The organism is Vogesella aquatica, from assembly GCF_028548455.1.
In the GTDB taxonomy this organism is placed as follows: domain Bacteria; phylum Pseudomonadota; class Gammaproteobacteria; order Burkholderiales; family Chromobacteriaceae; genus Vogesella; species Vogesella aquatica.
Genome location: NZ_JAQQLF010000024.1, coordinates 1 through 56254, shown reverse-complemented (window position 1 = coordinate 56254; position 56254 = coordinate 1). Strand labels below are relative to the sequence as shown.

The following is a 56254-nucleotide window of genomic DNA, read 5'->3' as shown; positions in this document are numbered from 1 at the left end:
GCCAGCGTGCGGCCAACAGGTGCGATAGCAAGGTGGCCAGCAGGCGCCACTCGTCGGCACAGCGCAGCTCGGGCAGGTCGGCATCCGGCAGGCTGGCGCCGGCCGGCAGAATGGCCAGGCCACCAATGCCGCCACTCAGGTTCTTGCTGTACTCAAAACTGAAAAACGCGCCGTCGTGGTAGCTGCCCAGCCACTGGCCGTCCAGCTGCGAGGCGAAACCGTGGGCGGCGTCGTCGACAAAGCGCACCTGGCGGTGCTTCTCGCGCAGCCAAGTGGGCACTTCGCACGCCACGCCGAAATTGTGCGGCACTACTACCACGCGGGTAGCCGGGCGGATGGCGGCGTCCAGCGCCAGCCAGTCCAGGTTGAGGCCGCCGGCGGCGATATCGATAAATCGCACACGGGCGCCGCTGGGCGGCACCTGGTTGGGCACCACCACGCAGGTGAAGGCCGGAATCAACACTTCATCGCCGGCCTGCACGTCGTGCAGCTTCAGCAAGGCGGCAAAGGCCGCGCGGCCGCTGTCGAACAGGCGGATGCGCTCTACCGCCACGCCGAACAGACTGGCCAGTGCCAGGCGCAGCGCGGCACGATGGCGGCGGCGGCCCAGCAACATGGACGGCAGGGCGCCCAGTAGCTGGGTGAGGGTCAGAGAGTTACCGGTCAGCATAGTGGTTTTACCTTGCGCGCCGGGGTTCCGGCGTATACCCAGCCGCTGTCCAGCACGCCCTTCACCACGCTGCCAGCGCCCACCACCACGTTGTCGCCGATCACGGCGCCGGGCAACACAATGCAGCCGGCTCCGATCAGCACATTGTTGCCGATGCGGATGTCGCCATCGATATGGCAGGCGGTAAACGGCGTGGCCGGCGCGTCGGCCGGAATGCCGTTGCTGTGGCAAAAGAACTGGCAGCGCGGGCCGATGGCGACCTGGTCGCCAATACTCAGCCGGTTATTTGCCACCAGGCAGTAATGGTAGGGTGCCAGGTGACTGTGGTGGCCAACTTCAAACCGGCCACTCGGCCCCAGCAACACATCGCCCCCCCAGTACAGGCGGGCGTGCTCCCCCAGATGAATGCCGCGTACGCGGCTGAAGCGGGTGCCGGCATTAACGCGTGCACCTTCCGCCAGCCGTGCCCCGCGCAAACGCAAACAGCAGGCGTGCAGCCAGAGCCAGAGTCGCTCAAGCATGGCTGGCCTCCTGCTGGCGGCACAGACGATAAATCCAGATCATGTAAATCACGTAATAAACCGACATCACCCACGCCTGCAGGCGGAATACCATATGCGCGTCGTACCCCAGCCAGTACACGCCACCCAGCGTCCCCAGGTTGGCCACAATACCCAGCAGGGCAAACATCAACGAGGTGCGCTGGCGCGACAGCACCATGGGGACCATGAAGCAGGGTGCAGCGATGAACATGCAAAAGAAAGACGGCGCCAGCAAGCCGGCAATCACACCAGCGTCACGCCACGCTTCGCCAAAGGCCAGCGCAAACAGCGGCTCGCCCCAGACCATCAAGGTTGCGAATGGCAGCAGGGCTACCGAGCCCAGCACAAGTTGGGCCTTGACCAACAGTGGCAGCAATGGCCGCTGCTGGCTGTGAGCCTCGGCCAGATCACGGTACAGCACCTGCGAAACCGCCTGCCCCAGCAATGCGGCAGGCAACTTGAGTACACGCAGTACCAGGCCGTAATGCCCCATTACCTCGGCGCTGGCGATCACCGTCAGCAGCTGTACCATCAGCGAATCCTGCAAGGCCACCACAAACGCGTGCGGCGTATTGACCAGCGGGAACTCGCGGTACAGCACCATCAGCCGGCGCACACCACCATCGCGGGCGCGCTGCAGCCAGGCCGGCAGCAGGCGCAGGTCGGGCCGGCTTTGCAGCAACCAGGAGCTGCCCTGCCCGGCCAGCTGGCCCACAATCAAGCCCAGCGTACCCAGCTTGGCAAAGCCGCCGCCCAGCTGTACCAGGCTCATCGCCAGCGACTGCCCTACCCGCCCTTGGGCGTTCAGGTTGTAACGGCGCTGGCGGTTGTTCCAGTTGGTCCAGATCTGGTTATTGGCGGCCAACCATACGCCCAAAGGCAGCAGCGGCAGCCACGGTGCCAGCTCCGGCGCGGCCAGGTGGCCGGACAGCCAGCCGTTTTCCAGCCACAGCGGCACGCTGAGCACAGCCAGCAGCAGGGTATTGAAACCCAGCGCCAGCATCAGCAGGCGGATGGCGTCTTCGTCGTCCTTGGGCAGCACGATGGCCATGTCGTAGCGCCAGGTGGCGATCACCACCAGGTTGGACAGCCAGGCGACAAAGTGCGTCAACACCCCGAAGTCGGTTGGCGAATACAGCCGCGTCAGCAACGGCGTAAACAGCACCGGCAGGAACTGTGCCACCGCCGCCCCGCCTACCAGGGTCGCAACGTTGCGCATGAAGCCGCCAGCGGCGACGCGCTGGTACAGCTGCTGCAGGCGGGGCAAGACGGCAGGCATGGTTTAGGCCAGCGCTTTCTTCACCGCCGCCACGATGGCGTCTTGCGTCGCTTCGTCCAGGAACGGGTGCATCGGCAGGCTCATCACGCGGCGGCCGGCGGCTTCGGCCACCGGGAAGCTGCCCTCGCCCTGGCCCAGATGGGCAAAGGCTGGCTGCAGATGCAGCGGAATCGGGTAATGCACAGCAGTGGGCACGCCCAGCGCCTGCAAAGCCTGCTGCACCGCTTCGCGGTTGTCCACCTCGATGGTGTACTGCGCGTACACGTGACTGTTGCCGTCCACAATCACCGGCACGCGTGCCACGTCTTGCAGCTGTGCGCTGTAGCGGGCGCCGATGCGGGCGCGGGCGGCCACTTCATCCGGGAAGCTGGGCAGTTTGGCCAGCAGCACGGCGGCCTGAATAGTGTCCAGGCGGCCGTTGAGGCCGATCACCGGGTGGTGGTAGCGGCGGTCCTGGCCGTGAATGCGGATCTCGCGCATTTTCTTCGCCAGCTCGTCGTCGTTGGTGAACACCGCACCGCCGTCGCCGTAGCAGCCCAGCGGCTTGCTGGGGAAGAAACTGGTAGTGCCGATGGTGCACAGGTTGCCGGAGCGCTGGCCGTGCTGGCTGGCGCCAAAGCTCTGCGCGCCGTCTTCGATCACCGGCAGGCCATGCCTGGCGGCAATGGCGTTGATGGCGGTAAAGTCGGCGCACTGGCCGTACAGGCTTACCGGCATGATGGCGCGGGTTTTCGCGGTGATCGCCGCTTCCAGCAGCGCCGGGTCCAGGTTGTAGGTCACCGGGTCGATATCGACAAACACCGGCGTGGCGCCCAGGAGCGCGATCATCTCGCCGGTAGCGATAAAGGTAAACGGTGTAGTGATCACCTCGTCGCCGGCCTTCACGCCCAGCGCCATCAGTGCGATCAACAGTGCCTTGGTGCCGTCACACACGCCGATGGCGTGCCTGGCGCCGGTGTAGGCGGCCAACTGCGCCTCTAGCTCTTTCACCTCCGGGCCCATGATGTACTGGCCGTGATCCAGCACCGCGTGGATGCGGGCGTCGATGTCGGCTTTCAGGTGCTGGTACTGCGCTTTCAGGTCGATGAACTGGATGGACATGCGCACGACTCCTAACAGTTTCTAAAAAATGGAAAAACAGGAAATACCGAAAATGTGACGATCAAAATTACATAACCTTACTGCCCACATCACCTTAGTATCTTCCGCATGTTGCAGGGCAATATCTCTGCTTATAGCGGTGTACAGTGATTGCCTCCGATATCGTAACGTTGGCCGCACGTCGAGCAGCCATGTTGGTCAATGATGTCGGGCAGGCGCTCGCCGCACTGGCACATCCAGCCGATGCGTCTGGCGGGGGTGCCCACCATCAGTGCGTAGGGCTTCACGTCCTTGGTGACCACGGCGCCGGCACCGATGAAGGCATACTCGCCGATGGTGTGGCCACACACCACGGTGGCGTTGGCGCCGATAGTGGCACCGCGCTTCACGATGGTGCGGCGGTATTCGCTTTTGCGGCTGACGTGGCTGCGCGGGTTGTTGACGTTGGTGAACACCATGGACGGGCCGCAGAACACGTCGTCTTCCAGCGTGACCGCGTCATAGATGGACACATTGTTCTGCACCTTCACGTTGTCGCCGATGACGACATCGTTGCCGACAAACACGTTCTGGCCAAAGGAGCAGCGCGCGCCGATTTGCGCCTGGCTGCAAATATGTACCCAGTGCCATACGCGGGTGTCGGCGCCGATTCGCGCACCGTCATCGACGATGGCGGTAGGGTGAACGGTATAACTCATGCAGAAAGCCTTTTCAGTTGAGCACCATAGGACCAGCGGTGCTATTCAAAAGTGATAAAGATCAAAACTCCAGCGGCAGATTCACGCGCTGGCCGTCACGGGCGGAGCGGTAGATGCCCACCAGCAGCTCCAGCGACTTCAGCCCTTCGCGGCCGTCGGTTTCCGGCTCGGCTTCGCCGCGCATCACGCGGATCACATTGTCGTAGTACAGCGGGTGGCCAAAGCCGTACACACTGGTGGTGCTGTAACTGGCGTTCTTGATCTCGTCGTCCATGGCGTGCGGCTGGGCAAAATCCCAGTGCTGGATTTCATTCACCGCCAGGCCGCCGACGCGCACGCTGCCCTTCTCGCCCAGAATGGTGATACTGCCTTCCAGGTTCTTGGGGTAGGTCAGCATGGTCACGTTCATGCTGCCCATGGCGCCGCCGCGCCACTTCAGGCTCACCACGCCGGTATCTTCCGCTTCGATGTCACGCGCCAGCGTGCCGGTGTAGGCCTGCAGGCTTTCTACCGGGCCGACGATCCATTCCAGCAGGTCTACGTAGTGGCTGGCCTGGTTCATGAAGGCACCACCGTCGTATTCCCAGGTACCACGCCAGTCGGCCTGGTCGTAGTAGTCTTGCGGGCGGGTCCAGAACACGTTGACGTTGACCATGTAGATGCGGCCGAAGCGTTTTTCCTGCACCGCGCGCTTGAGCAGCTGCAGCGTGGCATTGCGGCGGTTCTGCTTCACCACGAACAGGCGCTTGCCGGCCTGGTCGGCGGCTTTCACCATCGCCACACCGTCTTGCCAGCGCGTGGCCATCGGCTTTTCGGTCATCACGTGGAAACCGGCGGCAAAGCTGTCGATGGCTTGCTGCGGGTGCAGGCCGGACGGGGTGGTGAGGATCACCACATCGGCCTGGCTGCTGGCCAGCAGGCTGGCCAGCGTAGCGTGGCCTACCGCGCCGGTACGCGCCACGGCGGCAGCCAGCGCGGCCGGGTCGGTATCGCACACGTCCACCAGCTCGCAGCGGTCGGCGTGTTGTTCGATGGCGCCGAAATGGTTGGCCGCAATACGGCCGCAGCCTACCAGGGCAAAGCGCAGCTTGCGGTCGGTAATCGTGTTGTAACTGATCATGCTTATCCCTTTTTCCACCCTTGCTTTAGCCACGAAACCCACAAAAAGCACGACAGACCGGCCAGTGCCCATCAGATTCCATCATTTTGTTGATGGCTTTCGTGTCGCTTGGTGGATTTCATGGCCGATGAATAGCGTTTGCGTGGCTCAAGAATCTTAAATCAACAGCCGGTTATTGCTATGCAGGTTGTTTTCTTTCAGACGGCGCACAAACTCGCCGAACTCCAGGCCGAAGCGGCCTTCCAGCTCGTCGGCGCGCTTTTCCAGCGCATCCCAGCTGGTACTACCCGGCGTGGACTTGAACGCCATCACTGCCACGTTGCCGTGGGTGAGCGCCGGCAGCTCGACAACACGGCCTTCGAACACGCCCAGCAGGCGTTCGACAAACTGGTGATAGCGCTTGTCGCCGCTCCACCAGTTGGTGACAAACACGCCGTCTTCGGTGAGGGCACGGTGGCAGTCTTCGAAAAATTCTTCGGTGGTGAGCTCGTCCACAATCTGCAAACCGTCAAAGCCGTCCACCAGAATCACGTCGGTGGATTCGCGGAATACTTTCACGTACTCCGCACCATCGGCCTGCACGATCTGGAAGAAGTCGCCTTCTTCCGGCAGCTGGAAAAATGCCCGCGCCACCGCGATGACTTGCGGGTTGATGTCTACCGCCACGCTCACCGCGTTAGGCAGGTATTCGTCGATCCAGCGCGCGAAGGAGCCGCCGCCCAGGCCGATCTGCAGGATATGCGCCGGATCGTCGCGCCACAGCAGAAAGCCCATCATGGCGCGGCTATAGCTCAGTACCAGGTCGGCCGGGTCGTCCAGGTCCATCGAGCTCTGGATGGTTTCCGAGCCCAGATGCAGCGAGCGGATATTGTCCGCCTCGGAGATTTCCACTTCCGGCAGCGCATCCACGCTATTGCGTACACGGCGGCGGAAGGGGTGCAGTGCTTTACCCGCCACAGCTGTCTCCCGCCTGGCTATCGGCCTTGGGGCGCGAATCCAGAATGCTGATGGTGCGGCGCGGCTTGGCCTCGGCAGCGACCGGCTCGCCGTCGTCGTCCTGGGCCAGCGCGATCGGGTCGCGGAATTCTTCTTTGTCGAAGGCGGTATCGCCACCTTCAAACGGGCTGTCACCGGTTTGCAGGCCGGCAAAATCAAACAGCTTGGTGTCAGCCAGATGCGATGGCACCACGTTCTGCAGGGCGCGGAACATGCTTTCCACGCGGCCCGGGAAGCGTTTGTCCCAGTCGTTCACCATCTCTTTCACTACCTGGCGCTGCAGGTTGGGCTGCGAACCGCACAGGTTGCACGGGATGATGGGGAAGCCGCGTAACGCGGCGTAGCGTTCCAGGTCTTTTTCGCGGCAGTAGGCCAGCGGGCGGATCACCATGTGGCGGCCGTCGTCGGACACCAGCTTGGGTGGCATGGACTTGAGCTTGCCGCCGTAGAACATGTTGAGGAACAGCGTGTGCAGCATGTCGTCACGGTGGTGGCCCAGCGCGATCTTGGTGGCACCCAGCTCGTCGGCCACACGGTACAGGATGCCGCGACGCAGGCGCGAGCACAGGCTGCAGGTGGTTTTGCCTTCGGGGATCAGGCGCTTGACGATGCTGTAGGTGTCTTCCTCGATGATGCGGTATTCCACACCGAGGGATGCCAGGTACTGCGGCAGCACGTGCTCGGGGAAGCCTGGCTGTTTCTGGTCCAGGTTCACGGCCACGATACTGAAGCTGATGGGCGCGGATTTTTGCAGGCCCAGCAGGATGTCGAGCAGGCCGTAGCTATCCTTGCCGCCGGACAGGCAGACCATCACGCGGTCGCCTTCTTCGATCATGTTGAAGTCGTTGATGGCGGCGCCCACGTGGTGGCGCAGGCGCTTGGAAAGTTTATTGCCCTCGAACACGGCCTTTTTGGCCTTGTCGTCGGCAGTCTGTTGCGGTTCGGACATGAGGTACGGCTAAGAAATTGAAAAACCGGCTATTTTAGCCCCCGGCGGCCGGTTTTTACCATCGCCGTACCGGCTTTTTTTCACCAGCGCAGCCGGCAGCCGCGCGGCAAGCGTGGCCGCAACTACAGCACCACGCTGCGGCCACCGTCTACCGCCAGGATCTGGCCGTTCACGTAGTCGGTATCGAACAGTAAAAACGCCACTGCACGGGCGATGTCGTCCGGCACGCCGGTGCGCTGCAGCGGGATGGTGGCTTCGATAGCCTGGCGCTCGGCGCTGTCGAACGATACTTCGTCCTCCGGCCACAGGTTCACCCCCGGCGACACACCATTAACGCGCACCTGCGGCGCCAGCTCTAGCGCCAGGCTGCGGATCAGCTGCGCGTGGCCGGCCTTGGCCAGACTGTAAACCAAGTGGCGCTTCATCGGCCGCTCGGCGTGGATGTCGACAATGCCGACAATCGCGCCATGATTGGCCGCCAGATACGGCGCCGCCGCCTGCGCCAGAAACAGCGGAGCTTTGAGGTTGCTGCCCATCAGGTCGAACCAGTCCTGCTCGCTGATGCGGCCAACATCGGTGGGGTAAAAGCTGGACGCGTTGTTCACCAAGCCGTCCAGCCGGCCAAAGCAGCCCACGGCGTCGGCCACCAGCGCCGGCAACGCCGCCGTATCCAGCAAGTCGGCCTGCGCCAGCGCCACCGTATCGGGGCGCTGCGCGTTCAGCTCGGCCGCCAGCGCCTCGGCCTGCGCCCGCGAACCGCGGTAATGCAGCACCAGCCGCGCGCCACGCGCGTGCAGATGGCGGGCGATGCCGGCGCCAACACGGCGCGCGGCACCGGTAATAAGCACTACTTTATCGTTGAGCGGGTTATGCATGCTGGCCCCTTTTGCATTGAGTATGTGGCAAGGCGCTTGGCGTCTGCGCGCCAATTAGCGACAATCCGCCATTCTAGTGGCAGTTGCCGCCAGACACGAGAACTCGCTGCTGCCAGCACACGGCAGCCGGTGCGCCCGGAGCGCACCGCCACCCGCCAGCCGATGTAAAACACCATGACCCTGCCCCAGCCTTCCGCCGACGCCCTGGCCATCAGCCGCACCCTGGCCACCACCCTTGCCGCCGACATCGCCGACAACGGCGGCTGGATACCGTTTTCGCGCTTCATGGAGCAGGCGTTGTACGCGCCGGGCCTGGGCTATTACACCGCCGGCAGCCGCAAGTTTGGCGAAGGCGGCGATTTTGTCACCGCACCGGAGCTGTCCCCGCTGTTTGCGCAAACGCTGGCGCGCCAGCTGGCCGCGCTGCTGCCGCAAACCGCCGGCCACCTGCTGGAGTTCGGCGCCGGCACCGGCCGCCTGGCCGCCGACCTGCTGGCCGAGCTGGAAGCCCTGGGCCAGCTGCCGGCCAGCTACACCATCGTCGACCTGTCGCCGGACCTGATCGAGCGCCAGCGCGCCACGCTGGCCGAGCGCGTGCCGCACCTGGCCCACCGCGTACAGTGGGTGGCCACACTGCCGGCCAGCTTCGACGGCATCATGCTGGGCAACGAAGTGCTGGACGCCATGCCGTGCGAGCTGGTGAGCCGCCAGGTAGACGGCACGCTGCAGCAACGCGGCGTTACCGTGCTGGACGGCGCCTTTTGCTACGAAGACCGCCCGTTTACCGACGCCGTACTGGCAGGGTTGGCCGCCGGGCTGATACCCGCCACCCCCGGTTACACCAGCGAGATCAGCCTGGCCAACCGCGCCTTTATCCGCACGCTGGGGCAAACACTGCAGCGCGGTGCCATCATCATGATCGACTACGGCCATAGCGCCAGCGAGTTCTACCACCCCGAACGCCATATGGGCACGCTGCTGGGCCACTACCGCCACCACACTATCCAGGACCTGTTCTACCTGCCGGGCCTGATGGACATTACCTGCCACGTGGATTTCAGCGCGGTGGCGCAAAGCGGCATTGACGCCGGGCTGGACCTGATTGGCTACTGCAGCCAGGCGCAATTCCTGATCAACTGCGGCATCACCGAGCTGCTGTCGCACCTGGATGCGGCCAACGTGAAGCAATACCTGCCGCTGGCCAAGGCCGCACAGCGCCTGCTGTCGCCGGTAGAAATGGGCGAAACCTTCAAGGTGATCGGCTTTGGCAAAGGGATAGATATCGACTGGGCGGGCTTTGCCAGTGGCGACCGCTGCTACACGCTATAAACCCGGCCGCAGGATTTGCACGAAATCTATTGACAGCGCAAAAACGGCTCGGTTATAGTTCGCAGCCTTGATGCAGCGCATCGAGATGTGGCGAATTAGCTCAGTCGGTTAGAGCGACGGAATCATAATCCGCAGGTCCGGGGTTCGAGTCCCTGATTCGCCACCACAGTTTGCGAAGCACTGCTTCGGCAGGGTTTCACGGCGAATTAGCTCAGTCGGTTAGAGCGACGGAATCATAATCCGCAGGTCCGGGGTTCGAGTCCCTGATTCGCCACCAACACAAAAAACCAGCCTTCGGGCTGGTTTTTTGCTTTCTGCCTGTTTTGCTTACCCTCACCGCAAGTCCATGCAGCACAGCACTATCGTTTTACGCACCATGCAAGCCGCCGATTTCGGCGCCATCCTCGCCATACAGGCACAAAGCTACCCCGCCAACCTGATCGAAAGCCGCGACGCCCTGGCCTCGCGCCATGCACTATCGCCCGATACCTGCTGGGTGGCCGAACACGGCGGCGAGGTAAAAGGCTATGTGTTCGCCCACCCGTGGCACGGCGATACCCCGCCGCAGCTGAACCAGCCGCTGGCCCGCCTACCACCGCAACACGACACCCTATTCATCCACGATATGGCGCTATGTCGCAGCACCCGTGGCCGCGGTATTGCCCCGCGCCTGCTGGCACGGCTGCAGGACAAGGCGCGCGAGCGCGGTCTGCGCTTTGCCCGCCTGGTGGCGGTGCAAGGCGCCCAGCACTACTGGGCACGCCACGGCTACCGCCCCTACCCGCTACCGGCAGCCAAGCTGGCCTGCTACGGCGACGACGCTACCGGCATGGTGGCCGAGTTGGCCGCATCAGGCGCCAGCTAAGGCAGCCAACACCTCGGCGCTGGTCTGCACCGTGGCGTATTCGCCGTGCAGGTTAGCCAGCGCCATGGCGTGCACGGTCTGCGCGCTATGCGCCACACCGTCAAAGTCCTGCTGCGCGTAGGCGTAGCAACCATCGGCCACTACCCGCACGTCAAAACCGAGGTTGCCGCCGCTACGCGCCGTGGCCTCTACCGAATTGTTGGTGCTGACACCCGCCACCACCAAACGGTGGATGCCGCGCTGATGCAGCCAGCGCGCCAGCTGGCTGTGGGTAAAGGCGTCCGGTACGTGTTTGTCCACCACGTGTTCGTGCGACAGCGGCGCCAGCGCCGGCTGCCATTCCACCCCGTCCTGCCCCGGCCAGAACGGCGAGCCCGGCGTGCGTGACAGGTGGCGCACGTGCACCACTGGCTGCCCGGCCTGGCGCCAGGCTTGCAGCAGGCTGGCGATTACCGCCTCGGCGCCGGGGTTGTTACGCGTGTGCGCCGGCATGCGCTGCATGCCTTTTTGCATATCGATGATGATCAGTGCGCTAGGCGCGGCAGGTACGGCAGGCGGGTTCATGCGGCAGGCTCCACAGGTAAAACACCATTGTAGCCGTGGCTGCGGCCAACCTTGGCCGCAAAACAAAACCCGGCGCTGTCGGGGGACAGGGCCGGGCTGATCAGGCGGCTTGGCTGGCTTACATCTTCACGCCCAGCTCGCGCAGGCGTTCGGCCAGGTAGGCGCCGGCGGTGTAGCGCTCGGACAGCACCACTTCGTCACGCGGGTGCAGGAACAGCGGCAGCGATACGCGGCTCTTGCTGGCGCCTTCGCCGGTGGGGTTCACCACGCGGTGCTGGGTGGATGGATAGTAGCCGCCGGACGCTTCGCTCAGCATGTCGCCGATATTGATGATCAGCATGCCGAAATCACAGGGTACGTCGATCCAGTTTCCGTTCATGTCCTGCACTTGCAGGCCCGGCTCGTTGGCCGCCGGCAGAATGGTCAGCAGGTTGATGTCGCCGTGCGCAGCAGCACGCAGCGAGCCGGCCGGCTCGTTGCCGGTCAGCGGCGGGTAGCGCAGCACGCGCAGCAGCGTCTTCTGGCTGCCCTGGATCATCTGCGACAGCGGCTCGCTGTAGTTGGCCGCAATATCGGCCGGCGTGTACTGCTCTACCCAGGCCAGCAGCTCTTGCGCCAGCGTGTTGGCGGTGTCGTAGTAGCGCATGGCGTCGTCTTTCAGCTGCGCCGGGATACGTCCCCACGGGTAGATGTGGAAGTATTCCTTGATGTCTTTCTGGGTGTGGCCCTTGGCGGTTTCGGAGATTTCCGGCGAGAAGTAGCCGTCCTGCTTTTCTACCGAGAACGCGAAGTCGTGCTTTTCTTCGGTGCCGAAGAACGTCAGCCAATTGCGGTAGATGCTTTCTACCAGGTCTTGCGGGATAGGGTGGTTCACCAGTACGCCAAAGCCGGTTTCGTGCAGGCTGCGGGTGAACTGTTCGGCCGCGTCGGGCGCGCGGTAATCGACTACGCGTACGTTCATGTCGGGTTTCCTCGTGTGGCGGCACGGCGGCCGCAAACCGGCGCACCAATGCAAAGGCGGCGCATTCTACGCCGCCTTCAGTCCTTGCGGAAGTACCCCATTTGATTTACCAACGGCATATCGAGGGCACGGTGCCGGGCACATTTTCACGTTTCAGCACACCGGCATCCACCAGCTTTTTTACCCGCCAGAACAAAAAGCTATCGCTCAGCCAGGCTTGCTCCTCATGCCCCATCACCTCCCCCACCAGCCTTGTCACAGGCCACTTGCCGGCCTTTGTTATGGCATTGACAAGCGCATTGTCGTAATGGTCGATCGGGTGCTGCTGTAGCGTGCCTTGCACATCGAGATAGCGTATTCCGTCGCCATGTTCCTGCCAGTAACGCCACTGTGCGGCCAACTGTTCGCGCTCGCCGGCCGTCAGCAGGCGGGCTTGGGCAAACAGCTCCGGCAGGACTGGCGGCGGCTGCATGCCCATGCAGCTGCGCTGCCCATGCTGTGGTACCGCCACGTGGTATAGCGGGGTGTCGGCGTGGGCGTGCTCGGCCAGCATGCACAGCATCAGCCATTCGCCGGCGTGGCCACCGGCCCAGGCGTACAGCGGCACCCGGCGCTCGAAGGCCTTCAGCTGCGCCTTGCGGCTGGCCCAGTAGGCGTGCACGAAGTCTTCGTCCTGCTGCGGCCACCAGTCTTGCGCCCACAGCACCGCGTTCCAGTAACCCATGCGCGCCTGCGGGTCGATCAGATCACAATCGGCCAACGGGCCCTGGCTGAAATCCTCCTGGAAGCACAGCACCTCGCCCGGCAGTACAGCATCGGCACACAGCTGCTGCAGCGTGGCCGCCGCCGACGGCAGGGCAAAGTGGATGGCGCTGGCGTTCATACGCGCTGGTCCATATCTAGGGCCGGGGTGCCCGGACAAAGCTGGGCCACCACGCGGGCCGGTACGCCCACCACCGTGCAGTGTGCCGGTACGTCGTCCAGCACCACGCTGCCGGCGCCCACCTTGGAGCAGTCGCCAATACGGATATTGCCGAGGATGGAGGTATTGGCGCCGATCAGCACGCCATCGCCCACTTTCGGGTGACGGTCGCCGTGGTCTTTGCCGGTACCGCCCAGCGTCACGCCTTGCAAGATCGACACGTTATTGCCGATGACGGCGGTTTCGCCCACCACAATGCCGGTGCCGTGATCCAGCATGACGCCGTGGCCAATCTTGGCTGCCGGGTGAATATCGGCGCCCATTACCTCGGAAATGCGGTTTTGCAAGAAATACGCCAGCGTCTTTCTGCCTTCCTGCCACAGCCAGTGGGTAATGCGCTGGCTTTGCAGCGCGTGGAAGCCCTTGAAGTACAGCAGCGGGGTGGAATAGCTATCGCACGCCGGGTCGCGCTCAAAGCAGGCGGTAATGTCGGCGCGTACCGCCTGGATAATGGCCGGGTTGGCCGCAAAAGCCTCGCGGAACAGCTCCATCAGTGCGCGGGCGTCCATTACCGGGCTGGCCAGCTTGCTGGACAGGTGAAACGCCAGCACGTCTTCCAGCGTGCCGTGGCGCAGCACGGTCATGTGCAGGAAGCTGGCCAGCAACGGCTCGTCGCGCACCGCCAGCTCGGCCTCCTGCAGAATGGCCAGCCACAGCGCGTCGTGATTGCTTGCAGTCATGCTCTTACCTTTACTTGTTCTGCTTGCCCTTGTTTGCGGGCATGAAAAAGGGCGCTGCCTGCCGGCGCGCCCTGGGGGTGTACGATACGCGGCCAACTTGCAGCTGATGGCACCGCGCCGGCCTTTCAAGGCCTACATCAGTACCACGTCGAATTGTTCCTGGCTGTAGGTGCTCTCTACTGCCAGCGAAATCGGCTTGCCGATAAAGTCGATCAGCATGGCCAGGCTTTGCGATTCCTCGTCCAGCAGCATGTCGATCACGCTTTGTGCGGCCAGGATGCGGAAGCCTTTGGCGTCAAAGCGGCGGGCTTCGCGTACGATTTCGCGCTGGATCTCGTAACACACGGTTTGCGCGGTCTTGATCTCGCCGCGCCCCTGACACACCGGACACGGCTCGCACAGCACGTGGGCCAGGCTCTCGCGGGTGCGCTTGCGCGTGACCTCTACCAGGCCCAGGCTGGTAAAGCCGTTCAGGGTCACACGGGTGCGGTCGCGCGCCAGCGCCTTGGCCAGCTCGGACAGCACGGCTTCGCGGTGCTCGGCGTTATCCATATCGATGAAATCGACAATGATGATACCGCCCAGATTGCGCAGGCGCAGCTGTCGCGCCAGTGCCAGCGTGGCTTCCAGGTTAGTCTTGAAGATGGTTTCGTCAAAGTTGCGGTTACCGACAAAGCCGCCGGTGTTCACATCGATGGTGGTCATCGCCTCGGTCTGGTCGATGATCAGGTAGCCGCCGAATTTGAGGTTCACCCGGCGCGACAGCGCCTTGTCGATCTCGGTTTCGATACCGTGCAGCTCGAACAGCGGGCGCTCGCCGCTATAGCGTTCGATCTTGGCCACCGCCGACTGCACGTAGGCTTCGGCAAACTCCACCATCTTGCCGTAGTTCTCGGTGGAATCCACGATCACCTTTTCGGTGTGGTCGCTCACCATGTCGCGCAGTACGCGCACCGCCAGCGGCAGGTCTTCGTACAGCAGGCTTTGCGCGGGCAAGTGCTGCGATTTGTAGCGGATATCGGCCCACAGCTTGGACAGGTAGCCGATATCGGCGCCCAGCTCGGCGTCGGTGGCGGTTTCCGCGCTGGTGCGGATGATGTAGCCACGCGGCGCACCGTCCGGCAGCTGTTTTTCCAGCCGTGCCTTCAGGCTGTGGCGGTCGGATTCCTGCTCGATCTTCTGCGAAATACCGATATGTTCTTCCTGCGGCAAGTGCACCAGAAAACGCCCGGCCAGGCTGATCTGCGTGGACAGCCGCGCGCCCTTGGTACCGATCGGGTCCTTGATCACCTGCACCAGCACGGTCTGGCCTTCGAACAGCATTTTCTCGATGCGCTGCGGCTCGGACGGGTGCTGGCGCTGCTCCAGTACGTCGGCAATATGCAGGAAAGCGGCGCGCTCCAGGCCGATCTCGATAAAGGCACTCTGCATGCCGGGCAGCACGCGCTTGACCTGGCCCAGGTAGATATTGCCCACAATGCCGCGGCTGGCTGCGCGCTCGATATGCAGCTCCTGCACCACGGCGTCTTCCAGCACCGCCACACGGGTTTCCTGCGGCGTGATATTGACCAGGATCTGCTCTTTCGGGCGCGGCAGGTCACGGGGTAGCGGAATGGGTTGATGCAGCATGGCAGGGCTCCGGGGATGGCTCATCAGGGAAACTGGAAACCGAAGTTGCCAAGAATCTGTGCGGTTTCATGAATCGGCAAGCCCATCACGCCACTGTAGCTGCCATCGATGCGGGTAATGAAGACAGCAGCACGGCCCTGGATGCCGTAGGCACCGGCCTTGTCGAACGGCTCGCCGCTGTCGATATAACGCTGGATTTCGTCTTCGCCCAGCGGCTTGAACGTTACATGGGTCACGCTGGTGCGTACTTCAACATGATCACCCTGGCGCACAGCCACGCTGGTCACGGCCTGGTGGCTACGCCCGGAAAACGCTTGCAGCATGCGGCGGGCGTCGGCTTCGTCTGCGGGTTTGCCGAAGATTTCGCCGTCTTGCACTACCGTGGTGTCGGCGGCCAGCAGCGGGCGCTCGGGCAGGCCACACTGCTGTACCACTTGCCAGCCGGCCGCGGCTTTCTCGCGCGCCAGGCGCTCGGTGTAGGTGATGGCGTCTTCGCCAGGCAGGACGCTTTCATCGATATCGGCGTGGATACGCTCCAGGCTCACGCCCATGCCGGTGAGGATTTCGCGGCGGCGCGGGCTGCCGGAGGCCAGATAAATGCGGGAATCTTGTGCGCTCATGATGGGACAGGTTGGTCATCTAGCGGGCTAGATTACCAGAGCCGGCGCCTGCGGCATATGCCGCAGGCTTGCTCTGGCGCAAGCCTTGGCCCTGCCCGGCCTGCGGCCAACCCCGCCCGCTGCGCTTATTGTGCCGTCCAGCCACCGTCTACCGGCAGCGCCACGCCAGTCAGGTTATGCGCCCAGTCGCCGCACAGCATGGCTACTGCCTCCGCAATATCCGCCGGCTGGCTCATGCGCCCGGAGGGCTGCTTTTCCAGCACCAGGTCGCGCGCACCCTCGTCGCGGCCAACGCCCAGCTTGGCGGCGCGCGCCAGGATCTGCGGCTCGATGAGCGCGGTTTCTACCCAGCCCGGGCAAACGGCATTCACGGTTACCCCCAGGCCGGCCGTTTCCAGCGCCGCGGCCTTGGTCATGCCCACGATGCCGAACTTGCTGGCCACGTAGGGCAGCTTGCCACTGGACGCCACCAGGCCGTGCACCGAGGCAATATTGATGATGCGGCCCCAGCCTGCGGCCAACATGCCGGGCAAGCACAGCTGCATCAAATGAAATGCCGCCGACAGATTGACGGCAATAATGTCGTCCCACTTCTGCGCAGGCATGTCCAGCAAAGGCGCGGCGTGCTGCATGCCGGCATTGTTCACCAGTACGTCAACCTGCCCGAAATGTGCCAGCACGGTTTCAGCCAATTGTCGTGTGGCGTCACCACGGCGCAGATCGGCGCTGAAAAATGCGGCATCTGCCGCGCCGGCGCTGCGTACCGCCGCCAATGCGGCGGCCTGCCCAGCCTCGTCTGCCAGGCCGTGCAAGGCGATACGCCAGCCATTGGCCGCCAGGCGGCAGGCTATGGCCAGGCCAATGCCACGGTCGGCGCCGGTAACGAATGCGGTTTTCTGCTGCGGCATGCTGTCCCTCCTTCACTAAGCTGATTGCATGAATGCAACTTTTTCAATTGGATGTAGCAATTATTTGCGACAATTTCGATAAAAATTCTTAGGCATTTTTGATTAATGAAATAATGCCAACATCAACCCTACACCACACCCTGCCCGAGGTTTGCCAACCATGTCCTGGTTACACCGTGTGAGTATCCGCACCAAACTGGTTTGTCTGTTTGCCCTGCTGAATATCCTGACCGTACTGTCTTTCTCGGTACACAGCTATCTGCGCAGTAGCGAGCAAGCCATTGCTGTCATCGACACCCGCCTGAACGCTACCGCCCGTGCTATTCCTACCCTGCTGGGCGAACCTTTCCTGGCCAGCATGTTTACCCCCGGCAGCGTCAGCCCGCAGCAGATGCTGAACAACGCCAGCCGCATGGACAACTACGCCCGCCAGTTTGGCGTGAAATATCTTTATATGTTGTGGCAGAAAGACGGCAAGGTGGTCTACCTGGCCGATGGTGCCGGTGAAGCGGAACGCAGCAGCGACAAGTATGGCCACCACCTGGAAGCCTACGAAGCCAGCCCCGGCCTGCTGCAAGCCTTTGCCAGCCAGAACGTGCAGTACGACGAATACACCGACAAATACGGCACCTTCCGCTCCATTTTCCTGCCGGTCAGCATCAATGGCCAGCAAGTCATCCTGGCCGCCGACGTGCCGCTGGAGCAAGCCATGGCCAGCCGCCAGGCGGTACTGCAAGAAGTCTTGCTGATCGGCACGCTGTCCTTGCTCTGCGGCCTGGCCATCTCCTGGCTGCTGGCCAGCATGTTGGCCGCATCCATCAGCAGGATCGCCAGCCATATCGCCCAGCAAGCGCGCGAGCGCAACCTGGGCGGCAAGCTGAATGTACGCGGCAGTGACGAAGTTGCCCAGATGGCACACAGCTTCAACCAGCTGTGCCAGTCGGTCAGCCATACCCTGCACGAAGTATCGGACAATGCCAGCCAGACCTTCCACAGCGCGGAAAACGTGCGCCAGAGCACCCAGCACATGCGCGAGGCGGCCAGCCGCAGCCAGCAGTCGCTGCACACTTTGCACAGCTGCAGCGACGATATCAGCGCACTGAGCGACCAGAGCAGCCAGATGCTGAACCAGGCCCAGCAACAGCTGGCCAGCGTAGACCAGGAGCTGGCACTGTCGCGCGGGGCCGTCGGCGAGCTGAGCCACGGCATGCACCAGCACGTGGCCGACAACCGCCAGCTGGCGAAACGCTTCGAGGCGCTATCGGCCGATGTACAAAACATCACCGGCATCTTGCAGCGCATTGCCAGCATCTCGGAGCAAACCAACCTGCTGGCACTGAACGCCGCCATCGAAGCCGCCCGCGCGGGCGAAGCCGGGCGCGGCTTTGCCGTGGTGGCCGACGAAGTACGCAAGCTGGCAGGCCAGACCCAGGCCACGCTGGCCGAAACCGACAGTTTTGTCGGCAAGCTGCTGCAAACCATACGCGACACGGCAGGGGTGATTACCACCCAGGCCGACGAAGCCGACAAGCTGTCCGGCTGCTCGGCCACCGTGCAAAACACGCTGGAGCAAACCCGCAGCCTGCTGGCGTCGCTACAGCAGGCATTTGACATGAATGTCAGCCATAGCCAGGAAATCCGGCAGCACGTCCACACCATGAGCCAGCATATGCAGACGCTGGGCGGCGAAATAGCCAGCAACCGCGAAGAGGCAGACAGCCTGTCTACCGAAGCGGCCAGCATGGAAGAATGCTCACGCCTGCTCAACAGCTCATTGCAAGGTTTCCGCTTCTAAGCTGCGGCTCTGGGTATATAGTAGCGAGGCAATCTTTATCGAAACCCGCCGATGCCGAACGCGCTGCGCCTGATCCTTAGCCTGCTCTGCCTGCTGCCCCCCGCCTGGGCGGCAGAGGTGCGCCTGGCGGTAGGGCTGACCAAGCTGCCCTACGTAGAAGAAGGCGGGCGCAGCGGGCTGGAGGCGGCACTGGCCATTGCCACCCTGACGCTGGCCGGCTACCAGGTGAAGGTGGTCCAGCTACCGCAGGCGCGCGGGCTGGCCATGCTGAAGGAAGGCCAGGTAGACGCCATGATCACCCTGACCCCCGCCGCATCTGATGCCTTGTTTTACTCGCAGCCGCTACTGTATTACCGCAACCGTGCCATCGCGCTGCACAGCAACGGCATTGTGCTGACCCAGCTGAGCGACCTGTCGCGCTACAGCGTGGCCAGTTTCCAGAACGCCCGCCTGTTGTTTGGTGCAGACTTTGCCAATGCGGTAGCGCGCTCGCCCAATTACAGCGAGCACGCCGACCAGGACACCCTGAACCGCCTGCTGCTGAACCGCCGGGTGGATGTCATCATCAGCGACGAGTTCATCTTTCGCGCCAACCCCACCCAAACCGACCTGAGCGGGCAGCGCTACGCCACGGTCAGCTACGCCCTGCTGGGTAGCTCGCCACGCCATGTCGGCTTTGCCAACGCTTCGCTGCGCCAGCAGTTTGACCAGGCCCTGGTACGGCTCAAAACCAGCGGCGAATACGAGCGCATTACCCAACAATACCGCCAGCGCTACCAGCTACCCAATTGAAAAACGCCCTGCCCTGTCACGGGCAGGGCGCCTGATGGCTACCACCGTGCGGCCAACCTTATTTGCGGCGTTTGCCCGCCAGATCATTCAGCACACACGACGCGGCAAACAGGCCAAAGCTGGCCGTGACCACCACGCTGGCGCCAAAACCGGCGCACGACAGCCCCTGTGGCCCGCGCGCCTCGCCCGTGTCACAGGCCTGCACCTGCGGGTACACCAGCGGCTCGGTGGAATACACACAGCGCACGCCCAGCTTGCGCCCCGGCTCGCGGCTAAAGCCATAGTGGCGGCGCAGCGTGTAACGCAGCTTGGACAGCAAGGGGTCTTCGGTGACCGCGCCCAGGTCGGCGATGGCAATACGCGTCGGGTCCATCTGCCCGCCCGCGCCACCCGACACCACAAACGGCTGGCGGCGGCGCACGCACCAGGCCGCCATGGCCGCTTTCACCTTCAGGCTATCGATGCAGTCCACGATATAGTCAAAGCCCTGGCCCAGCATGGCGTCCAGGTTGTCTTCGGTGACAAAGTCTTCCACCTCGGCCACCACGCATGCCGGGTTGATGGCGCGTACGCGCTCGGCCAGCGCGGTCACCTTGGCCATGCCGTATAGCGGGTCCAGCGCCGGTAGCTGGCGGTTGGTGTTGGACTCGGCAATATTATCCAGGTCGATCAGCGTCAGGTGGCCGATACCGCTGCGCGCCAGCGACTCCACCACCCAGGAACCCACCCCGCCCACGCCCACCACACATACCCGGGCCGCAGCAAAGCGCTGCAAGGCCGCTTCGCCATATAAACGGGCGACACCGCCAAAGCGGCGATCCAGATCGGCTTCCATGCCAGACTCCCCAAACAAAACGGCCAAGCATAACCAAGCCGCCGGTACGACACCAGCCCATTGCGTATGCTGGTATATCGAAAGAACTAGGGCATAGCCCCACGCCCTTTGCTAGACTGCCACCATAGCCACATGCAAGGAGCGGGCTTTGAGCAATAAGCCAACACACAAGACATCGTCAGGCGAGCTGGCCGGCTTTGTCCGGCTGAACGAAGGCATAAAAGGCGTGGTACTGATTGCCTTCCAGATCAACATCATGGCGCTGAACGCCATCCTGCTGGCGCACCGTGCCGGCGAAGTGGCGCTGGGCTTTGGCGTGATCTCGAAAGAGCTGCGCAGCCTGTCGGTAGAGCTCACCGGCCTGATGCAGGAGCTGTCCAACGATGCCTACCTGGCGGTAAACCTGATCTCCGACCTGCTACGCCAGGAGCGGCGCTACCGGCTGCTGAAAAAGGCCACCGACCTGGTAGCCAACCCGTCCCCCGCCCTGCGCGATGTCATGGTACGACGCGAAGAAGAATTCAGCCTGATCACCCACCGCGTGCGCGACGTGCGCCTACGCCTGCTGGACCGCCTGGAAGACGCCCGCAAACTGTGCCAGTTCGGTACTGCCATTTCGCGCTCGGCCAAAATCGAAGCCGCCTATGGCCGCGAATACGGCCGCGCGCTGGCCGAAGTCAGCCAGGAATTTGACCAGAAAATACAGAACATCCTGCCCTCCATCGAGGCGCTGTGCACAGGAATGCAAAGAAGATGAAGACCGCCCAGACCATCTACCAGGAAGGCAGCCACCGCTGGGTCGTCATTGCCCGCGACCCGTCCAAGCCAAACTGCGTCATCGACACCAACGAATACCTGGTCAGCCGCGAAGGCGACAACCTGCTGACCGACCCTGGCGGCAGCGAAATCTTCCCGGCCGTGTTTGCCGCGCTGTCCACCATTGTGGACCCGATGAGCATCCGCTACCTGTTTGCCTCGCACCAGGACCCGGACATCATCTCGTCGCTGGGCCTGTGGCTGGAATGCAACCCCGAGATCCGCTGCTATGTGAGCCGCCTGTGGAGCAGCTTCATCCCGCACTTTGGCGGCGACGAAAACTCGCTGGTCGCCATCCCGGACGAAGGCATGGGCATGCCGCTGGGCAGCGGCCAGATCGAGTACGTACCCGCGCACTTCCTGCACTCGTCCGGCAACTTCCACCTGTACGACCCCGACGCACGCATCCTGTTTAGCGGTGACGTGGGCGCAGCCCTGCTGCCACCGGAAGAAGACGAGCTGTTCGTGCGTGACTTCGACAAGCACATCCGCCACGCCGAGGGCTTTCACCGCCGCTGGATGGGCTCCACCGAAGCCAAGCTGGACTGGTGCGAACGCGCCAGCCGCATGAAGATCGACATGCTATGCCCGCAACACGGCAGCATTTACCAGGGCGATGACGTGATGCGCTTCATCAACTGGTTTGCCGAGCTGCCAGTGGGCCTGTCCACTTTCCGCCACCGCCGTTAAGCAAGATGACTTGAAATAAGCCAGCCATCTTCCTAAGTTGAAGAACCTCCGCAGCCAGCGGAGGTTCTTGTCTTTTATGGGAGAGCATCCTGATGAAGTCGCCGCGCTTTGATATCGACCTGGACAAACACTACAAGGCCACCGTGGTCATTGCCTGCTCCGCTTGCGGGCACGAAAACCGCCACCACCTGGCCAGCCTGCAGCCGGACAGTACCCTGGCTTGCGTGTGCGGTAGTGATATCAGCCTGACCGCCTACGGCCTGCAAAGCGCCCATGACAAAGCCGCTGCCATCAAAGCGGCTTACCACATCAACGCCGCCTGAACACTGTTTTGGCAAAATCATGCTTCTATAAGCACCGCCCCTGCTGGCACAATCAGGCAAATGCCTGAATCACGACAACGGCAACCCTCGGGTTGCCGTTTTTCTTCCCGCACAGGAGCCAGCATGTCCACCGTCATCGATCTGCGCAGCGATACCGTTACCCACCCCACCCCGGCCATGCGCCAGGCCATGGCCAACGCCATCGTCGGCGACGACGTTTACGGCGACGACCCTACCGTACGCGAGCTGGAAACGTTGGCCGCACGCCTGCTGGGCAAGGAAGCCGCACTGTTCGTGCCCAGCGGCAACTTTGGCAACCAACTGGCACTGTTTACCCACTGCCAGCGTGGCGACGAGGTGATTCTGGGCGACGACTGCCATATCGTGTGGCACGAAACCGGCGGCGCTGCCGTCATTGCCGGCGTCCAGCTGCGCACCATCGCCAGTGCTAACGGCGTACTGCCCGCCCCCGAGGTGAAAAAACGCATCCGTGACGGCGAAGACATCCACTGGCCGCGCACCGGCCTGATCTGCCTGGAAAACGCGCACAGCAACGGCCGCGTCATTCCGCTGGCCGACATGGCCGCGGTATGGGACGTGGCGCAGCAGCACAGCGTACCGGTGCACCTGGACGGCGCCCGCGTGTTCAACGCCGCCGTGCACCTGGGCTGCGACGTGCGTGACATCACCCGCTACAGCGACACCGTGATGTGCTGCCTGTCCAAAGGCCTGGCCGCGCCGGTGGGCTCCATCCTGGCCGGCCCGGCCGCCTTCATCGCCCGCGCCCGCAAAAACCGCAAGCTGCTGGGCGGCGGCCTGCGCCAGGCCGGCGTGCTGGCCGCGCCCGGCCTGCTGGCGCTCACCGACATGGTGGCGCACCTGCCGGAAGACCACGCCAACGCCCGCTATCTGGCCGAACAGCTGGCCGCCTTGCCCGGCGTGGAAGTGAACCTGGACGATGTACACATCAATATGGTGTGGTTCCGCCTGCCCGCCACACTGGATAGCGGCCGCCTGATGGCCGCGCTGGCTGCGGCCAACATCAAGGCCAACGGGCCGGAAGGCGGCCTGATGCGGCTGGTAACGCACTGGCAGGTTGGCCGCAGCGAGCTGGACCGCGTCATCGCCGTATTCGCCAGTGTGCTGGCGGCATGACACTCACCATCGCACTGGCGCTGTTTGCCGCCGCCTTCGCCGCCGGCGGCCTCAACGCCGTGGCCGGTGGCGGCACGCTGATCACCTTCCCCGCCCTGGTAGCGGCCGGTGTACCGCCCATCGTGGCCAATGCCACCAGCTCGGTATCGCAATGGCCCGGCTACGTGGCCAGCAGCCTCACCTTCCGCCGCGAGCTCACCGGCCAGCGCGCCATGGCAGGCATGAGTATCGCCAGCGTGCTGGGCGGCCTGGCGGGCGGCTGGCTGGTCACCGTGGTGTCGCCCCGGCTGTTCGACGTGCTGATCCCGTGGCTGATCCTGCTGGCTACCGCCATGTTTGCCTTCAGCGCCACGCTCACGCGCTGGATGAGCCAGCACGCGGCCAACGTTGGCCGCAGCACCGGCGCGCTGCTGCTGGGGCAGTTCGTGGTCAGCATTTACGGCGGCTTTTTCGGCGGCGGCATGGGCATCATGATGCTGGCGCTGTACAGCCTGTTTGCGCTGGACACCCTCACCCGCATGAATGCGCTGAAAACCTGGCTATCGGTGCTGATCTCCGGCGTAGCGGTGCTGACCTTCATCGCGGCCGGGCTGGTGAACTGGCCCGCCGCGCTGGTGATGCTGGCCGGCACCATCTGCGGCGGCGTGGCTGGCGCCCGCCTCGCCCGCCGCCTGCCGGCGCTGTGGCTAAAGCGGGTGGTGGTGGCGCTGGGCAGCGTGCTGACCGCCGCGTTTTTCTGGAAGGTGTACGGCTAGCGCCGCTTACGGCGACAGCACCGCCTTCACCCCGGCCCAATCCAGCCCGAAACGCGCCAGATACTTGCGCAGGCGGTCGGCGTCGTTGGCCGTGCTGCGCGCCTGGCGCGACACCGCGAACAGGCAGCGGCCGGCTTCGGACAAACTGCCGGCGTCGCGGCACGCTGCCAGTACCGCCTCCAGCTGGGCCTGATCGAACAGGTCCAGCTGCGCGTCCGGCAAGACCTGCTGCCATAAGGCCGGTGCCATCGCCGCCCCGCTGGCCACCGGCGCTTGCCAGCCGTCACGCAAGCGCGCCATTTCCTCGGTCACCTCGGCAAGGCCGATATTGCCGTCGTCGGCCAGCGTCGCCATGCGTGTTACCGACGCCGATAGCTCGCGAAAGTTACCCTGCCAACTGGCCTCGGCCGACGTGGCAAAGGCCAGGTATGCCTCGCGGGCCTCGCGGCTGAAACGCACCCGCTCGCCGCTTTCGCTGGCGTGGCGCAGCAGCTCGAACTCCAGGTTGGGCGCAATGTCCTCGCGCCGGGCGGCCAAGCCCGGCAAAGTAAAGCGCCACAGGTTGATGCGCGCGTACAGGTCTTCGCGAAAGCGCCCGGCCGCCACCCATTGCTGCAGGTCCCTCACCGTACCGCACACCAGCTGGAAACTGCTGCTGACTTCGCGGTCGCTGCCGTAGGGAAAAAAGCGCTTTTCCTCGATGGCCTTCAGCAGCATGGCTTGTTCGTCCAAGCCCAGCTCGCCGATTTCATCCAGAAATAGCATGCCGCCATCGGCGCGTTTGAGCAGGCCCTCGCGTGCTTGCAAGGCGCCGGTAAACGCGCCCTTCACGTGGCCGAACAGGGCCGACATCGCCCCGTCCCCGCGCAAGGTGGCGCAGTTCACCTCGACCAGCGGCCCGCTCAACTGATGGCGGGCCTTTTTCAGCTGATACAGGCGGCGCGCCAGAAAGCTCTTGCCGGCGCCGGTCGGCCCGCACAGCAACACCGGCGCACCGGAACGGGTGGCCACCCGTTCGATCTGGCCAATCATGCGGTTGAAGGCCTCGTTACGGGTGGCGATCCCGCTCTTCAGCAAGGCCAGCGTATCGTCGCGCTGGCGGGCAAAACGCTGCGCAATCTGGTCGTAACGCGACAAATCGAGGTCGATCACCTTGACCGTCCCCGTATAGCCGTCGTCGGCACGGCCGATGCTGCTTTGCAGCAGCCGCGCCGGGATATGGCGCGACTCGGCCAGCAAAAACCAGCAAATCTGCGCCACATGGGTACCGGTGGTGATGTGCAACAGGTAGTCCTCGTGCTCGCTGTCGAACGGGTAGGCGGCGGCAAAGTCGTGCAGCGCGGCGTACACCTCTTCGAAATCCCACGGGTCACGCAGGTTGCAGGTTTCCAGCACCACCTCGGTATCGGGCGAGACACGGCGGATGTCGTCGGCAGTCAGTTGCGCCAGTTGAAGGCTGTGGTTGTCGTGCAGCAGATGCAGCCGGTGCAGCGGCCATTGCGGCTGGCGGCAAATGCCGACGCTGGGCCGCCATTTCCTCCAGCGCGATTCGCCAAAACCGCCTTTGTCCAGCACCGTACCCAGAAACCCGATGGCAACCTGCTTACGCATGACGACTATCCCAAAAAATAAACTTACTAGCCAAAAGTATCATATTTCCAATGGCATGCTTGGCGAAATTGTCGACAGCGGCCTTAAGCGGAAAAATAAAAACATTCAAAAACAAACACTTGCAATATTTCTTCAGCTTTAGCACCCGGCTGGCACGCTATTGGCAATAGTCAACGTACTGCCCAACGCAGCACGGTGCCCACGGGAGGTGGTTGTGAGCCGCCCCGGTGCCCGGTACCAGGCCCGCCTGTCGTGGCCGGGTATGCCGCCCCTTGTTGCACGGCAGTACGGCGATGGCAGTGGTTGCCACGCCGGGTTCGACTCCCGGCATCGCCTCCTCGGTAGCTCATTTGGTAGAGCAACAGCCTGTTCGCTGTGTGTAGCGGGTTCGATTCCCGTCCGAAACGCCCTCTCAAGGCGAGTGTGTCAATGCAGTCCCCGAGCCGGTGCGGCCAACACGCCGCCACACCGCTAGCCAGCTCGCGACCCGTTGCCGCAGCAACATCCGGGTGCAGCCACCGCGCAGTCAGCGGCGCTGCCCACCCGCGATGCCCCTGCCGCACCCCGTCGCCCGCCCGCTAGCGGTGTGCCCCCGGCTCACCCGAACAAGGAGCCCATGATGCTGAAGAAACTGCTGGTCAAGAAAAACGAGCGCGGCCTGCTGCTGCGCGAAGGCGACTTCGAATGCCTGCTGCCGCCAGGCCGCCACTACCGCTTCGACCCCTTCGGGCAGCTGACCCTGGAAACCATCAGCCTGCAGCAGGCGCGCTTCGAGCACCCGCTGGCCGACTACCTGCGCCAGCACGCACCCGAGGTGGTAGCCGCCCACTTTCACGAGGTGTCGCTGGGCGACGACGAAGCAGCACTGCGCTACGAACGCGAGCAGCTGGTAGAGATCCTGCCCCCCGGCCATAACGCCCTGTACTGGCAGGACCGGGTGCCGATGCACGTCGAACGCGTCAACCTGCGTGACGCCGCGGCCCTGCCCGCCGCTTTGCAGGCACGCCTGACGCAAACCCTGCTGCGCGGCCGCCAGATTGCCGGCCTGAACGCGGTGCTGAATGCGCAAGTGCCCGCCGGCTTTGTCGGCCTGCTACGCAGCGAAGGCGACGCGCTGCGGCTGTTGGCGCCGGGCCGCTACTGCTACTGGCGCTTCAACCGTGACATTGCGGTAGAGCTGGTCGATACCCGCTTGCAGGCGCTGGAAGTCAGCGGCCAGGAAATCCTGACCCGCGACAAGGTCAGCCTGCGGCTGAACCTGAACGCCAACTGGCAATTCCACGACGTACTGCAAGCCTTCAGCCAGCTGCCCAAACCGGCCGATCACCTGTACCGCGAGCTGCAACTGCTGCTGCGCGCCGCCGTGGGTACCCGCACGCTGGACGAACTGCTGGAAAACAAGCAGCTGCTGGACCAGGAGCTGCTGCACAAGGCACGCACCCGGCTAGCTATGTTCGGCATCGACCTGCAAGCGCTGGGGGTAAAGGACATCATCCTGCCCGGCGACATGAAGGCCTTGCTGGCCAAGGTGGTAGAAGCCGAAAAAGCGGCGCAGGCCAACGTGATCCGCCGCCGCGAGGAAACCGGTGCCACCCGCTCGCTACTGAACACCGCCAAAGTGATGGAAGACAACCCCATCGCGCTGCGGCTGAAAGAACTGGAAACGCTGGAACGCCTGGCAGAACGCATCGACAAGATCTCGGTGGTAGGCGGCCTGGATCAATTGCTGAACGGTTTGGTCACCCTGCGGCCAACCTCACCCTGACACGGAAACAATATGGATACCCGACAAGACTACGAACTGCTGCAACAGGACGGTGGCAGCCCGATCAAGATGTGGACGCGCGGTGTACCGGTAGAAGACAGCGCGCGCCAACAGCTGCTGCAAACGGCGCAGCTGCCCTTCATCTTCAAGCACCTGGCGGTCATGCCCGACGTGCACCTGGGCAAGGGCTCCACCATCGGCAGCGTCATCCCCACCCAAGGCGCCATCATTCCGGCAGCAGTCGGCGTGGACATCGGCTGCGGCATGATGGCCGCCCGTACCACGCTGACGGCCAGCGACCTGCCGGACAACCTGGCCGGCCTGCGCAGCGCCATCGAGGCGGCGGTACCGCACGGCCGTACCAGCGGCCCGCGCGACCAGGGCAGCTGGCACCAGCCCCCGGCCAGCGTGGACGCGGCCTGGGCCAAGCTGGCACCGGCCTTTACCACGCTGACGCAGAAATACCCGCGACTGAAGAACACCAACAACTACAAGCACCTGGGCACGCTGGGTACCGGCAACCACTTCATTGAAGTGTGCCTGGACGAAGCCGAACGGGTGTGGGTGATGCTGCACTCCGGCTCACGCGGCGTCGGTAACGCCATCGGCAGCCTGTTCATCGAACTGGCACAGGCCGACATGCGCCAACACATGGCCAACCTGCCCAGCCGCGACCTGGCCTACTTCGAAGAAGGCAGCCAGCACTTTGACGATTACGTCGCCGCTGTGGGTTGGGCGCAGGACTACGCCCGGCAGAACCGCATGGTGATGATGGAGCACGTGGTGGCCGCCATGCGCCGCGTCATCACCAAACCGTTTGCTGCCGACGTGGAAGCCGTGAACTGCCACCACAACTACGTGCAGCAGGAAACCCACTTCGGCCACCAGGTACTGGTCACGCGCAAGGGCGCGGTGGCGGCGCACAAAGGGCAGCTGGGCATCATTCCCGGCTCGATGGGGGCCAAGAGCTTCATCGTGCGCGGCCTGGGCAACGAAGAAGCGTTCTGTTCCTGCAGCCACGGCGCCGGCCGCCGCATGAGCCGCAGCGAAGCCAAGCGCCGCTTTACCGTGGCGGACCAGATCGGCGCCACGGCACACGTGGAATGCCGCAAGGACGCCGCCGTCATCGACGAGATCCCGATGGCCTACAAAGACATCGACGCCGTGATGCTGGCGCAGCAAAAGCTGGTGGAAGTGGTACACACCTTGCGCCAGGTGGTGTGCGTGAAGGGCTGAGCACCTCGACGCCAACCATCGCGTCCCGCGGCTGACACGGCGGCCAAGCCCTCAAGCTTGGCCGCCACCTCATACCGCGTCGCGTTCGGCAAACACCTCTTGCGCCGCCAGCACCGCGTTGATGGCCGCCGGGAAGCCGGCGTACACCGCCATCTGCGTCAGCACCGCGATTACCTCATCGCGGCTGCAGCCCACGTTCAGCGCGCCGTGCAAATGCACCTTCAGCTGCGGCGTGGCGTAGCCCAGCGCGGCCAGCGCCGCGATGGTGGCGATTTCGCGCTCTTTCAGCGTCAGCACGTCGTCCTGGTAGACCTCGCCAAACGGAAAGGCAATGGTATACGCGGCCAAGGCCGGGGCCACGCCTTGCAGTGCATCGATGACGCGCTGGCCGGCCTCGCCATCCACCTGTGCCAGCCGCGCCAGGCCCCGCGCGTAGCGGGTGGTGCCGTCATCCGGCTGTGCCGGTGCCAGCGGCGGCAGCGTGGCCAGCGGCCAGTGCTGCAGCAGCCGGGTAAGGCCACGCGCCTGGTAGGCCATGGTATGCGCGGCGGCGTGGTGGGCGACAAAGGCGTCGGCGTCGCGGAAGCTTTCCAGCAGCCAGAAGCCACCGTCGTCATCGCACTGTTCCAGCAATTCAAAACGCAGGCAGCCAGGCTCGCGCCGGGTGTGCCAGCACAGTTGTTGCAAAGCCTGGCGCGCCTCGTCGACGGCCACACCATCGCACAGGCCCAGGCGGGCGATCAGGGTATACGGGGTCATGGCGGGCTCCTCAGGCAACGGTGTAACCACCGTCCAGCACCAGGTCGTGGCCGCTGGCAAAGCTGGCCGCATCGGACAGCAAAAACAGCACCGCGGCGGCGATTTCGTGCGGCTGACCGTCGCGGCCGGCCGGGGTGGTGGCGGTAAATGCTTCGCGGCTGGCGGCATCGCCAAAGCCCTGCGCCGACATGCGGCTGGCCACCACGCCGGGGCTGACGCTGTTGATGCGGATACCCTGGCCGTAGTACTCCAGCGCGGCGGTGCGGGTGAGGCCCAGCAGCGCGTGCTTGCTCACCACGTACGGGCTGATACCGCCAAAGCCCACCTGGCCGGCAATCGACACATTGTTGACGATGGCGCCGCCGCCGCTGGCCAGCAGCGCCGCGATCTGGTGGCGCATGGCCCAGAACACGCTGCGTACATTGCTGTCCAGGCTCATCTGCAGCGCGTGGTCGTCCTGCAGGTGCAGCAGCGCAGGCGGGCACAACCAGCCGGCGTTGTTGAAGGCGCCGTCCAGGCGGCCGAAGTGGCGCACGGCCGCGTCTACCGAGGCGGCGATATCGGCTTCGCGCAGCACATCGGTACGGTGAAACAGGGCGCGGCCGCCGGCGGCTTCGATATCGCGCGCCACGAGCGCGGCCTGTTCGGCGTCGCGTGCGGCCAACAGCACGTTGGCGCCGGCGGCGCCCAGCGCACGGGCGGTAGCGGCGCCAATGCCGGAGGCCGCACCGCTCAGCCAGAAGGTTTTCCCCGCCAGTGTGCTGGCGATGGGGGGAGTGGGGGTGGTCATCGTGCATTCCCTTGCAGACAGGGCCCAACCGGGGTGGCTGTAGCCATGCTGACAGCGTAAGGCCGGCAATTACCCGCTACAATCCAGGCTATCTTTCTTGCTTTGCTGAGCAAAATTCACCAATGACACCACCGCTGAACGAGCTTTATGCCTTTGCCTGCGTGGCACGCCACCGCAGTTTTCGCGCGGCGGCGCAGGCGCTGGGCGTCAGCGCGTCGGCGCTCAGCCACAGCCTGCGCCAGCTGGAGGCGCGGCTGCAGGTACGCTTGCTACACCGCACCACGCGCAGCGTTACGGCCACCGAGGCCGGCGAAGCGCTGCTGGCGCGGCTGGGGCCGGCGCTGGGGCAGATTGGCGATGCGCTGGAGGCGGTGAACGATTACCGCGCCCAGCCGCAGGGCCTGCTGCGGCTGAACGTGCCGCGCACCGCGGCTTACCTGCTGCTGCTGCCGCTGCTGCCGGGCTTTCTGCAGCGCTACCCCGGCATACAGCTGGACATCGTGTGCGATGACACGCTGGTGGATATCGTCGCAGCAGGTTTCGATGCCGGCATGCGCTTTGGCGAAACGCTGGCTGCCGACATGGTGGCGGTGCCGGTGGGGCCGCCGATGCGCTTTGCCGTCATCGCCAGCCCCGGCTACCTGGCGCAGCACGGCACGCCACAACACCCGGCCGAGCTGGCGCGGCATGCCGGCATCCGCCACCGTTTCGGCAACGGGCCGCTGTACGCGTGGGAGCTGGCCAAAGACGGCGAGGCGCTGACGGTGCAGCCGCAAGGGCAGCTGACGCTGGGGGAACAACCGCTGATGGTGGGAGCCGCCGCCGCCGGGCTGGGCATTGCGCTGGTTTTTGAAGGCTACGCCGCCGCCGCGCTGGCCGACGGGCGGGTAACGCGCATGCTGGCCGACTGGTGCCCGGCTATGCCGGGGCTGTACCTGTACTACCCCAGCGGCCGCCACCTGCCTCAGGCCATGCGTTTGTGGATCGACTACCTGAAAGCCGCCCTCGATGCGGCCAACCTTTAAGGCAACACCAGCGGCAGCGGGGTGCTGTCGGTGAGCTTTCCGGCCAGCGGCGAGGCGGGGTCGTTTTCGTCTTGCAGCAGCGCTTTCTGTGCGGCCGACGGGCGGCCTAGCCACACCTCGCTGCCGTCTTCACGGGTGTAGCGCGCCACCAGCTGCTGGCGGCGCGGCTGGTACAGCACCCACAGCTGGTGCGGGCAGTTGTGCGGCTGGCACACGCTGCCACGCAGGTAGAGCTCGCGCCCCTGCTGGATGGGCAGTAGCGGCGACATTACCCCTGCAGCCACCCAGGCGGGGGCTTTGTTGCCGCTACCGCGGAACACGGCCTGCACGGCGGTGCGAAAGGCACGGTCGCCGCCATACACATCGCCAAAATAGGCACAACTGGCCTGTGTCTTGCACGTGGCCGCCTGGCGGGCGGTAACAGGCTTGGCCCATAGCGGGCTGGCGGCCAGCAAGGTGGCCAGTATCAGGGCGGTTTTCTGCATGGCAAGCTCCGGTAGCAGCAAGGATGCCTGCATTATGCCAGCTGCGTGGCCACACCGCGCGGCACTGTGTACCACCCGCTTCCCTGCCCGTACAAACTGCCGCACAATCCGCCCATTGCTGCCTTGCGGCCAACCTTCTGCCCTGCCCCGATGACCCCACACACCGATGATTTTGCCTGGCTGGAAAGCCTGGACGACGCCGCCGCCCTGGACTGGGTAGCCGCCCAGAACGCCGCCACCCGTGCACAGCTGGACACCGACCCGCGCTTTGCCGATTTGCAGGCCAGTATTCTGGCCAACCTGCGCGACACGCGGCAGATTCCGTTCTTTGCCGAGCACGACGGCTGGCTGTACAACTTCCATCAGGACGACGCCCACCCGCGCGGCGTCTACCGCCGCACCACGCTGGACAGCTACCGCGCCAACGCACAAGACTGGCAGACAGTGATCGACATCGACCAGCTGGCCGCCGACGAAGAGGTGGACTGGTACCTGGACGGCGTGTCGCACTACACGCTGCAACCCACGCGCGTGCTGCTCAGCCTTACCCCCGGCGGCAGCGACGCCAGCGTCAGCCGCGAGTACGACCTGAGCGCCGGCGCCTTCGTGGCCGGCGGTTTTGCCTTCCCCTACGGCAAAAACCACATCGCCTGGCGCGACCTGGACAGCGTGTTCGTGTGCCCGGCCTGGGACGACAGCCAGCTCACCCGCGCCGGCTACCCGCGCGAAGTATGGCTGCTGCAACGCGGCCAAAGCTGGGCCGACGCGCAGCCGCTGCTGCAGCTGGACGAAGAGGCAATGATGGTGGCGGCGTGGCGCTTTCTGGACGCGGCCAACCCGCTAGCCGCCGGTGCCATTACTGCGTTCGACATCATCGAGGCGTCGGACAGCTTTTACAGCAAAACCTATTACCTGCTGAATGGCTATAGCCTGATTGCGCTGCCGTTGCCGCCGCGTGCCGAAATCGAGGCCTACAGCCACGGCGACCTGATCGTCAAACTGGCGGAAGACTGGCACTTTGCCGGCAAGCATTACGCCGCCGGCAGCCTGCTGGCCGTGGCCTGCGCCGCCGACAGTGGCCAGGTTGGCCGCATCCAGCCGCTGCTGCTGCCTGGCGCCCGCCAGTCGGTAGAAATGGTGGAAGCCACGCTGGACCTGCTAGCCATCATCGTCATCGACAACGTCAAAAGCCGGCTGGATACGCTACGCTGGGCCGACGGCCACTGGCAGCCGCACGCCAACCCGCTACCGCAGGGCGGCGTGATCGAGTTTGCCGACCAGCCGTGGCACAGCAACCTGCTGTACTACAGCTACAGCGACTTCCTCACCCCCGCCGGCCTGTACCGGCTGGACTTGCTGGCCGGCGGCCAGCCCGAGGTGCTGCGCCAGCAGCCAGCCGCGTTTGACGCCAGCGGCTACGTCGCCACCCAGTACCACGCCAGCGCGCCGGACGGCACCGCCATCCCCTACTTTGTGGTGCACCGCGCCGGGCTGACGCAGGACGGCAACGCGCCGACGCTGCTGTACGGCTACGGCGGTTTCGAAGTGCCGATGATGCCCTACTACATGGACAACTTCGGCCCGCAATGGCTGGAAAAAGGCGGCGTGTTTGCGGTGGCCAACATCCGCGGCGGCGGCGAGTTCGGCCCGGCCTGGCACCAGGCAGCACAGGGCGTGAACCGCCAGGTGAGCTTTGACGACTTCATCGCTGTAGCCGAAGACCTGATCGCCCGCGGCATCACCCGCCCGCGCCGGCTGGGCATCGAAGGCGGCAGCAACGGCGGCCTGCTGGTGGGCGCCTGCCTGACGCAGCGCCCCGAGCTGTTTCACGCGGTGGTGTGCGAGGTGCCACTGCTGGACATGCTGCGCTACACGCAGCTGCTGGCCGGCGCCAGCTGGGTGGACGAATACGGCGACCCGAGCGACCCCGCCGAGCGCGCCGCGCTGGCGGCCTACTCGCCCTACCACCACGTACGTGGCGACACCACCTACCCGCTGGCGCTGTTTACCACCAGCAGCAAGGACGACCGCGTACACCCGGCGCACGCGCGCAAGATGGTGGCGCGCCTGCAGGCGCTGGGCCACGACGCGCTGCTATTTGAAACCGAAGGCGGCGGCCACGGTGGCAACACCGGCCAGGCCCAGACCGCCGAGGAGCTGGCGCGGGTGCTGGTTTACCTCTACCGCCAGCTGATGGATTAACACCATGACCACAACGAATCCGCAACTAACCCTGCGCCAAGCCGAGCCGCGTGACGCCGCCCGCTGTTACGCCATCGAAATCGGCGCCTACGAAGGCGACGAAGCCGCCACCGCAGAGAAAATCGCACTGCGCATTGCGCAGTACCCGGCCGGTTTTCTGGTGCTGGAATGCGACGGCGAGCTGGTCGGCTTCATCAACAGCGGCTGCGCGCACCAGGTAGAAATGGCCGACGAAGCGTTCAAGGAGCTGATCGGCCACGACCCGGCGGCGGCCAACGTGGTGATCATGTCCGTCGTCATCGACCCGGCCTGCCAGGGCCGCGGCTACGCCGGGCTGCTGATGCGCAGCTTTGTAGAGCGCATGCAGGCGGGCGGCAAGCAGGCTATCCACCTGATGTGCAAGCCGCAGCACGTGGCGCTGTACACGCACCTGGGCTACCAGTACGTGCAGCCGTCGGCCTCGCTGCACGGCGGCATGCAATGGCACGAGATGGTGATGCCGCTGGGCCATCAAGCGCACGCGCAGGTCTGACAAAGACAAAGCCCGCTGGCAGTGCCAGCGGGCTTTTTGTATCCGGGGCCGGTTGGCCGCAACGCTATCAGGCTTTCTTCACGAACTCCGACTTCAGGCCCATCTGGCCAATGCCGTCGATCTTGCAATCGATGTCGTGGTCGCCGTCTACCAGACGGATGTTCTTCACCTTGGTGCCCACTTTCACCACCAGCGAGCTACCTTTTACTTTCAGGTCCTTGATCACGGTCACGCTGTCGCCGTCCTGCAGCAGGTTGCCGTTGGCGTCACGTACCACGCGGGTTTCTTCCGCTTCCACGGCGGCGGCACCGTCTTTGGACCACTCGTGCGCACACTCCGGGCAAACGTAGAGGCTGCCGTCTTCGTAGGTAAATTCGGACTGACAGGCCGGGCAGTTTGGTAGGGCGCTCATGCTATTCCTTTCGGGTTTGCCTTACAGGCAAAAGGGGCATTATCCCTCTTTGGGCGGCACCTTCGCAAATCGCGCTGCCCGCCTGACAACGTTCAATGCCATGCTTTCCGGCATATTCTGCTCGTGCAGGCGACACTACCGCCGCCATCGGCGGCCACCCTAGCCACCCCGGTATCAAGCTGCAAACGTGGCCGGGGCTAGGCCAGCACCGCCAGCACGCCCCCGCCGCCTGACGTACTTGCGGCCCTCCATCCTGACCGTTACCCACACGCGGGCAACGCTGTAGCTGCATTATCACGACAAGCGTTGTCTGCGCTGCGGATAGCTTGTTGCCTGCAGGAGCAACAAATTACTTGACACGAAATAATTTAATCCATCAAATACACCAACATTTATATTTTAACCATAAAATATATAGATGTGAATATTTATAGGCACCGCCAAAGTGTGCTGTGTACGTCGAGAGGTTCCGTCCAGACGCCCATTGGACGGCCCAGAACCTGTAAATAGAGGATTTCACACATGAATCATGCAAACACCAGTACAGCGACCATTGAGATCGGCTCGAAGCATGGGCCATTACCTAACGACATCCCGCGCCCGGTAACTTTTCGTGTCATAGCCATCTGTCTCTTCGTCATCCTCGCCGAAGGTTACGACATAGGAATATACGGCGTTGTTTTACCTGCCATGCTCGAAGCCAAAACCTGGGGACTCTCCCCCCTGCAGCTGGGCGTACTCGGCAGCTATGCCCTGTTCGGCATGCTCTTGGGGGCAATGCTAGTGGGCACCGTTTGCGACATGGTTGGCCGCAAGAAAACACTGCTGGTCTGCCTCAGCGTCTTTTCTGTCACGATGGCGTTAGCATCTATCGCACAAACGGCGGAACAGTTCGCGCTTTACCGATTCATCGGTGGCTTGGGCCTGGGAGGCATCATTCCCACTGCCTCTGCGCTCACCATCGAATTTTCTCCAGTGCGCCGCCGCTCCTTCAGCTATGCCGTGATGTTCTCGGGATACTCACTGGGCGGTGTCGTGGTGGCACTGCTATCACTCACGCTGCTTAAAGAACATGGCTGGCGCTTCTTGTTCCTGATCGGTGCACTCCCCCTGCTAGCCGTACCGGTCATCGCTTACTTGCTGCCCGAATCCATCGACTTCTTGCGCAGTAAACAACGCCACCAAGAAGCCGATGCTCTGGCCATACGCTTGGGCATCACCGGCACACCGACACCCGCCACACACGGCGCTAGCCATAAAAAAGCCAGCATCTGGTCCTCGATCAGCATGCTCTTCAACCGTCACAACATCCGCGCCACGCTGCTGTTCTGGGTGGCGTTCTTTATGGGCCTGCTATTGATTTACGGCCTCAACACCTGGCTGCCGCAGATGATGCGCAAGGCTGGCTATCTGCTTGGCTCCAGCCTCTCCCTGATGCTTGTACTGAACCTGACCGCTGCAAGCGGCGCACTGATTGCTGGCGCCGCAGCTGACCGTTGGGGCTCGCATCGCGTGATCGTCTTTTCCTACCTGCTGGCAGCGGCCAGCGTGGCCATGCTCAGTATCAAGTCCAGCGAATTACTCACCTACGTCTTGGTCGGTATCGCGGGGTTCGGATCGATCTCGACTACGCTGATCATGAACGCTTACATCTCCAAGTATTTCCCAGCCTCGGCACGAGCAACTGCCCTGGGCTGGGCTCTGGGGTTCGGGCGACTCGGTGCCATTACCGGGCCCATCCTCGGTGGTTTTCTGCTCAGCAGCAACATGAGCCTGGCAACGTGTTTCTACACTTTTGCCCTCGCCGGCCTGCTGGCAGCCCTCGCCGTGTTCCTGATTCCCAAGCGGGACGAGGGTATCGCTTGACCCGGGAGCAATTGTGACACGTCAGCCTTGGCTTGGATCCGCAGGGGCATTTCGGCCCCTTTTCCAAGCATGTGGCCCTGTTGCTGGGCGGTAGAGACAGGTGCACGTGAAGTCCTGGACACCCACCGGCCAAGCACACAAGAGCCAACCAATCGATAAGTTAGAGGACCACATGGAAAATCAATTCGCCCCCCCTCCTAGCGAGTTCAACTTTGCCCGCTATGTCATGGAGCTGAACGCCTCCCGCACCAACAAGCTCGCCTATATCGACGATGCCGGCGAATACACCTATGGCGAATTATTCGATCGTAGCCGGCGCTTTGCCGGATTGATGCAATCGCTCGGTCTGCACCGAGAGGAGCGCGTGATGGTGTGCCTTACGGACACCATAGACTTCCCCAGCGCTTTCCTTGGCTGCTTATATGCCGGCATCGTACCTGTTTTGGTCAATACGCAGCTCACCACCGATGACTACGCCTACATGCTGGCAAACTGCCGCGCCCAGGCAGTGGTAGTCAGTGCGTCGGTGTTGCCAACCATGACGGCAGCCCTGTCGAGATGCAACCATGAAGTAAAGCAGGTGCTGGTATCCCAGCCAGAGAAGGCTCTCGATGAGGGTATTCTCAATCTGCAGATTTCGCTCGACACGTCAGCGTTGGGCATTGCCGCCATCACCGCTGCCGATGAAATGGCATTCTGGCAGTATTCATCCGGCTCCACTGGCAAGCCCAAGGGCACGGTGCACACCCACGGCAACCTGTACTGGAGTGACGCGCTCTATGGCAAGAACATACTAAGACTGAACGAAGATGACGTCGTATTCTCGGCCGCACGGCTATTTTTTGGCTACGGGCTGGGTAATGGCATTATTTTCCCCCTCTGCGCCGGTGCCTGTGCGGTGCTGATGTCCGAACGCCCCACGCCGCAGGCTGTGTTCAAACAGCTGACACAGAGGAGGCCCACCATTTTCTACGGCGTACCAACCCTCTACGTCAGCATGCTCAACTCGCCCGCGCTACCCGCGCGCAGCGAAGTGGCATTGCGTCTCTGCACCTCTGCCGGTGAAGCATTACCACGGGAGGTCGGCGAAAAACTCAGCGAACACTTCTGCTGCGACATCCTGGACGGCATCGGCTCTACCGAGATGCTCCATATCTTCCTATCCAACCGTAACGGCGATGTGCAGTACGGCACCACCGGCAAACCTGTGCCGGGTTATGAAGTAGAGCTGCACGATGAGGCTGGCTGTGTGTGCGAGGCAGGCAAGATCGGCGAACTTTACGTCAAGGGTCCGTCTAGTGCCCTGATGTACTGGAATAACCGGGAGAAGAGCCAACACACCTTTATCGGTGAATGGCTCAAAAGTGGCGATAAATTCTGGCGCGACGACGAGGGCTATTTTCACTACGTCGGGCGCAGCGACGACATGCTCAAGGTGAGTGGCCAGTACGTGTCGCCGTTTGAAGTGGAAACCACGCTGATGCGTCATCCGGCAGTGCTGGAGGCCGCGGTGGTGGGCAAGCAAGATGACAACGGGCTTGTCAAGACCAAAGCCTTTGTGGTGCTCACCGACGACTACACGCCAAACGAGGAGTTGGTCAGCGAGCTGAAGAACTTCGTCAAAAGCAAGCTCGCGCCGCACAAGTATCCACGCGAGATCCAGTTTCTGCCAGAGCTACCGAAAACCGCTACCGGCAAGATTCAGCGCTACAAGTTGCGCGACTAAACGCGGTACTACCTCTTACCCGGCCTGCGTCACGGCCGGGTTTTTTCATTTTCAGGACCCGGGCATCCGGTTATCGGATGTCGCTCACAAAGCATCAAGATACGCCGGAGCAATTCACTTGATGCTCATCAGAATATTCACAGATAAACCTTTGACTGATCAATGTTTAAGCAATAAAGCATATGCTAAACTAGATGCAACATATCACCCGGCTTGACTACAAGAATCGCCATCATGGACACCATTGACGCAGTCTCCACCACGCATACCACTGGCCATATGCAAAAAGCAGAAGCCCCAGAGGCACTTCGCCTGCTGTTAAGGATTCTTGCCTGCACAAATGTGCTCGAAACCCAGCTACGTACTCGCCTGCGCCAGCAGTTCGAATGCACCTTGCCACGTTTTGACCTGATGGCTCAGCTAGACCGCCATCCTGATGGTCTCAAGATGGGCGAATTATCGCAGCGCTTGATGGTGACCGGCGGCAACGTCACAGGTCTTACCGATAAACTGGTGCAAGAAGGGTTGGTGGTGCGCCGGGACAATCCTGATGACCGCCGTGCTTACTCGGTGCACCTGACCGCTGCCGGCAAAGAATTATTCAGCCAAATGGCCAAAGAGCATGAGGAATGGGTAGTTGAACTATTCTCCGGGCTCAGCAAAGAGAAGAAAGAACAACTCTCTACCCTGCTGGGTGAGCTCAAACAAAGCCTGAACCACTTCATCTAGCCCGTCATCCGGTACACGCAGCACGCAAAAAAAGCTCCCGTTGCAATCAACGGGAGCTTTTCCAGTCTGCGGCCAACGTAGCCCTTAGGCCTGGCGTAACTCGGCGGCAGTCAGTTTTTCCTTGTCGCCACGGAAAATATGTAGCCGCTCAAGCAAATCCGCCGGAATCGGCACTGACTTGTTGGTTTCCAGCGACGTGGCGACCAGCACTTGCTCGGCACGCAGGCGCTCCTCTCCATTGGCAATGCAACTAATATGCAAGGTGATCGAGCGATTACCCAGCTTATGAACTGACAGGCCAAATGTCACTATGTCGCCAAACTTGCTTGGCCGCATAAAGTCGCAACTCAAGCTAACGGTGGGCAGCCCCAAACGTCGCCAGCCCAATAAATCTGAGTAGGGAATCTCCAGCTCTTCGTTAAACCACTCCTCAATGAAATTGTTAAACATGACAAAGTATTGCGGAAAAAACACGATCCCCGCAGGGTCGCAGTGCGCAAATCGAATCGGGACCTCCCGCTCGAAGTAGCCACCCATAGCGTGATGCTCCATGAAGTTAATTTCTGTGCTCATATGGCTTTAATCGTTGATTGGCCCCAGCCTGTCACGCGCCTAGTGCTTGATTGGCCGCCTGGAGTGCACTAAGCCCTGCATTCTGGCCAGCAAGCGCTTTCTCTCGCTCCAGGTTGCGCTCAAACTGGGTCTTCGCCACCTGGTACTGCACTGGCCATTTCACGTCGTGATATCCGATCTTGGCCGCTTCTATCAGCGTCCACATCGGCGAAGCCAGATGCGGTCGACCCACAGCACACAAGTCTGCACGGCCAGCGCCAATAATACTGTTAACGTGATCCGCCTCGGAAATGCCGCCTACCGCAATCGTGGGGATCCCCACCTCGTTGCGGATACGATCCGCAAACGGTGTCTGGTACATCCGGCCATAAACCGGTTTCTCTTGGCTGCTGACCTCTCCCGAAGATACATCGATCACATCCACACCAGCTATTTTGAACCAGTAAGCAATTTCCACCGCATCATCCGGAGTATTCCCCCCCGCCATCCAGTCATGTGCTGAAATGCGCACCGAGATTGGCTTGCTCGCCGACCATACCTCACGCACCGCCTTGAATACCTCGATCGGGTAACGCACGCGCCTTTCCACAGAGCCACCATACTCGTCGACGCGACGGTTGGTTAGCGGCGAAAGGAAACTAGATAACAGATAGCCATGAGCGCATTGCAGTTCCAGCCAGTCGAAACCAGCCTCATCGGCCATCTTGGCCGCATTGACGAAATCTGCTTTAACTCGTTGCAGGTCATCCTGGTCCATCGCACGAGCCATGATGCTATGTTCGTGCCATTGTTGCTCCGAAGCGGCCAGCAACGGCCACCCTCCCTCTTCCAGCGGCTGGTTATAACCCTCCCACGCCACCTTGGTGGCACCTTTGGCTCCGGCATGACCAAGCTGAATGGCGATCTTGGCCTGGGTGGACTGATGCACGAAATCGACAATTTGCTTCCAGGCTGGTACATGCTCGGGCTGGTACATACCCGCACAGCTCGGTGTCGAGCGTGCATCGGCCGACACGGCGGCCATTTCCGTGAATACCAAGCCCGCACCGCCTTGCGCGCGCGAGCCAAGATAGACCATGTGCTGCGCTCCAGGCGTGCCATCTACCGCCGAGTATTGCAGCATCGGCGAAACAATGACGCGGTTGCTCAACACCAGATCCCGAACTTTGAAAGGCAGGAACATAGGAGGGGGCGTTTCGCAGCCCAAGTGCTCTACACCTGCGCGCGAAGCCAGCCAATGTTCATAGCCTTCTACATAATCCTTATCACGCAAGCGTAGATTTTCATGCGAAATCCGTTGCGAACGGGTCAGCACCGAATAGGCAAACTGCTCGGGCTCCAGCCCAGCATAGCGCTCTACGTTCTCGAACCACTCTGTGGAATTGCGCGCAGCATTCTGGATACGTAGCACTTGCACGCTGCGTACCGCCTGATAGTGATTAAGTGCATCAGGCAGGCTGCCCGGATTGGCCCTGATACTGTTAGCGAGCTCGATAGCATCCTCGAACGCCAGTTTGGTTCCGGAGCCAATCGAAAAATGTGCAGTATGTGCGGCATCCCCCATCAGCACCACCGGACAATGGCCATTGTTGTGTACCCAGGTATTGCACACAACACGCGGGAACTTGATCCATTGCGCAGAACCACGCAGGTGGCTGGCATTCGAAATCAATGGGTTGCCGTCAAGATACTTGGCAAATACACGCTCGCAAAAAGCGATGGATTCTTCTTTTTCCATCCTGTCGAGCCCGGCCTTGAGCCAGACCTCCTCCGGTGCCTCTACGATAAAGGTCGAAGTATTTTCATCGAAACGATAGGCGTGTACTTGGAACCAACCCCATTCGGTTTTTTCGAAAGCAAAGGTAAATGCGTCGAACAACTTGCGTGTGCCCAGCCAGACAAATCGGCATTGACGTATATCGATGTCCGGCTGATAAGTTTCAGCGTACTTGGTGCGGATCCGGCTGTTCAGACCATCGGCCGCAATGATCAGATCGGCATCGGGATAGTCCTCATCGCTCTGCACTTCGGTTTCGAAAACAAGCTCTACCCCCAGCTCTTCGCAGCGGGCTTGCAAGATATTCAGCAGACGCTTGCGTCCAATCCCGCAGAAACCATGTCCTCCGGAACGTACTGCTGTTCCCTTGAAATTAACTTCAATATCATCCCAATGATTGAAAGACTCCAGGATTTCATCTGCCGTTTTTTCGTCGGCTTCCCTCAAATTGGCCAGTGTCTGATCAGAGAACACCACCCCCCAGCCAAAGGTATCGTAAGGACGGTTGCGTTCAATCACCTTGATATCGTGCTCAGGATTCTGCTGCTTCATCAGCAGCGAAAAGTACAAAGCAGCCGGCCCACCACCAATACAGACTATCCGCATGATTCTTCTCCTATTTCAACAGGTCCAATGAATAAACCAAGCATCAGTTAATTTATTCATGAATAATTTACAAATAAAGCAAATATCTGAGGTTTTTCCCGCATGCCGGCAAAAAGGCACTAATTACAACATCCGGCAGTAGGCCAAGTGACTAAATGATCACCCTCGTCAAACTTTGTCACCTAGCGTCTCTCGCCCTGCCACCCACCGCTGGGCAGCACCCGCTACTCGCTGCCCAAGCAGTTCCGCAGTGCGAACATCACTGGCCGGCGGCGTCAGTTCCGGACCCTGATCTGCATTAGATTGCGCCATAGCACCAAGGAAACTACCCAGACGGTTAATGTCAGCTACCCCAGCAATACTGGCGTTGTTACCCGCCTTCAGCCCCAGACTGACCCAGTACATGCCGTGCTGTGCGGCAAACACCGCCAAGTCCACTAGGGTATTGAGCTTGTCGCCACTTTGGCTGGCCGAGTTCGTAAAGCCCGCAGCCAGTTTGTCCCGCCATTGGCCACGCACTTCACGGCTCCACTCCATGAAATGCTTGAACTCCGCGCTGACACTCCCCATGTAAGTCGGTGCACCAAACACAATAGCCTCAGCATCGCGCAGCGTTTCCCAGTGCTTGGGCGCATCCCGTGCTCTCAGTAAAGACACTTCGGTGCCTGGAACATCCGCCACGCCTCTTGCCACAGCCCGAGCCAACACTTCCGTGTGGCCTGAACCGCTGTGATATACCACTACAATTTTCATGACCTAGCTCCCGGGGCCCTATCAATAGCGCCCAGACAACAACGAGCCCGCATTCGGAACTACAGTTTGCAGCCCCAGCTTGCGCAACATCTGGTAAGTAGTACACACAGCCGCCGACACCACCGGTATCCCGCATTCATTTTCCACCACCTGGATCGCCTCTAAAGATGGCATCTGCACACACGCGGACAACACAATGGCGTCCACGCCCTGGTAGTTGAGCTTCTTATAAATGTCGACCAGAGCCAGCGGATCTCGGCTACCCACCTCCAGATTGTTCGGAATCTCCAGCGCAATATAATCCTGCACCTCGATCCCTTCGCTCTCGATGTAGTCGACCACCAGCTTGGTCAACGGCTTCATATAGGGTGCTACCAGCGCAATGCGCTTAGCCCCCAAGGTATGCAGGCCATCCACCAGGGCGCCAGCACTGGTCACCACCGGGGTAGGAAAGTCATTGGCTACCGTGCGCTGGTGCAAACGGGCTTCCGACTCACGGTGATAGCCTTTACCCATGCTCATGATTGCAACCAGACAGGCATAACCCAGTACATCTACCTGGGCATCGGACAACTCGAGAGCACAGCGGTCAGAGTCCGCATCCATTGCTTCCAGCTGTTCCTTGGTCACCTCTTTCATGCGCATGCGACTGGAATGAAAAGTGAAACACTCCGGCTCAACGGCCTCCCTCGCACGAAACATGGCCGGTATTTCCGTTTCCATCGTAATGTTGGAACTGGGAACGATCTGGCCAATGCGATAACGATTTCGCTTCATATGCTCAATCCTTTAGCTGAGAGATGATCAAACCGCTACAACGTGGTTGCGCAGAATACCCAGCTGCTCTACTTCCGCTTCAACCACGTCGCCCGGCTGCAGGAATTCCTGTGGCACGCGACCTGCACCCACGCCCGACGGGGTACCCGTGGCGATGACATCGCCAGCTTCCAGGGTCACACCCGAGGTAATGTCGGCGATCAGCGTCGGCACTTTGAACAGCATGTATTTGGTGTTGGAGTCTTGCTTGGTAACCCCGTTGACACGCAGTTTGATGTCTAGGGCATGGGGATCCGGAATTTCATCAGCAGTGACCACATACGGGCCGAACGGCGCGTAGGTATCCTGGCCTTTCGAGAAAAACCACAGGCCCGAGCGACGTTGGTCGCGAGCACTGATGTCATTCATGATGGAGTAGCCGAAGACGTATAGCAGCGCCTCGGCTTCGCTCACCCCCTTGGCATCACGGGCCATTACCACGGCCAGCTCGGACTCCCAGTCAACCTGATTGGTCAGATTGGCATTGTGATGAATGGCATCATCCGGGCCGATTACCGCAGTGGATGCCTTGGCAAACAATACCGGGCGGGTCGGTAGCTCTTTACTGGTATCCAGCGTACGGCTGGACTCTTCAACGTGTTCTACATAGTTCAGCCCGATGCCAATGATCTTGTTCGGTCGGAACGGGGCCAGCAGTTTGGCCGATGCCGCCGGTACAGTAACGCCGGCCGGCCAGTTGCCTTCGGATTTGCCCAATAGCCCATGCGCCAGGGCCTGCATCTGCTTGCCCCCCTGGATGAACGCCAGCATATTGTCCGGCAACACCGTGCCTTCTACCTCTGCGATGCGGGCCAGGTCGACAATGACGTCCCCCACCACCGCACCCAGACGCCCCTTGGCTTGACCAATTTGATAGTTAACCAAACGCATGATGTATCTCCGACAAAGAAAATGAGAACGAAATGACGATGACTTTAGTAGATACGCATCGGATCAAGCTGGCTGCGGCTGATGCCCACCATTGTCCGGGTATGCCTCTTCGGCGTAGAACGCCAGCGAGTTGATGGCAGGAAAGTCGTTAAAGGAAAACAGCACTGCATCTTCACTGGAAGACAAGTTCACATGCTCGTGCCAAGCCCAGGAAGGCACGCAGAAGATGTCTTTCTCTTCCCAATCGAACCGCTTGCCGCCGATGATCGAATAGCCGTGGCCCTTAGCCACGTTGTACATGACGCTACCGGTGTGGCGATGCGCGCGGGTGGCCTCCCCAGGACGCAACATTTGCAGATGTGCCCCCATAGTCGGCATGACGGACTTGCCGGTCAGCGGGTTTACGTACTCCATGATGATGCCGTCGAATGGCGAACCGTCACTGACCTTGGCCTGACGCTGCAGGGCGTCGTAGGACGGCCCCCACGGAAAATGCAGTAGCGGCGAGTAAGGTCGATCCCACTTGTTCTGGGTAGGCAGTAGCGTGCCGCCAGCGTAAGTGCTGTAAGTCGTACCTTGTGTCTTGGCCTGCTGCCGGATTTCCGGATGCACCGCATAGAAATTCGCATCCAGTGCGTTGACCAGCGGGATATCCAGACCATCCTGCCAAATACAAGGGCCTTCGGTGCCCTCGTGGCCGTGGTCATGCCAAGTGCCGTTCGGAGTGATCACGAAGTCGCGTGCGCCCAGCTTCATACGCTCGCCATCCACCACGGTGTACGCTCCCTGCCCCTCCATGATGAAGCGCAGCGCAGAGGCCATATGCTTGTGGGCAGAGGTAGATTCGCCCGGCTGCACGATCTGCAGGCCGGAATACAGCAAGCCCACGCTGGCGCTTACGTCATGACGCCCAGGATTGAGCAGCATGACCACGCGGCGCCCGGAATTCTCAGGAGAGACCAGTTCAGAAGAACGCACCACCAAGGGACGCAATTCTTTGTAGCGCCACAACGTGGGCACGGACTTAGGCGCGGGGAACCACGGCTCGATATCGTTGGCTACCGTCCACAAAGCACCCGCCTCATATTCAGCAAGCTGCTCGTAATAAGCATTCAGCTCCGGCGTGTCTTCAACATTGGCGCGCCCGATCACATTTTCTCTTGCCATGTCATACCTCTCTTTCAAGATCCAAAATCAGGGTGTGGGGGGTAATTACTTTGTGGCCCGCATTTCAGCCAGGACACTTGGCTCCATTGCGTTGATACCAACTTGAGCCAAGCCGTTGTCAGACACACCTGCATCCTTGATTGCAATAGAACGCAGCGGCGTTTTATTAACGTGCAGTTGGAATACATCGAATCGGTTGTAGTGGCCGATGATGTCGTGCATCTGCTTGGGTTGAATGCATTTGGCCAGGTCGATGTCGGCGTACACGATGCCTTCCTGATCGATCAACGGCTCACCGATAACGCGGCCATCCGGCCCAAAGATGGCTGAGAATGCACTGTTCTTGCGCCGTAGAAGTGCGGCGGCATCCGGCACCTCATTAGAGAAAGCCTCGATCATTTCGTCAGAAATGGTGGAGCAAGAGACAATCGAGAAAAGCTTGCCTTCGAAGGAGTGTGCGGAAGAACGCACCTTAATGGCTTCGGCCATGTCATAGTCGGCCGGCGCTACTGGCAACGAGATATAGTTGGCGACGTGCACCAGTTCTCCCTGAGCCAGCAGCGAGAAGCGCGCTAGCGTATTTGTATTCTCGCCGCAGGCCAGACCACCCAAAGGACCGATCTCTGTCTCGTACACGCGCAGCGAGCTGCCATCACCCGGCGTCCAGGTCAATTTCTCTGCCCAAGTAGGCACCAGCTTGCGGTGAACACCCAGCAGATGCCCCTTGTTGTCGATAAACACCACCGAGTTGTAAATCACCCCCAGGCTCGACGCACCGCGCTCGTTCACCCCGATTACTACATGACAGTTAGCATCGCGCGCGGCGCCGCACAGCGCCTCAATCTCCGGACCAGGGATATCAATAGCATTGCGATACAACTTCTCATACCAGGTACTGCCTTGAACCGGTGTCATGATCCAGTTCCAGTACGGGTAGCCCGAAACAAACACCTCGGGAAACGCCACCAGGCTAGCCCCATTGGCGCCCACTTCACGAATAAGGGAACAGGCTTTCTCGACCGTGGCGTCGACATTCAAAAAGACAGGCGATGCCTGTACAGCAGCCGCCTTGAAACGTGGAAACTCACGCATAACATCCTCCGATGTGCCCCAGGTCGAAGCGGCTTACCTTGCCGCCCTTAGCCTTGAGAACTTTTGAAGCACTGCCAGGCACGTCGGCATGGCAACTACTCCATCACAATGTTCATGTGTAAAAAATATAGTTACATTTATTTTAGATGTCAACTATTTATTCGTAAACAAGAACCGCCCTGTGGTAATCGGCACCGGCGACTAACTGTATCTGGTAGACCGCCACCACTTTGCCAGCGCGCTGCTGCGCGTGGGCGTGACCGAGGCGCCAGTGCAGGTCATCGGCAAGCTGCCGGCTTCTGGGCACAGATGCAGGCACGGCACTGGGCCTGGCTGTATAACCAACAAGGCCAGCCGCTGGCGCCGGCGCAACTACCCACCACGCTAAGCGCACTGCCCGACTACCCGTACCGCAGCCTGGCCGGCTGGCTGCAGGACGACGGCTACTTCAGCAAAAAAGACGACGTATACTTTGTGGAATTTGCCTGGGCCAGCTGGCTGGGCAACAAGATGGGCTAGACTGACGTTACCGCCGCCACATTGCCGGCACAGCTGGCGCAGGCGCAACAGCTAGCCTGCAGTCCCGAGGCCAGCCCCCTGCCCGGCTACCCCGGCAAGGCGTGCAAGAAGCAGTAAGGGGGTAGTTGGGATGCATGCTGGGAAATAGCCGCGTACTGCACCCCAATACAATCATGCGCTTGCATTTGGGCGCGATATCTCCCCGGATGCGGCTGCGCCTTATCCAGGCTACTTACCAAAATTGATCAAACAAATCCGGATCGATATCACATACAGTGTTGAGCAGATGGAGAATGCACTGCACAGGGAAATCATATCGAGGCATGCAAATGCTTGCCACTGCAATACACGTAAGAAAGGTATCAGCCAATGAGTGTCGTTAATATTTCAAAAGATCTGGACAGCCCCACATTTATCCCAGACATCTGGCGGGAAACAATTCATAAAATAGTTGATGCCTTTTCTGACGGTGATTACTCCCTTTCAACAGGCATTAGCAATGTTCTTCCCATATCGCAGAGTACTGCGCTAGAGCTTGAGGAGAGTATTGCTACATATGGCGCAAGTTTAACAACACTGCCAGAAAAAACCTGGGACACATCGCAGTGTCAGTGGGCTGGGGATTTTTGGGATGTGCTTATTGATCTTTTTACAGTCGAAGAGGGGCGAAGCGATCTGGTTTTGCAGTTGCGGGTTTACGAGAAAGACCATGATTACCTGTTTAAGGTTTACATGATTTATGTACCCTAAAGAACAAACTCAGCCCGTACCCCGGATAAGTGTCGCATCCCTGACGATCATATAAGAAATCGGCTACTCAAACTGAACACAGCACGAGAAGTCATGGGTATCCTGCTACAACTCTCCCGAGCACCCAATCCATGATCGTCAAACTGCACAAACAAGCCCGCACCACCCCCGCCATCCGCGAGGAAATCAAACACGCCGTCGGCACGCTTACCGAGTTGGCCGCACGCTTCAATGTCAGCATCCACACCATCCGCAAGTGGAAGCAGCGCGACAGCGTGTTGGACCAGCCCCATACCGCCCACCGCCTGCAGACTACCCTCAGCCCGGCGCAAGAAATCGTGGCGGTTGAACTGCGAAAGCTTTGCCGTCTGGGCCTGGACGATTTGCTGGTCGTCGTACGCGAATTCCTCAATCCGGACGTTTCCCGCTCCGGCCTGGACCGCTGTCTGCGTCGGCACGGCGTAGGTAACTTGCGCGATCTGGATACGCGGCCAACCACCCCGGCCAGCAAGCCATTCAAAGCCTACGAGCCTGGCTATTTCCACATGGATATCAAATACTTGCCGCAAATGCCGGATGAAACCTCGCGCCGCTATCTGTTTGTCGCCATCGACCGCGCTACCCGGTGGGTATTTGCCCAGCTACGCCCGAGCAAGACGGCGAAAGAGGCCAGGCAATTCTTGGCGGCGCTGCATAAAGCCAGCCCATGCCACATCCGCACCCTGCTGACAGATAACGGTAGCGAGTTCACCGATCGTCTGTTCAATAAGCAGAAGCAGGCCAGCGGTCACCATGAATTCGATCAGCTGTGCGTGGCGCTGGCGATCGAGCACCGGCTAACCAAGCCTCGCCACCCACAAACGAATGGCATGGTAGAGCGCTTCAACGGGCGTATCAGTGAGGTGCTGGCCACGCACCGCTTTGAGTCTGGGCAAGATCTGGAGGCGACGCTGCTGCGTTATGTCTTGTTGTACAACCAGCATCTGCCGCAAAGGATGCTGGCGCATCAGACACCATTGCTGGCGATGAAACAGTGGCAGAAATCACATCCCGAACTGTTCAAAAAGCAGGTGCGTAATCGTCCGGGACTGGACATGGAAGCAATCCCACCCAAAGCTATCATCCTCCTATTGCGAATTCTTGAAAAGCACCCCGATTTTTTACCTGAAATACGTGCAAGTGAATAAGCTGCTTGGATAAAAATCCATCTAGTGCCTAGGAGTACGAACCTCGGAATCGCATATGGCGAATGACCAACTTCCGGCCGGAGCGGATGTTCGAGTTCTAGATGAGCGGTGGCCGCTTACTGATTGGAAGCGGCCACAAACGTATCGAGCAAACGTGGGGCGATTCACCGAGTGAAGGTTAATTACTATTCAAAAGGGATGCCAATGGTGCGGGAGCATACAGAGCACTTTGGAATTCTGGCACATACTCGTACTTCACCATTTTCCCCAATTGCAAGGACTTGATGTAGCCGGAAAGGCTACCATCACTTAGCACCAGCTTGGCTGCGTCCGCACTCGAGCTGGAGGCATAAGCAAGCTGGCGTGATATGGCATGGCCATAGGTCAGCCGTCCCTGCTGATCCAGATTGATAAAACCGTTGTTCACCATGCCGACCTCACGCGATAGGTCGGCCAGCTTTTTTCCCTCGAAAACAACGTCGGTTTTGCCGGTTTTGTTGTCTTTGATAGAGAAGGTAAGAGACTGTTCGCCGTCCTTGACATCAATACTGGTCAACCATTTGGGTAAGTTGTATCCAACTACGCCCCGAACTCTTGCAAGTTCGGTATCTACCGGCAGTTTCAGGACATAGCCCCAGAAATCTTTTGACAGCGACTGGCCAATCAAGCTTAAAGGACCGAAATTGGAATGGCCGGGTTTGTTGGTAATAATTGAGAGAGCGACCTCGTTATAGCTATCATTGTCGCAATAGTGGTAGGCATAAGCAGTAAATGCAACGAGCCCCCGGCCTGGCCATATTTGAAGTGGCTGGACTTCTTTCAGTACTGCGACCGGCATCAACTCTCTCAACATGGCAATATCGGCCGTAAATACGGCGGTGATTCTACTGTTTTTGTAATAGAAGTTTGGCGAGTAAGACTCAAAACCGATATCGACCTTCTCTTTTTTCAAACCCTTGAACCAACTAAGATCAACGTCTGGAGCTTCCGTGGCAATGACCGATAACGGCGGATTGGAGCGATAGCGGTCGTACAGACCACCAGCCGGTACAGGGACGTCGTTTCCGGCAATATTGATAGGGACCTTGGCAGTCTGTTCTTTTACTGCGCCAGCCTGCGCCCAGACATGCGTGGCAGCGATATTCAGCAGCAGGCCGACTATTGTGGCGGTATAACGTATACTCATGGTGGGCACCTTTAATGAATAGTTCAAGTTCGTATCAGCAATGTGGATGGGTTACTTTTTTTGATGGAATACATTAGTTGAAGCACTCTTCCACTCTTGCGAATTTTGTACTGGCCAGAATAAAAAACCGTAGTATCGGGACGTCAGTTCGGCCAGCCACATGGCAGCGTAACCTTCAAGGTTGCTTTATGCTCAAGTAGAGGTTGGATGTTTTTCGGGTACCATGTTGTAAAAAAGCAATATCGCTGCGAGCCTGCTTTGCAAATAAAAAAGCGACATAGCTGGATTCGAATTTCATTCGAATGAAAATGCTCAGTTACAGCAGGCCATAAAAAATGGCCAGCATGATGCTGGCCAAAACGCAGTACAGAGGGAGTGTGCACTGATAAAAAAATCTCTCGGATTTGGGACGCCACTGAATACTGCGTGCTACCGGTTTTCAGCTGGTCCGAGTGTCACCCGTATCGCCAGCTCCGCTAGCTTGCCAAAAGGGGCATGCAGCAGACGTGGAAAGCTCCAGCGCCCTTGCACATAAACGCCCTTAGCATGGCTCATGGCGCGGAAGCCCTCGATACCATGGTAGGCGCCCATGCCACTCGGGCCGATACCGCCAAATGGTAAGTCGTCCTGGGCCACATGCATCAGGGTGTTGTTGATGCCGACATTGCCGGAAGTCGTCCTGTCCAGGAGTGCCCGGCAATCTGCGTCTTGAGTACCGAAGTAATATAGCGCCAGCGGACGGGGCCCGGCATTGATATAGCCGATGACATCGCCCATGGTGCGGTATGTACGCACCGGCAGGATGGGACCAAAGATCTCCTCCTGCATCACCGCCATCTGCTCATCCACATTCACTAGCAGCATGGGAGCAAAGCTGCGTGCCCGCAGTACTGCGCTCTCCGGTGCCACGCCGGCCGTGATGACGCGAGCGCCCTGGCGCTGCGCATCCTCTACCAGGCTGGTCAGCCGGTCAAAGTGACGCTGACTAATGATGGAGGTGTAGTCCACACTGGTCGGACCAGCTGGATAGAAGTCTGCCACGGTGGATGTGTAGAGGCTGATGAGGTTGTCTAGGTCGCTCTCATGTACCAATGCATAGTCGGGCGCGACACAGGTCTGGCCGGCATTGGATAGCTTGCCGTAAACCAGACTGCTTATGTTCTGTCGGTTGACATGACCACGGGCAATCACGGCCGGGCTCTTGCCACCTAGCTCCAGGGTAAGCGGCACCAAGTGCTCGCTGGCCGCCTGCATGACCTTGCGACCAACGGCAGTACTGCCGGTAAACAGCAGATGATCGAAGGGAAGTCCACTGAATGCGGCTCCTGCTTCAGCACCGCCCTGGATGACGGCTACTTCATCCGGCTCGAAACAGTCGGCCAGCAGCCTCTGGATGGTGTCGCTAGTATGCGGCGTTAGTTCCGATGGTTTGATCATGGCACGATTGCCAGCAGCTAGCGCGGTAGCCAGCGGGATGATGGTGAGGGCAAGCGGATAGTTCCACGGTGCCATGATGCCGATGACGCCTTTGGGCTGGTACTCGACATGGGCACTGCCTGCCCTGTAGAAAATGCTGACATGCCGTCGTTGCGGTTGCATGAAGCGGCGCAGTCTGCGCGACAGATAGTCTATGGACTGGATCGCGCCTGTCAGCTCCATGATGGCCGTTTCATGCCGTGAGCGGTTACCGAAGTCTACGCTGATAGCCGCCGCCACTTCCGTCCGGTACGCCAACACTGCGGTGCGTAGTGTTGCAAGGTGTTGACGTCGCCTAGCAAGGTCGGGGGTGCCATCTCGAAGAAATGCCGCACGCTGTCGCTGCAGGGTATCGATCATGCAGGCTTGGGGAGTTACTTCATGGGGAGTCGTCATATTTCACCTGTCGATGTGATCATGCAGCTACGGCTTGAGCATTTATCCAGCGGCGGTAACGGTAATTCTTGAATGTGGTATCCCACTGCTGCTGTGCCAGCGCTATTGCTGGAGCAACATCGGGACGGGGGCGTTTACCCCGGCTAAGACGGCTCATCTGGTACTTCACCATCGCCATATACGCCAGCGATGCTAATACCTTGTTTTTCCATGGAATGGCACGCAGCAAGGAAGTCGCCGTGGTGTCAACGTGCCAAGTGCGGGGGAGCCTTGGATCTATCGCCAGTGCAGTGGCCATGCCGGCCATGGCAATACCGCTTTGCAGTACCTGTTCCACCACTGGATAGCGGCGGATACCGCCGGTTACCATGATGGGCATCCGGGCAACGGCGACGATGTCGCAGGCAAACTCGAGGAAGTAGGCTTCGCGCGCCAGCGTACGGCCATCGCGGGCCTTGCCGTGCATAGCGGGTGCTTCGTAGCTACCACCCGACAGTTCGATCAGGTCCACCCCCAGCGGGTTCAACATCGCAACCACCTGTTTGGCATCATCGGTGCTGAAGCCACCACGCTGGAAATCGGCGGAGTTGAGCTTTACCGAAACGGAAAAGTCGGGACTTACCGCTGCGCGTATCTCTCGGATGATATCCAACAACAACCGGGCACGGTTCTCAATACTGCCACCCCAGTTATCTTTGCGCTGGTTGGTGATGGGCGACAGAAACTGACTGAGCAGATAGCCATGTGCGGCGTGGATCTGCACGCCGTTGAAGCCGAAGCGTGCGGCCAACTGTGCTGTGTGGACAAAGCGAGACTTCACCTCGGTAATGTCAGCCTCCGTCATGGCGCGTGGTAGCTCAAACTGTTTGGAGAAATTACCCAGATCCAGCGCCACAGCCGATGGCGCAATGGCTTTCTGACCCAGTGCAGCCGGCATCTGGCGGCCAGGGTGGTTAATCTGCATCCAGACTTGTGCGTCCTGCGCACGGCCAGCGGCCGACCACTGTTCAAAGCGGGCGCCGAATTGCGCTGACTCCAGCACTACGCCACCCGGACCGGTCATGGCGTGACGATCCACCATGACATTACCGGTAATCAACAGACCAGCACCGCCTTCCGCCCAAGTGTGGTACAAGCGGATCAGATCAGCGGAGGGTGCATGATCCTCGTCGGCCATGTTTTCCTCCATGGCAGCTTTGGCAAGGCGGTTCGGCAGTTGAGTGCCATTGGGCAGGGTCAGGGAAGTGAAGGGTGTCATCGTGGTCTCCCGGGTAGAGGAAACTGCACGATAGGATTAAAGCCAACTTGAAGGTCAAGCCAAGATCGAGAAAAAACGCGTCGCCGCCGCCTGATGCTTGCCATGGACTAAGTTGGCATTTTGTCAGCCATCTCGCCACAGTCTCGCCGGCAGTCAGGACTGGAAATCTAGCTGTTGACATTAAAGTTTACTTTAAGCTTAGCATGGTGCTTGCCATCATTTCTGGCAGGCTGTCGTATCTGGCCTGATGACGTGGTGGAATATTCTATGATTCGAAGGGTATTACCCATGTCCATTTTCAAACAGCTTGCCCTGCTCGCCCTCTCGCTATTTATGATGAAAACCGCTATCGCTGAATCGACCACCAACATGTCTACCAATGCTGGCAAGGTGCTTGTGGTGATGACTAATCATGACCACTATCCGAGTAGGAACGACCGCACTGGACTGTGGCTAACCGAGCTGACCCACGTTTACGATGTTCTGATCAATGCAGGCTACACCGTGGATTTCGTCAGTCCACGTGGTGGTACCGTGCCATTGGACGAGCGCAGCTTGGGCTGGCTGTATCTGGATACTGCGGCCAAGGCGCATCTGCATAACCCGGCTTTCTTGGTGCGGTTGCAATCGACCAAGGCGGCGGCCGAAGTCGACCCTACAGGCTATCGCGCGATCTTCTACACAGGCGGTCACGGCACGATGTGGGACTTCCGTGACAGCAGGGAACTCAAACGCATCGCCGAAAGCGTCTATCGTCATGGCGGCATTGTGTCGTCGGTGTGTCATGGTGCGGCCGGTCTGCTGGATCTAGAAACGGATGACGGCACGCCGCTAATTGCCGGCCATCGCGTCACGGGGTTTTCCAATCTGGAAGAAACGCTGTCCGGGGTAAAAGATCAGGTGCCCTATATGCTGCAGAGCGAGATGGAAGCCAGGGGCGCCCGCTACGAAAAATCGCTCATCCCGTTCAGCAGCTTTGTGCTGACAGATGGCCGTTTTGTTACCGGGCAGAACCCAGGCTCCAGCAAAGAAGTAGCTCAAGCATTGTTGGCCGCATTGCAAAACCTAAAGCAGCCGTAAACCCGTCACCAAGTATATGTTTCAGTAAGGAACAGTATGAAAATCGGAGAACTGGCCAAGCGTACCGGCATGGCGGCTTCGGCAATCCGCTTTTATGAATCCAGGGGCCTGCTGAAGGTGGCAAGTAGGCAGGCGAATGGCTACCGCGACTACCCTCCAGAGGCTGTGGCAGTACTGACCATCATCAGTGATGCACAGCAGGCCGGTTTCTCGCTGGATGAAATCAAGCAATTATTACCTGCGGATGTTTCCTCTTGGCAGCACGACGCATTGATTGCCACACTGCAACGCAAGGTCGCGGACATTGAGACATTGCAGGTGCGACTGACTCAGAACAAAGCGCATATTCAATCGCTGATTCAGTTGATTGAATCCAAGCCGGAAGACATGGATTGCAAGCTTAATGCTGCCCGAGTGATAGCCAGCATGGGTATCACCATCGATAAATAAGGCACAGCACGGATGCCGCAATCTCAACCCATTTTTCAGGATGTCAGACCAATCATGCAAACAATCCTTGGCGCCAATGGCCAGATCGCAGTAGAACTTGCCCGCGAGCTACACAACAAGTACACCCATGATATACGGCTTGTCAGTCGCAACCCGCGCAAGGTCAACGCTACCGACATGTTGATGCCAGCCAACCTGCTTGATGCTAGTCAGACACGTGAGGCGGTCAAGGGAAGTGAAATTGTCTATTTCACCGCTGGTCTGCCACCGGACACAGCGCTTTGGGAGGCACAGTTCCCCTCAATGCTAAGGAACGCTATTGATGCGTGCCGGGCTGAAGGTGCCAAGTTTGTCTATTTTGACAATACTTACATGTACCCGCAGGACGATAGGCTTCTTACGGAAGAGACATCTTTCGAACCGGTTGGCCGAAAAGGCAAAATACGTGCGGACATGGCCGCTATGGTGCTGCAGGAGATGGCACGGGGGGAGATACCCGTCGTCATTGGGCGAGCTCCCGAGTTTTATGGCCCTGGCATCACGCAAAGCATTACAAACACCCTCATCTTTGACAATCTTAAGCAAGGTAAGGCGCCTCGTGTTCCCGTGCGTGATGACACAAAGCGAACCCTCATCTGGACGCCGGATGCGAGTAGAGCATTGGCAGCGCTAGGCAACACCCCGGACGCGTTTGGACAAACATGGCACTTACCTTGTTGCGATGACCAGCCAACCTACAGGCAGTTCGTCACCATGGCGACTGCGGCATTTGGAAACGCGCCTTCTTACTCGGTAATTGGCAAGTGGGCCTTTGCCATTTTTGGCTTGTTCTCCAAGCCGGCAAGGGAAGTTCGGGAGTTGCTTCCCCGCTATGAGCGCGACAACCTGTTTGATTCGAGCAAATTCAAGCGCCGCTTCCCCGACTTTGTCGTGACAACATACCAACAAGGTATTGGCGAGATTAAGCGTGAGACCAAGTAGTTTGTCCCGGGATAAATTGCCTCTCGTTCATTAGTAACCTTCTCGGCTGCTTCTAAAATGAAAGCAGCCATTTTCTATCGGGCATGAAAAGGCCTGCTTTGGCCGAGAAGCGGGCGTGTACTGAATTTTGTGTAAACGGACATTTGGCAGGAAACTGCTACCTAGTCTGGAGGCACAATGAGCTCGAAAAATCACAACGTACCTGACGCACTACTGGACAGCTTGCTGG

Annotated in this window: 53 protein-coding genes, 3 tRNA genes and 3 pseudogenes (1 of these 59 cut by a window edge); 26 read left to right on the top strand and 33 right to left on the bottom strand. The window is 60.7% G+C overall.

Going from position 1 to position 56254, the window contains the following annotated elements; translation table 11 throughout:
* The 9 genes from PQU95_RS16100 to PQU95_RS16060 all read right to left on the bottom strand — a co-directional run.
* Positions 1-670 carry the 5' portion of a DegT/DnrJ/EryC1/StrS family aminotransferase gene (locus PQU95_RS16100; protein WP_272752956.1) on the bottom strand. The gene continues 542 nt to the left of window position 1, outside the view, so 670 of the gene's 1212 nt are visible here — the first part of the coding sequence; it begins with the start codon at positions 668-670; its stop codon lies beyond the left edge, outside the window.
* Entirely contained in the window at positions 664-1191 is a 528-nt protein-coding gene (locus PQU95_RS16095) for an acyltransferase (RefSeq protein WP_272752955.1), read from the bottom strand. Before PQU95_RS16095 ends, PQU95_RS16100 begins: the two co-directional genes overlap by 7 nt.
* Entirely contained in the window at positions 1184-2491 is a 1308-nt protein-coding gene (locus PQU95_RS16090) for a lipopolysaccharide biosynthesis protein (protein WP_272752954.1), read from the bottom strand. Before PQU95_RS16090 ends, PQU95_RS16095 begins: the two co-directional genes overlap by 8 nt.
* Positions 2492-2494: 3 nt before the next feature.
* Positions 2495-3592 (bottom strand): DegT/DnrJ/EryC1/StrS family aminotransferase, encoded by a 1098-nt coding sequence (locus PQU95_RS16085; RefSeq protein WP_272752953.1) that lies wholly within the window; start codon positions 3590-3592, stop codon positions 2495-2497.
* Between the two features lie 131 nt (positions 3593-3723).
* Positions 3724-4290: an acyltransferase gene (locus tag PQU95_RS16080; protein ID WP_272752952.1), complete on the bottom strand. Its 567-nt coding sequence runs from the start codon at positions 4288-4290 to the stop codon at positions 3724-3726.
* A gap of 61 nt (positions 4291-4351) precedes the next feature.
* Positions 4352-5410 (bottom strand): Gfo/Idh/MocA family protein, encoded by a 1059-nt coding sequence (locus tag PQU95_RS16075; RefSeq protein WP_272752951.1) that lies wholly within the window; start codon positions 5408-5410, stop codon positions 4352-4354.
* A 156-nt stretch (positions 5411-5566) separates the two neighbouring features.
* Complete coding sequence (locus PQU95_RS16070) at positions 5567-6367, bottom strand: polyamine aminopropyltransferase (protein WP_272752950.1); 801 nt, start codon at positions 6365-6367, stop codon at positions 5567-5569.
* The gene (ttcA, locus tag PQU95_RS16065) at positions 6357-7355 is read right to left on the bottom strand and encodes a tRNA 2-thiocytidine(32) synthetase TtcA (RefSeq protein WP_272752949.1); all 999 of its coding nucleotides are present in this window, start codon (positions 7353-7355) and stop codon (positions 6357-6359) included. Before ttcA ends, PQU95_RS16070 begins: the two co-directional genes overlap by 11 nt.
* A gap of 122 nt (positions 7356-7477) precedes the next feature.
* The gene (locus PQU95_RS16060; protein ID WP_272752948.1) at positions 7478-8230 is read right to left on the bottom strand and encodes a pteridine reductase; all 753 of its coding nucleotides are present in this window, start codon (positions 8228-8230) and stop codon (positions 7478-7480) included.
* A 174-nt stretch (positions 8231-8404) separates the two neighbouring features.
* On the opposite strand from PQU95_RS16060, the gene PQU95_RS16055 reads away from it, so the two are divergent.
* The 4 genes from PQU95_RS16055 (at position 8405) to PQU95_RS16040 (ending at position 10424) form a co-directional block, all read left to right on the top strand.
* Entirely contained in the window at positions 8405-9559 is a 1155-nt protein-coding gene (locus PQU95_RS16055) for a class I SAM-dependent methyltransferase (protein WP_272752947.1), read from the top strand.
* Between the two features lie 89 nt (positions 9560-9648).
* A tRNA-Met gene (locus tag PQU95_RS16050) sits at positions 9649-9725 on the top strand.
* 34 nt (positions 9726-9759) lie between these two features.
* Positions 9760-9836, top strand: a tRNA-Met gene (locus PQU95_RS16045).
* Positions 9837-9905: 69 nt separating this feature from the next.
* Positions 9906-10424, top strand: coding sequence for a GNAT family N-acetyltransferase (locus PQU95_RS16040; protein WP_272752946.1), 519 nt, complete (start codon positions 9906-9908; stop codon positions 10422-10424).
* Here PQU95_RS16040 and PQU95_RS16035 read toward each other — a convergent pair.
* The 7 genes from PQU95_RS16035 to PQU95_RS16005 all read right to left on the bottom strand — a co-directional run bounded on the left by PQU95_RS16035 (position 10410) and on the right by PQU95_RS16005 (position 16768).
* Positions 10410-10988, bottom strand: a complete 579-nt coding sequence (locus PQU95_RS16035; protein ID WP_272752945.1) for a cysteine hydrolase family protein — start codon at positions 10986-10988, stop codon at positions 10410-10412. The two genes, PQU95_RS16040 and PQU95_RS16035, sit on opposite strands and share 15 nt — an antisense overlap.
* A gap of 118 nt (positions 10989-11106) precedes the next feature.
* Positions 11107-11949, bottom strand: a complete 843-nt coding sequence (locus PQU95_RS16030) for an isopenicillin N synthase family dioxygenase (protein WP_272752944.1) — start codon at positions 11947-11949, stop codon at positions 11107-11109.
* 106 nt (positions 11950-12055) lie between these two features.
* Entirely contained in the window at positions 12056-12832 is a 777-nt protein-coding gene (locus PQU95_RS16025; RefSeq protein WP_272752943.1) for a DUF3658 domain-containing protein, read from the bottom strand.
* Positions 12829-13611: a serine O-acetyltransferase gene (cysE, locus tag PQU95_RS16020; protein ID WP_017509444.1), complete on the bottom strand. Its 783-nt coding sequence runs from the start codon at positions 13609-13611 to the stop codon at positions 12829-12831. Before cysE ends, PQU95_RS16025 begins: the two co-directional genes overlap by 4 nt.
* A gap of 132 nt (positions 13612-13743) precedes the next feature.
* Positions 13744-15240 (bottom strand): ribonuclease G, encoded by a 1497-nt coding sequence (rng, locus tag PQU95_RS16015; protein ID WP_147696026.1) that lies wholly within the window; start codon positions 15238-15240, stop codon positions 13744-13746.
* A gap of 23 nt (positions 15241-15263) precedes the next feature.
* Positions 15264-15860 (bottom strand): Maf family protein, encoded by a 597-nt coding sequence (locus tag PQU95_RS16010; protein WP_272752942.1) that lies wholly within the window; start codon positions 15858-15860, stop codon positions 15264-15266.
* A gap of 125 nt (positions 15861-15985) precedes the next feature.
* A complete protein-coding gene (locus PQU95_RS16005; RefSeq protein WP_272752941.1) occupies positions 15986-16768 on the bottom strand; it encodes a 3-hydroxybutyrate dehydrogenase in 783 nt (260 codons plus the stop codon).
* 160 nt (positions 16769-16928) lie between these two features.
* Here PQU95_RS16005 and PQU95_RS16000 point away from each other — a divergent pair, with 160 nt between their 5' ends.
* Together PQU95_RS16000 and PQU95_RS15995 are read left to right on the top strand one after the other, a co-directional pair.
* Positions 16929-18563, top strand: coding sequence for a methyl-accepting chemotaxis protein (locus PQU95_RS16000; protein WP_272752940.1), 1635 nt, complete (start codon positions 16929-16931; stop codon positions 18561-18563).
* A gap of 51 nt (positions 18564-18614) precedes the next feature.
* Complete coding sequence (locus PQU95_RS15995; RefSeq protein ID WP_272752939.1) at positions 18615-19355, top strand: substrate-binding periplasmic protein; 741 nt, start codon at positions 18615-18617, stop codon at positions 19353-19355.
* 58 nt (positions 19356-19413) lie between these two features.
* Here the strand turns inward: PQU95_RS15995 and PQU95_RS15990 are convergent, their stop codons facing one another.
* Positions 19414-20190, bottom strand: coding sequence for a tRNA threonylcarbamoyladenosine dehydratase (locus PQU95_RS15990; RefSeq protein ID WP_272752938.1), 777 nt, complete (start codon positions 20188-20190; stop codon positions 19414-19416).
* Positions 20191-20338: 148 nt separating this feature from the next.
* On the opposite strand from PQU95_RS15990, the gene PQU95_RS15985 reads away from it, so the two are divergent.
* The 5 genes from PQU95_RS15985 to PQU95_RS15965 all read left to right on the top strand — a co-directional run bounded on the left by PQU95_RS15985 (position 20339) and on the right by PQU95_RS15965 (position 23929).
* Positions 20339-20947: a methyl-accepting chemotaxis protein gene (locus PQU95_RS15985; protein WP_272752937.1), complete on the top strand. Its 609-nt coding sequence runs from the start codon at positions 20339-20341 to the stop codon at positions 20945-20947.
* Complete coding sequence (locus PQU95_RS15980; protein WP_272752936.1) at positions 20944-21696, top strand: oxygen-binding di-iron domain-containing protein; 753 nt, start codon at positions 20944-20946, stop codon at positions 21694-21696. The genes PQU95_RS15985 and PQU95_RS15980 overlap by 4 nt, the downstream gene beginning before the upstream one ends.
* Positions 21697-21788: 92 nt before the next feature.
* Positions 21789-22019 carry a hypothetical protein gene (locus tag PQU95_RS15975; protein WP_272752935.1) on the top strand — a complete coding sequence of 77 codons (231 nt, stop codon included), beginning with the start codon at positions 21789-21791 and terminating at the stop codon, positions 22017-22019.
* A gap of 123 nt (positions 22020-22142) precedes the next feature.
* On the top strand, positions 22143-23174 hold the full coding sequence (gene ltaE / locus PQU95_RS15970; protein ID WP_272752934.1) for a low-specificity L-threonine aldolase: 1032 nt from the start codon (positions 22143-22145) through the stop codon (positions 23172-23174).
* Positions 23171-23929 carry a sulfite exporter TauE/SafE family protein gene (locus PQU95_RS15965; RefSeq protein ID WP_272752933.1) on the top strand — a complete coding sequence of 253 codons (759 nt, stop codon included), beginning with the start codon at positions 23171-23173 and terminating at the stop codon, positions 23927-23929. Before ltaE ends, PQU95_RS15965 begins: the two co-directional genes overlap by 4 nt.
* 6 nt (positions 23930-23935) lie before the next feature.
* Here the strand turns inward: PQU95_RS15965 and rtcR are convergent, their stop codons facing one another.
* Positions 23936-25540 (bottom strand): RNA repair transcriptional activator RtcR, encoded by a 1605-nt coding sequence (gene rtcR, locus PQU95_RS15960; RefSeq protein ID WP_272752932.1) that lies wholly within the window; start codon positions 25538-25540, stop codon positions 23936-23938.
* A gap of 338 nt (positions 25541-25878) precedes the next feature.
* Here rtcR and PQU95_RS15955 point away from each other — a divergent pair.
* The 3 genes from PQU95_RS15955 (at position 25879) to PQU95_RS15945 (ending at position 28541) form a co-directional block, all read left to right on the top strand.
* A tRNA-OTHER gene (locus PQU95_RS15955) sits at positions 25879-25944 on the top strand.
* Positions 25945-26159: 215 nt separating this feature from the next.
* The gene (locus PQU95_RS15950) at positions 26160-27305 is read left to right on the top strand and encodes a slipin family protein (protein ID WP_272752931.1); all 1146 of its coding nucleotides are present in this window, start codon (positions 26160-26162) and stop codon (positions 27303-27305) included.
* Positions 27306-27317: 12 nt separating this feature from the next.
* Complete coding sequence (locus PQU95_RS15945) at positions 27318-28541, top strand: RtcB family protein (protein WP_272752930.1); 1224 nt, start codon at positions 27318-27320, stop codon at positions 28539-28541.
* Positions 28542-28610: 69 nt separating this feature from the next.
* Here PQU95_RS15945 and PQU95_RS15940 read toward each other — a convergent pair whose 3' ends face one another.
* Complete coding sequence (locus PQU95_RS15940) at positions 28611-29300, bottom strand: carboxymuconolactone decarboxylase family protein (protein WP_272752929.1); 690 nt, start codon at positions 29298-29300, stop codon at positions 28611-28613.
* 10 nt (positions 29301-29310) lie between these two features.
* The gene (locus PQU95_RS15935) at positions 29311-30090 is read right to left on the bottom strand and encodes an SDR family NAD(P)-dependent oxidoreductase (RefSeq protein WP_272752928.1); all 780 of its coding nucleotides are present in this window, start codon (positions 30088-30090) and stop codon (positions 29311-29313) included.
* Positions 30091-30212: 122 nt separating this feature from the next.
* On the opposite strand from PQU95_RS15935, the gene PQU95_RS15930 reads away from it, so the two are divergent.
* Positions 30213-31115, top strand: coding sequence for a LysR family transcriptional regulator (locus tag PQU95_RS15930; RefSeq protein ID WP_272752927.1), 903 nt, complete (start codon positions 30213-30215; stop codon positions 31113-31115).
* On the opposite strand, the gene PQU95_RS15925 is transcribed toward PQU95_RS15930, so the two are convergent.
* A complete protein-coding gene (locus PQU95_RS15925) occupies positions 31112-31600 on the bottom strand; it encodes an Ivy family c-type lysozyme inhibitor (protein ID WP_272752926.1) in 489 nt (162 codons plus the stop codon). The genes PQU95_RS15930 and PQU95_RS15925 overlap by 4 nt on opposite strands.
* Before the next feature lie 150 nt (positions 31601-31750).
* Between PQU95_RS15925 and PQU95_RS15920 the strand changes: the two are divergent.
* Positions 31751-33781 (top strand): annotated as a pseudogene (locus PQU95_RS15920) (prolyl oligopeptidase family serine peptidase); the annotation flags it as partial.
* Here the strand turns inward: PQU95_RS15920 and PQU95_RS18530 are convergent.
* Positions 33761-33808, bottom strand: a pseudogene (locus tag PQU95_RS18530) (hypothetical protein); the annotation flags it as partial. The pseudogenes PQU95_RS15920 and PQU95_RS18530 sit on opposite strands and share 21 nt — an antisense overlap.
* On the opposite strand from PQU95_RS18530, the gene PQU95_RS15915 reads away from it, so the two are divergent.
* Positions 33807-34334, top strand: coding sequence for a GNAT family N-acetyltransferase (locus PQU95_RS15915; RefSeq protein ID WP_272752924.1), 528 nt, complete (start codon positions 33807-33809; stop codon positions 34332-34334). The pseudogene PQU95_RS18530 and the gene PQU95_RS15915 overlap by 2 nt on opposite strands.
* 67 nt (positions 34335-34401) lie before the next feature.
* Here PQU95_RS15915 and PQU95_RS15910 read toward each other — a convergent pair whose 3' ends face one another.
* Positions 34402-34746, bottom strand: a complete 345-nt coding sequence (locus PQU95_RS15910) for a zinc ribbon domain-containing protein YjdM (RefSeq protein WP_227302269.1) — start codon at positions 34744-34746, stop codon at positions 34402-34404.
* Between the two features lie 522 nt (positions 34747-35268).
* On the opposite strand from PQU95_RS15910, the gene PQU95_RS15905 reads away from it, so the two are divergent.
* The 3 genes from PQU95_RS15905 to PQU95_RS15895 all read left to right on the top strand — a co-directional run bounded on the left by PQU95_RS15905 (position 35269) and on the right by PQU95_RS15895 (position 39067).
* Positions 35269-36612 carry an MFS transporter gene (locus PQU95_RS15905; protein ID WP_272752923.1) on the top strand — a complete coding sequence of 448 codons (1344 nt, stop codon included), beginning with the start codon at positions 35269-35271 and terminating at the stop codon, positions 36610-36612.
* 172 nt (positions 36613-36784) lie between these two features.
* Complete coding sequence (locus PQU95_RS15900; RefSeq protein WP_272752922.1) at positions 36785-38338, top strand: benzoate-CoA ligase family protein; 1554 nt, start codon at positions 36785-36787, stop codon at positions 38336-38338.
* 234 nt (positions 38339-38572) lie between these two features.
* Positions 38573-39067, top strand: a complete 495-nt coding sequence (locus PQU95_RS15895; RefSeq protein ID WP_272752921.1) for a MarR family winged helix-turn-helix transcriptional regulator — start codon at positions 38573-38575, stop codon at positions 39065-39067.
* Between the two features lie 84 nt (positions 39068-39151).
* Here PQU95_RS15895 and PQU95_RS15890 read toward each other — a convergent pair whose 3' ends face one another.
* The 7 genes from PQU95_RS15890 to PQU95_RS15860 form a co-directional block, all read right to left on the bottom strand.
* Entirely contained in the window at positions 39152-39640 is a 489-nt protein-coding gene (locus tag PQU95_RS15890) for an acyl-CoA thioesterase (protein ID WP_272752920.1), read from the bottom strand.
* A 31-nt stretch (positions 39641-39671) separates the two neighbouring features.
* On the bottom strand, positions 39672-42023 hold the full coding sequence (locus tag PQU95_RS15885; protein WP_272752919.1) for a bifunctional salicylyl-CoA 5-hydroxylase/oxidoreductase: 2352 nt from the start codon (positions 42021-42023) through the stop codon (positions 39672-39674).
* 168 nt (positions 42024-42191) lie between these two features.
* Complete coding sequence (locus PQU95_RS15880; RefSeq protein WP_272752918.1) at positions 42192-42776, bottom strand: flavodoxin family protein; 585 nt, start codon at positions 42774-42776, stop codon at positions 42192-42194.
* A gap of 21 nt (positions 42777-42797) precedes the next feature.
* Complete coding sequence (locus tag PQU95_RS15875; RefSeq protein WP_272752917.1) at positions 42798-43553, bottom strand: maleate cis-trans isomerase family protein; 756 nt, start codon at positions 43551-43553, stop codon at positions 42798-42800.
* Between the two features lie 27 nt (positions 43554-43580).
* Positions 43581-44483, bottom strand: coding sequence for a fumarylacetoacetate hydrolase family protein (locus PQU95_RS15870; RefSeq protein ID WP_272752916.1), 903 nt, complete (start codon positions 44481-44483; stop codon positions 43581-43583).
* 63 nt (positions 44484-44546) lie between these two features.
* Positions 44547-45650, bottom strand: a complete 1104-nt coding sequence (locus tag PQU95_RS15865) for a cupin domain-containing protein (RefSeq protein WP_272752915.1) — start codon at positions 45648-45650, stop codon at positions 44547-44549.
* A 45-nt stretch (positions 45651-45695) separates the two neighbouring features.
* Positions 45696-46742: a carbon-nitrogen hydrolase family protein gene (locus PQU95_RS15860; protein ID WP_272752914.1), complete on the bottom strand. Its 1047-nt coding sequence runs from the start codon at positions 46740-46742 to the stop codon at positions 45696-45698.
* Positions 46743-46850: 108 nt separating this feature from the next.
* Here PQU95_RS15860 and PQU95_RS15855 point away from each other — a divergent pair, with 108 nt between their 5' ends.
* From PQU95_RS15855 to PQU95_RS15845, 3 genes and pseudogenes are all read left to right on the top strand, one after another.
* Positions 46851-47261 carry a ParB-like protein gene (locus PQU95_RS15855; RefSeq protein ID WP_308446616.1) on the top strand — a complete coding sequence of 137 codons (411 nt, stop codon included), beginning with the start codon at positions 46851-46853 and terminating at the stop codon, positions 47259-47261.
* Positions 47262-47630: 369 nt separating this feature from the next.
* A complete protein-coding gene (locus tag PQU95_RS15850) occupies positions 47631-48011 on the top strand; it encodes a DUF7668 domain-containing protein (protein ID WP_272752913.1) in 381 nt (126 codons plus the stop codon).
* Positions 48012-48142: 131 nt separating this feature from the next.
* A pseudogene (locus PQU95_RS15845) lies at positions 48143-49105 on the top strand (IS481 family transposase); the annotation flags it as partial.
* 271 nt (positions 49106-49376) lie between these two features.
* On the opposite strand, the gene PQU95_RS15840 reads toward PQU95_RS15845, so the two are convergent.
* From PQU95_RS15840 to PQU95_RS15830, 3 genes are all read right to left on the bottom strand, one after another.
* Positions 49377-50384 (bottom strand): hypothetical protein, encoded by a 1008-nt coding sequence (locus PQU95_RS15840; RefSeq protein ID WP_272752912.1) that lies wholly within the window; start codon positions 50382-50384, stop codon positions 49377-49379.
* Between the two features lie 429 nt (positions 50385-50813).
* The gene (locus PQU95_RS15835) at positions 50814-52220 is read right to left on the bottom strand and encodes a coniferyl aldehyde dehydrogenase (RefSeq protein WP_272752911.1); all 1407 of its coding nucleotides are present in this window, start codon (positions 52218-52220) and stop codon (positions 50814-50816) included.
* 55 nt (positions 52221-52275) lie between these two features.
* On the bottom strand, positions 52276-53514 hold the full coding sequence (locus tag PQU95_RS15830) for an NADH:flavin oxidoreductase/NADH oxidase family protein (protein WP_272752910.1): 1239 nt from the start codon (positions 53512-53514) through the stop codon (positions 52276-52278).
* 288 nt (positions 53515-53802) lie between these two features.
* Here PQU95_RS15830 and PQU95_RS15825 point away from each other — a divergent pair, with 288 nt between their 5' ends.
* Genes PQU95_RS15825 through PQU95_RS15815 form a run of 3 tightly spaced genes read left to right on the top strand, consistent with a single transcriptional unit; the run spans position 53803 to position 56025 of the window.
* On the top strand, positions 53803-54594 hold the full coding sequence (locus PQU95_RS15825; protein WP_272752909.1) for a type 1 glutamine amidotransferase domain-containing protein: 792 nt from the start codon (positions 53803-53805) through the stop codon (positions 54592-54594).
* A gap of 36 nt (positions 54595-54630) precedes the next feature.
* Positions 54631-55044, top strand: coding sequence for a MerR family transcriptional regulator (locus tag PQU95_RS15820; protein WP_272752908.1), 414 nt, complete (start codon positions 54631-54633; stop codon positions 55042-55044).
* 54 nt (positions 55045-55098) lie between these two features.
* Positions 55099-56025 carry an SDR family oxidoreductase gene (locus tag PQU95_RS15815; protein ID WP_272752907.1) on the top strand — a complete coding sequence of 309 codons (927 nt, stop codon included), beginning with the start codon at positions 55099-55101 and terminating at the stop codon, positions 56023-56025.
* Positions 56026-56254: the final 229 nt, after the last annotated feature.

Excerpts from the sequence above, each read along its gene's own strand:
- PQU95_RS16095 (WP_272752955.1), bottom strand. The coding sequence starts at position 1,191 with ATGCTTGAGCGACTCTGGCTCTGGCTGCACGCCTGCTGTTTGCGTTTG.
- PQU95_RS16090 (WP_272752954.1), bottom strand. The coding sequence starts at position 2,491 with ATGCCTGCCGTCTTGCCCCGCCTGCAGCAGCTGTACCAGCGCGTCGCC.
- PQU95_RS16085 (WP_272752953.1), bottom strand. The coding sequence starts at position 3,592 with ATGTCCATCCAGTTCATCGACCTGAAAGCGCAGTACCAGCACCTGAAA.
- PQU95_RS16080 (WP_272752952.1), bottom strand. The coding sequence starts at position 4,290 with ATGAGTTATACCGTTCACCCTACCGCCATCGTCGATGACGGTGCGCGA.
- PQU95_RS16075 (WP_272752951.1), bottom strand. The coding sequence starts at position 5,410 with ATGATCAGTTACAACACGATTACCGACCGCAAGCTGCGCTTTGCCCTG.
- ttcA (WP_272752949.1), bottom strand. The coding sequence starts at position 7,355 with ATGTCCGAACCGCAACAGACTGCCGACGACAAGGCCAAAAAGGCCGTG.
- PQU95_RS16060 (WP_272752948.1), bottom strand. The coding sequence starts at position 8,230 with ATGCATAACCCGCTCAACGATAAAGTAGTGCTTATTACCGGTGCCGCG.
- PQU95_RS16055 (WP_272752947.1), top strand. The coding sequence starts at position 8,405 with ATGACCCTGCCCCAGCCTTCCGCCGACGCCCTGGCCATCAGCCGCACC.
- PQU95_RS16040 (WP_272752946.1), top strand. The coding sequence starts at position 9,906 with ATGCAGCACAGCACTATCGTTTTACGCACCATGCAAGCCGCCGATTTC.
- PQU95_RS16035 (WP_272752945.1), bottom strand. The coding sequence starts at position 10,988 with ATGAACCCGCCTGCCGTACCTGCCGCGCCTAGCGCACTGATCATCATC.
- PQU95_RS16030 (WP_272752944.1), bottom strand. The coding sequence starts at position 11,949 with ATGAACGTACGCGTAGTCGATTACCGCGCGCCCGACGCGGCCGAACAG.
- PQU95_RS16025 (WP_272752943.1), bottom strand. The coding sequence starts at position 12,832 with ATGAACGCCAGCGCCATCCACTTTGCCCTGCCGTCGGCGGCGGCCACG.
- cysE (WP_017509444.1), bottom strand. The coding sequence starts at position 13,611 with ATGACTGCAAGCAATCACGACGCGCTGTGGCTGGCCATTCTGCAGGAG.
- rng (WP_147696026.1), bottom strand. The coding sequence starts at position 15,240 with ATGCTGCATCAACCCATTCCGCTACCCCGTGACCTGCCGCGCCCGAAA.
- PQU95_RS16010 (WP_272752942.1), bottom strand. The coding sequence starts at position 15,860 with ATGAGCGCACAAGATTCCCGCATTTATCTGGCCTCCGGCAGCCCGCGC.
- PQU95_RS16005 (WP_272752941.1), bottom strand. The coding sequence starts at position 16,768 with ATGCCGCAGCAGAAAACCGCATTCGTTACCGGCGCCGACCGTGGCATT.
- PQU95_RS16000 (WP_272752940.1), top strand. The coding sequence starts at position 16,929 with ATGTCCTGGTTACACCGTGTGAGTATCCGCACCAAACTGGTTTGTCTG.
- PQU95_RS15995 (WP_272752939.1), top strand. The coding sequence starts at position 18,615 with ATGCCGAACGCGCTGCGCCTGATCCTTAGCCTGCTCTGCCTGCTGCCC.
- PQU95_RS15990 (WP_272752938.1), bottom strand. The coding sequence starts at position 20,190 with ATGGAAGCCGATCTGGATCGCCGCTTTGGCGGTGTCGCCCGTTTATAT.
- PQU95_RS15980 (WP_272752936.1), top strand. The coding sequence starts at position 20,944 with ATGAAGACCGCCCAGACCATCTACCAGGAAGGCAGCCACCGCTGGGTC.
- PQU95_RS15975 (WP_272752935.1), top strand. The coding sequence starts at position 21,789 with ATGAAGTCGCCGCGCTTTGATATCGACCTGGACAAACACTACAAGGCC.
- ltaE (WP_272752934.1), top strand. The coding sequence starts at position 22,143 with ATGTCCACCGTCATCGATCTGCGCAGCGATACCGTTACCCACCCCACC.
- PQU95_RS15965 (WP_272752933.1), top strand. The coding sequence starts at position 23,171 with ATGACACTCACCATCGCACTGGCGCTGTTTGCCGCCGCCTTCGCCGCC.
- rtcR (WP_272752932.1), bottom strand. The coding sequence starts at position 25,540 with ATGCGTAAGCAGGTTGCCATCGGGTTTCTGGGTACGGTGCTGGACAAA.
- PQU95_RS15950 (WP_272752931.1), top strand. The coding sequence starts at position 26,160 with ATGCTGAAGAAACTGCTGGTCAAGAAAAACGAGCGCGGCCTGCTGCTG.
- PQU95_RS15945 (WP_272752930.1), top strand. The coding sequence starts at position 27,318 with ATGGATACCCGACAAGACTACGAACTGCTGCAACAGGACGGTGGCAGC.
- PQU95_RS15940 (WP_272752929.1), bottom strand. The coding sequence starts at position 29,300 with ATGACCCCGTATACCCTGATCGCCCGCCTGGGCCTGTGCGATGGTGTG.
- PQU95_RS15935 (WP_272752928.1), bottom strand. The coding sequence starts at position 30,090 with ATGACCACCCCCACTCCCCCCATCGCCAGCACACTGGCGGGGAAAACC.
- PQU95_RS15930 (WP_272752927.1), top strand. The coding sequence starts at position 30,213 with ATGACACCACCGCTGAACGAGCTTTATGCCTTTGCCTGCGTGGCACGC.
- PQU95_RS15925 (WP_272752926.1), bottom strand. The coding sequence starts at position 31,600 with ATGCAGAAAACCGCCCTGATACTGGCCACCTTGCTGGCCGCCAGCCCG.
- PQU95_RS15915 (WP_272752924.1), top strand. The coding sequence starts at position 33,807 with ATGACCACAACGAATCCGCAACTAACCCTGCGCCAAGCCGAGCCGCGT.
- PQU95_RS15910 (WP_227302269.1), bottom strand. The coding sequence starts at position 34,746 with ATGAGCGCCCTACCAAACTGCCCGGCCTGTCAGTCCGAATTTACCTAC.
- PQU95_RS15905 (WP_272752923.1), top strand. The coding sequence starts at position 35,269 with ATGAATCATGCAAACACCAGTACAGCGACCATTGAGATCGGCTCGAAG.
- PQU95_RS15900 (WP_272752922.1), top strand. The coding sequence starts at position 36,785 with ATGGAAAATCAATTCGCCCCCCCTCCTAGCGAGTTCAACTTTGCCCGC.
- PQU95_RS15895 (WP_272752921.1), top strand. The coding sequence starts at position 38,573 with ATGGACACCATTGACGCAGTCTCCACCACGCATACCACTGGCCATATG.
- PQU95_RS15890 (WP_272752920.1), bottom strand. The coding sequence starts at position 39,640 with ATGAGCACAGAAATTAACTTCATGGAGCATCACGCTATGGGTGGCTAC.
- PQU95_RS15885 (WP_272752919.1), bottom strand. The coding sequence starts at position 42,023 with ATGCGGATAGTCTGTATTGGTGGTGGGCCGGCTGCTTTGTACTTTTCG.
- PQU95_RS15880 (WP_272752918.1), bottom strand. The coding sequence starts at position 42,776 with ATGAAAATTGTAGTGGTATATCACAGCGGTTCAGGCCACACGGAAGTG.
- PQU95_RS15875 (WP_272752917.1), bottom strand. The coding sequence starts at position 43,553 with ATGAAGCGAAATCGTTATCGCATTGGCCAGATCGTTCCCAGTTCCAAC.
- PQU95_RS15870 (WP_272752916.1), bottom strand. The coding sequence starts at position 44,483 with ATGCGTTTGGTTAACTATCAAATTGGTCAAGCCAAGGGGCGTCTGGGT.
- PQU95_RS15865 (WP_272752915.1), bottom strand. The coding sequence starts at position 45,650 with ATGGCAAGAGAAAATGTGATCGGGCGCGCCAATGTTGAAGACACGCCG.
- PQU95_RS15860 (WP_272752914.1), bottom strand. The coding sequence starts at position 46,742 with ATGCGTGAGTTTCCACGTTTCAAGGCGGCTGCTGTACAGGCATCGCCT.
- PQU95_RS15855 (WP_308446616.1), top strand. The coding sequence starts at position 46,851 with ATGTTCATGTGTAAAAAATATAGTTACATTTATTTTAGATGTCAACTA.
- PQU95_RS15850 (WP_272752913.1), top strand. The coding sequence starts at position 47,631 with ATGAGTGTCGTTAATATTTCAAAAGATCTGGACAGCCCCACATTTATC.
- PQU95_RS15840 (WP_272752912.1), bottom strand. The coding sequence starts at position 50,384 with ATGAGTATACGTTATACCGCCACAATAGTCGGCCTGCTGCTGAATATC.
- PQU95_RS15835 (WP_272752911.1), bottom strand. The coding sequence starts at position 52,220 with ATGATCGATACCCTGCAGCGACAGCGTGCGGCATTTCTTCGAGATGGC.
- PQU95_RS15830 (WP_272752910.1), bottom strand. The coding sequence starts at position 53,514 with ATGACACCCTTCACTTCCCTGACCCTGCCCAATGGCACTCAACTGCCG.
- PQU95_RS15825 (WP_272752909.1), top strand. The coding sequence starts at position 53,803 with ATGTCCATTTTCAAACAGCTTGCCCTGCTCGCCCTCTCGCTATTTATG.
- PQU95_RS15820 (WP_272752908.1), top strand. The coding sequence starts at position 54,631 with ATGAAAATCGGAGAACTGGCCAAGCGTACCGGCATGGCGGCTTCGGCA.
- PQU95_RS15815 (WP_272752907.1), top strand. The coding sequence starts at position 55,099 with ATGCAAACAATCCTTGGCGCCAATGGCCAGATCGCAGTAGAACTTGCC.